The organism is Actinoplanes sp. NPDC023936, assembly GCF_040639325.1.
Lineage (GTDB): Bacteria > Actinomycetota > Actinomycetes > Mycobacteriales > Micromonosporaceae > Actinoplanes.
In genome coordinates, this window is the sequence record NZ_JBEZZR010000034.1 from 1 (window position 1) to 54,330 (window position 54,330).

Consider the following 54,330-nt stretch of genomic DNA (forward strand, 5'->3'; position numbering starts at 1 on the left):
TGCTCCCAGAACCGCACCTGCACCCCACGAGGCACCATCTTCCCCATCAAAACCCCTGATCAATCGAGTGTTGCAACCACTGATTGACTCCAAGCCGCCGATACCCGCTTGAGCTACGGCTCGGCCCCGGCCCCGACCCGGATCTTGGCAACTAGGGCAGCCCGGCCCCCGCGTTCCCCGGCAGCGTGAGGCGAACGTCCGCGCCACCTCCCGCACCCGCTCCCACCTCGAACCCGGTGGCCACCCGGCGCGCGATGTCCAGCCCCAGCCCGGTCGACCCACCCGCCGAAACCCCGCGCCGGGCCGCCGACGGCGCGAACCCCGGCCCTTCGTCACTCACCGTCAGCACAACCGGGTTCGCGGTGAGGGTCACCGAGAACGGGGTCCCGTCCGGCGTGTGCGCGAAGACGTTCCCGAGCAGCGCGTCCAGGGCCGCAGCCAGATCGTCGGCGGCGACGGACACCGGCACGGCCCCGGACGGCAACGATTGCCGCAGCTCACGCCCGGTGTCCTCGGCCAGCACCGCCCAGAATGCCACCCGATCCCGTACCACCGCCGCCGCGTCACAGGAAGCAGTGGGGGAGACCACCGCTCCGGGCTCCCGGTGACGCGCCTGCCGGATCACGGCGGTGACCGCTCGCGCCACCTCATCGGCCGCGGCCGCCACCCGGGCCGACTCCTCCGGGTCCCGCAGCGACTCCGCCTCCAGCCGCAGCGCGGTCAGCGGCGTCCGCAGCCGATGCGACAGATCCGCGACCTGCTCCCGCTCCGCGGTCAGCAATTCCTGGATCCGCCCGGCGAGATGGTTCAGCGCCCCGGCCACCTCCCGCAGCTCCCGCGGACCGGACGGCTCGGCCCGCGCGCCCAGTTCAGCGTTGGCCAGCCGATGACTGACCGAGGACAACTGCGTGATCGGCCGGGTGATCGAACGCGCCAGCCGATCGGCGACCAGCAGCCCGAGCAGCACCAGCGCGAGCCCGAGGCCGGCCAGGGTCAGCCACGCGCGGGCCACACCGTGGGTGAGCGCCTCCTCGGTGACCAGCGTGCGTACCACGGTGGTCCGGCCCGCGCTGACCACCGGCACCACGAGTTCGCGGCCCTCGTCGGTGGCCACGGTGAGTGCGCGGCCCCGGGCGGCGGCCAGGCGGACCGCCGGGGTGGGCGCGGCGGGCGCGCCGAGCGCGCTCCCGTCGGGGAGAAAGACTGTCACGGGTACGGGCTGAGCCGTCACGGCCCGCCGCAACCCGCCGACGTCGCCGACGAGCGGGACGATGGTCTGCACCGCGTCGCCGGCCCGGCTCAGCGCCCGGTCCTCGGCGAAGTCGCGGACCAGCACGGCGAGCGGCACCAGGAACGCCAGCAGGACCAGCACGGTGGTCCCCGCGACGAGCAGCGCCAGCCGTTTCCTCACGCCGGCTCGCTCAGCCGCACGCCCACCCCGCGAACGGTGTGCAGGTAGCGCGGCTCCTGCGCGGTCTCCCCGAGTTTGCGGCGCAGCCAGGACAGGTGCACGTCGACGGTCTTGTCGGCCCCGCCGTACGGCACCTGCCACACCTCGCTGAGCAGGTCCCGTTTCGTCACGACCTGGCCGGGCCGCTGCGCCAGGTGGTGCAGCAGGTCGAACTCGCGCGGGCTGAGCTCGACCGGCGCGCCGTCGAGCGTGACCGTGCGCGCGCCGGCGTCGATGCTCAGCCCGCCGACCGTCAGGACCGGGCTCCCGACCGGCCCGGCGCCGCGCCGCAGCACGGCCCGGATCCGCGCGTCCAGCTGCGCCGCGGTGAACGGTTTCACCACGTAGTCGTCGGCGCCGGCGTCGAGCAGCCGTACCATCTCGGTCTCCTCGTCCCGGGCGGTCGCGATGATCACCGGGATCCGGCTGACCGCGCGCAGCATGCGCAGCAGCTCCCGGCCGTCCAGATCGGGCAGCCCGAGATCCAGCACGATCAGATCCGGTCGTTCGGCCAGGGCGGTCTGCAGTCCGTCCATGGCGGCCGGTGAGGCGGCCACCGCGTGCCCGCGCTCCCGCAGGGCCCGCAGCAGCGAGCCCCGGATCGCCGGGTCGTCCTCGATCAACAACAGTCGTGCCACGGCTGCACGGTATCCGCGTTTCCTGGACGTCCGGCCGGTCCTTAACGTTCTCTTATCCTCCTCGGGCGCTGGCCTTAGCGGCGCGGGGCGCATAGTTGCCTCGTGCGGGAACGACGGGGACGGCGGCCACTGGTGATCGCCGGCGGGTGGCTGGTGGCGGTGGCGCTCGCCGTGCTGGTCGGCGTGGTCGGGATCAACCTGGTGGGCAGCGGGCTGACCGGCGAGCAGGCCGCGCCGATGACCGAGGACGAGGTGGCGCGGGAACTGCGGAGCCTGGCGTCGGCCGCGCCCTCGCCGCCCGCGTCGGCGGCCCCCTCCGCCGCGACACCCTCCGCTGTGACCCCGTCCATCGCGGCGGCCGGCACCTCGTTCACCACGCCGGGCGGCCTGGTCGTCGCCGACTGCGGGCGGATCCTCTCGATGGCGCCCGCGCAGGGCTGGGCGGTGGCCGAAAAAGATGGCGACGAGGGCGAGTTCCGCTCCTCGGATGATCCGCCCGTGGTGCTGGAGGTCGACCTCGAGTGCGTCGCGGGTCAGCCGCGGATCCTGGTGACGCCCGGGGACTGACCGCCTGGGCTTCACCCCGTCGCCTCCCCGGCGGGATGAAGCCCTAGGTGGGGCCGGAGCCCCTGCGGGCGGGATCAGGCAGCTGCCACGGCCGGGCCGTCGGCGGCCGACGTGGCGGCCGACTCGGCGATCCGGGCTATCTGCTGCAGTGCGTCGTGCGGATCAGCCTCCGGGTCGGCGGCCAGTTCGGCCACCTCACGGAGCAGATCCTGGTAGTCGGGACGGTGCGGGACTTTCTCGGCCACGCGCAGGAGCGCGGTCAGATCATTGATGGTGGTTCGTAGCCGGTCGGGGTTGAGACCTCCGATGACCACCGGTTGCAGGTTCGGCTCGTCGGTGGTGCGCAGGATGCCCAGGCGGAACGCGATGGCCACCGCGTGCGCCTGATCTCGTGCGCCCAGTTGCTGGTACAGGGCTTTGAGCCGGGATTTGACGGTATTCGGCGAGATGAACAGCCGCGCCGCCGCCTCGCGCGCGGTCTCGCCGACCGCCAGGGACTCGACGATCTCTTGCAGGTGTGGCGCCAACACTGGCCTGATCGCAACGGGCCCAGCGTGGCTTCGATGCGTATGCAGTGACATATCCCGCAATGTAGATCTTCGAATTCACAATCGACGGTTGCCTATCGTGCCAGCTCGGGATACGTTTGGGAGCGCTCCCAATCCCCAGGAGAGGTGTCATGTCCCGTATCCCCCTCGCCCTCGCTGCTGGCCTGCTGATAGCCACCGGAGCTGTCGCTTTCGCCGGGAACGCGTCCGCCGGAACGATCACTGGTTCGCTTTATCGTGAACCGGACACGTCAGTTTCCCGATGGGTCGCCGCTAATCCTTCGGACTCCCGAATGCCCGTCATTCGCGATCGCATCGCGAGCCAGCCGGCGTCGCATTGGCTGTCGAACTTCAACGTCTCCACGGTCAGATCCGAAGTGTCGGGATATGTCGGCGCGGCCAACGCGGCCGGGCAGATTCCCGTCCTGACCGTTTACGGCATCACGAATCGCGACTGCGGCGGCGCCAGCTCCGGCGGCGCCCCCGATCTGACGCAGTACCAGACCTGGATCTCCAATCTGGCCGCGGCCCTCGGGAACCGGACCGTGGTGATCATCCTGGAGCCGGACTCGCTCGCCCTGCAGACCTGCCTGAGCAGCGCCGACCTGGCCGCCCGCAACCAGGCGCTGCGCACCGCGGTCCGCACGCTGAAGGCCGGCAACCCGAACTCCAAGATCTACCTCGACGCCGGGCACTCCGCCTGGAACAGCGCCGCAGACCAGGCCGGCCGCATGATCGCGGCCGGAATCGCCGACGCCGACGGCTTCTACACCAACGTCTCCAACTTCAACCCGACGAGCGCCGAGGCGGCGTACGGGCGCTCGATCATCAGCTCACTCTCCGCGCAGGGCGTATCCGGCAAGCGGCAGGTGATCGACACGAGCCGTAACGGCGGCGCGAGCGGCGACTGGTGCGGCGACGACAACACCGACCGCCGGATCGGCCGCTACCCGACCGTGGCCACCGGCGACGACAACATCGACGGATACCTGTGGGTCAAGCCGCCGGGCGAGGCCGACGGATGCCGTTACGCGGCCGGCTCCTTCCAGCCCGACCTGGCGTACAGCCTGGCCAGCAGCGCCACCAACCCGTCCTCGCCGTCCCCGTCCACTCCCTCGTCAAGCCCGTCCAGCAGCCCGTCCACCAGTCCCTCGTCGAGCCCGTCGAGCAGCCCGTCGACAAGCCCGTCGCCGAGCCAGCCGACCGGCGCGTGCTCCGCCACCCTGCGCGTCACCAGCACCTGGCAGGGCGGCTTCCAGGGCGAGGTCACCGTCACGGCGGGCGCCGCCGCGATCTCCGGCTGGTCCGTCTCCTGGCCCCTGAGCGCCAGCCAATCCGTCACCCAGGCCTGGAACGGCACACTCTCCGCTGCCGGCTCCGCCGTCACGGTCCGCAACGTCTCCTGGAACGGCGCCCTCGCACCCCGCGCCACCGCCACCTTCGGCTTCCTCGCCAACGGCGCCGCCTCCACACCCACCCTGACCTGCGCCAGCGCCTGACCGAGCGGGGTCACTCCACCTCCGGGTACGGGTGACCCCGCCCCCGCGCGCCCCGCCCGTCCCCGAGAGTCCGCGCGGCCTCCCTGCCCGCTCCCGGCCGTCCGGCGACCATCGCTACCGGTGCGTGGTCACCGGGCGGCTTCTTCCGTTGATCGGAGAAAGTCGATTAATCTACCCGTGTGGTCAGCGACCGGATCAACGGCTTAGCCGCCATCCTCGCCGCCGTGCGCGCCGGCACTGGCAGCAACGCCGTGCGCGCCGGTACTGGCAGCCACGCCGTGCCTGCCGGCACCGGCATCAGTGCCGTGCGCGCCGGCGCCGGTGTCAACGCCGTGCGCGGCGGCGCCGGGATCACCCAGCCCCTGCTCGTCGAACGCGTCGGCCTCGGCCGCTCCGTCGTCGCGCAGCGGGTCGCCGAGCTGGAGAGCGCCGGCCTGGTCGAGGGCGCGGGCTTCGGCCCGTCGTCCGGTGGCCGCGCGCCCCGCCGCCTGCGGCTGTGCGCCGGACGCGGCGTGGTCGTCGGCATCGACGTCGGCGCGACCAGCCTGATCGTGGGCGTCGCCGACCTGACCGGCCGGATGCTCGGCAGCCGGCAACGCGCCATCGACGTCGCCGACGGCCCGGAGCCCGTGCTGACCCTGGCCGAGAGCCTCGCCGCCGAACTGCTGGAGGCGCGGCGGATCCCGGTGTGGGCGGTGGGCGTCGGCGTGCCCGGGCCCGTCGAATTTCGCACCGGGCTCCCGATCGTGCCGCCGATCATGCCGGGCTGGGACCGCTACCCGATCCGGCGGCGGCTGCGGGCGCGTTTCGGGGCGCCGGTGTGGGTCGACAACGACGTGAACCTGATGGCGCTCGGCGAGCTGCACGCCGGGCCGGAACCGGCCGGGCACATGCTCTACGTGCGGGCCGGCCTCGGCATCGGCGCGGCGATCGTGATGGACGGCCGGCTGTACCGGGGCGCGAACGGCTCGGCCGGCGACATCGGCCACGTCGCCATCCCCGAGGGCGGCGCGATCATCTGCCGGTGCGGCAACATCGGCTGCCTCGAGGCGGTCGCCGGGGGAGCGGCGCTGGTCCGCGAGGGGCGGCTGCGCAGCCCGCGGCTCGCCGCGATCCCCGATCTGCGCCCGCAGCACGTCGTCGAGGCGGCCGAGGACGGCGACACCGCCGCCCGTGCCCTGCTGCGCCGCACGTCAGCGCTGCTCGGCGGCACGCTCGCCACCCTGGTCAGCTTCTACAACCCGAACCGTCTCGTCCTCGGCGGCAGCCTGGCCCCGGCCCGCGACCACGTGCTCGGCGCGATCCGCGAGGCCATCCACAAGCGGGCGCTGCCACTGGCCACCCGGGACCTGCGGATCGAGGTCGCGACACTGCCCGAGCAGGTCTCCGGCGTCACCGGAGCGGCGCACCTCGCGCTCGACGAGGTGTTCTCCCCGGCGAACCTGGAGATCTGGCTGCCCGCCGGCTCACCCGACCAGGTCCCGCCCACCGTCTGGTGAGACCGCTCAGGTCCCACCCACCGCCTGGTGCAATCGCTCGAGTCCCGCTCACGCCGGGTGAGAGCGCTCAGGTTCCGCAGAACGTCTGGTAGCACGCTCCGAAACCCTCCGGCGCCGGCTCCGCGTACCGTTCCAGGCCGGGCCGCTCCCGGAACGGGTCGCTCACCGCGTCCAGCAGCGTCTCCAGGTCCCCGCCGGCCAGCGCCTCCTCGACCAGATGGTTGCGCGGGATGTAGACCGGGTTCACCCGTTTCGCTGCCTCGGTGTCCGGCTCGTGGGCTCGCCAGCGGGCCAGCCACTCCTGATCGGTCACCGTCGCGCCGAGATCACGGAACGCCGACGTGTAATCGAGCCGCCGGTCCCGCAGGTGTGTCAGCAGGCCCTCCGCGAGACCCCGTACCTCATGGTCGTCGATCTTGTCGGAAAGCCCCAGCTTGGCGCGCATGCCGCCGGTCCAGGCCGCGTCGTAGGCCGGCCCGAAGCCGCCCAGCGCCTCGGTCGCGAGCGCGACGGCCTTGTCCTGGTCGTCGTCGAAGAGCGGCAGCAGCGACTCGGCCAGCCGCGCCAGGTTCCAGTGCGCCACGGGCGGCTGGTTCTGGTACGCGTAACGCCCGCCGGAGTCGATCGAGCTGTACACCGTCGCCGGGTCGAACACGTCCAGGAAGGCGCACGGGCCGTAGTCGATGGTCTCCCCGGAGATCGTCATGTTGTCGGTGTTCATCACCCCGTGGATGAAGCCGACGAGCATCCATTTCGCGATCAGCTCGGCCTGCACGGCCAGGACCGAGGAGAAGAGCTCCAGGTACGGGCGGTCCGCCTCCCGCGCGGCCGGATGATGCCGGTCGATCGCGTGATCGGCCAGCCGCCGGAGCAGATCGAGGTCGCCGGTGGCCCGCGCGTACTGAAAACTGCCGACCCGCAGGTGACTCGCCGCGACCCGGGCCAGCACCGCGCCCGGCAGGTTCTCCTCCCGGCGCACCTGCCGGCCGGTGGTGATCACCGCGAGCGAGCGGGTGGTCGGGATGCCGAGCGCGTGCATGGCCCGGCTGACGATGAATTCCCGCAGCATCGGCCCGACCGCCGCGAACCCGTCCCCGCCGCGCGCGAACGGCGTGCGCCCCGAACCCTTCAGATGCAGGTCGCGCAACCCGCCATCGGGCCCGGTGAACTCGCCGATCAGCAGCGCGCGCCCGTCACCGAGCCGGGGCGAATAGCCACCGAACTGGTGGCCCGCGTAGGCCTGCGCCACCGGGGTGGCGCCCGGCGGCGCCTCGGTCCCGGCGAGCAGCCGGAGGCCGGCCGGCCCGCGCAGCCACTCCGGGTCGAAGCCCAGCTCCGTGGCGAGCTGATCGTCCAGCACGAGCACCGCCGCGCCGGGCGAATCCACGCCCTGCCACGGCACCGCCATCTCCGGCAGCTCGCGGGCGAACCGGCTGTCAAACGAGGGCATCTCCACCCGGCAACCTTACTCGCCGCGATGCGCCGGCACTCGTCGCGACGTGTCGCCGTAGCCCGCGCGTAAGCGGTCCCACCGGCGTGTCGAGGCCCGGGCCCCGCAGCGACGCCACGGTCAGCCCTGGACCTCGTCGGTGTACGCCTCCAGCCGCTCGGCCAGCTCCCGGGGCCGGCTCAGCGCCGGGGTGTGCCCGCCGGCGATCTCGTCCGGGACGATGCCGAGCCGCTCCCGGGCGACGCGGCGCACGAACGCCGGTGGGAGCAACCGGTCGTCGCGGCAGAGCAGCACCCTGGTCGGGACGTCCGGCCAGGCGCGCAGTGGTGACGGCTCGCCCAGGCGTACCTCGGACTGGGCCCGTCCCCGCTGCCGCGCCTCGGCGGCGAGAGCGGGCGGGACGTCCTGATAGAACAGGTCGTCGTAGTCGCCGGAATGGTCGTAGCCGGTGTTCGCCCAGTAGTCGGCGGGCGCCTCACCCGGTGCCGGGATCATCGGCGCGACGAGCACCAGCATGTCGGCCGGAACCCGGTCACAGACCAGCGGCGCCACGAAGCCGCCGAGCGACTGCCCGGCGACGACCAGGCCGTACTGTCCGTCCCGGCTGGTCTGCCCGTCCCGGCTGGTCTGCCCGTCTCGGCCGGCCCGGCCGTTCATCGCCGTGACGACCGCGTCCGCGTACTCCGGCAGCCCCGCCGTGTCGTCGTCACACGGCAGATCCGGCGCGACAGTGCGATGACCGCGCGCCCGCAGCTCCGCCTCGACGAGATGCCAGTACCACCCGACGTCACCGGCGCCGTGAATCAGTACGAATGTGGCCACACAACCGAGGTTATCGATGTGTGGGTAGCCTCGCGGGGTGACGACGATTCTGGTGCCGTATCACCACGACGAACGGCTGGCCGACGACGACATCCCGGTGCAGGCGGACCACACGGTGCACGCGGCGCAGGCCGGCGGCGACGAGCGCGGCGCCGGGGTGGGCGATCAGTGGCAGCGCAACGCCGTCGTGGGCCGGGCCACGGCCGCCGCGGTGGCCCCGGTGGTGGCGGCCGGCACGATTCCGGTCGTGTTCTCCGGCGACTGCCTGGTGGCCGGCGCGACGGTCGCGGGCGTGCAGCAGGCCGGCGTGGACCCGGCCGTGATCTGGTTCGACGCGCACGGCGACGTGCACACCCTGGAGACGAGCAGTTCCGGTTATCTGGGCGGATTGTCGTTACGGGTCATCACCGGTGCCCACCGGGACCGATACGCCGACCTGATCGGCCTGCGCCCGGTCGCCCCGGAGCGCGCCGTGCTGGTCGACGCCCGCGATCTGGACCCGGCCGAGGCGGACTACCTGGCCTTCAGCCCGACCCGCCGCATCCCGGTCCCGGAGGTCTCCGCGGAGACGATCCCGCCCGGCCCGCTGGTCCTGCACGTCGACCTGGACGTGATCGACGCGGCCGACCTCCCGGGCCTCCGTTTCCCCGCCGTGGGTGGTCCCTCAGCGGACGCCGTCCTGGAGGCGTGCCGCCGCGTCTTCGCCACGGGCCGGGTGGTGGCCTTCGACGTGGCATGCCCGTGGTGGCCGGCTACCGGCGACCAGGCGAAGCCCCGGGCACAGCTGCTCACCATCCTGCAATCCCTCCCCACGACGTAGCCACAGCTCTCTCCGCAGGCTGGTCCGGCTGGTCCGGCTGGTCCGGCTGGTCCGCCCCCGTGTTGGGTTCCACGATCTGGCCCACCGCCGAGCCGAGCCGTAGTTCAGGCAGGTATAGCGCGGTTGTGGCCTGCGCCGGCTACGGCTGAGCACGTCGAGCCGTAGTTCAGACAGGTACAAGCCTGCGCCGGCTACGGCTCGGTGCGGCGCAACGCTCACCCGCTTCGGCTGCGGCTCCGGGCGGGACCACTGAGCGCGGCCCCGCCCGTACCCGATGGTCAGACGCAGTTGATGGGGCTCGGGGGTGTGTTGGCGCTGCCGGAGGAGGCGGTGAACCCCCAGCTCGTCGTCGCGCCGGCGGCCAGTGAACCGTTGTAGGCCGCGTTGCGGGCCGTGACCGTCTCGCCCGAGGTGGTCACCGTGGCGTTCCAGGAGTTGGTGAACCGCTGAGCGTTCGGCCAGGTCCAGCTGACGGTCCAGCCGCTGATCGGCGCCGCGCCGGCCTTGACCGTCACGGTGCCCTGGAATCCGCCCTGCCACGAGTTGTTGATCGTGTAGGTGGCGGTGCAGGCCCCGGTAGGAGTGGACGGGGAGGGAGACGTGGACGGGGACGGGGACGACGAGGACGGCGGCGGCGACGACGGCTGCTGGCCGCCGAAGACGGACGCCTCGACCGAGGTCGCCTTGATCCCGTTCGCGCCGTTGAAGATCCGCTGGCCCCATGTCGTCAGCGCCGAGGCGTTGAAGTTGGTGACCATGTCGAGGTATTCGACGCCACCGCCGTTGCCGCTCCACGACCAGCCCAGATAGCCGATCCCGCGGGCCTGCGCGGTGGCCAGGATGGTGTCCTCGTCGGGGTTGCCGTCGGAGTGGTCGAAGCCGAACTCGCCGACCACGATCGGCAGGCCGGCGGTCTGGAAGCGGCCGAGGTAATCGTTGATCTCGGCGGCCGTGTCGAAGACGCCGTACATGTGGATCGAGAAGACGGTGTTCCGGTTCGGGTCGGCGGCGAAGACCGAGGCGGCGTTGTCGCGCATGATGAACTGCCAGTCCTGGCCCCAGTTCGGCGCGTCCACCATGATCTGGTGCTGGAATCCGGCGGCGCGCAGGCGCGTGATCGCACTCTTCGTGTCGGCGGTCCAGTTCGACGCGGCGCTACCGTTGCCGTAGGGCTCGTTGCCGATGTTCAGGATGACGTAGGACTCCTGGCCGTCCAGCGCCGACTTCACGGAGATCCAGTAATCGACGGCCTGAGCCAGGGTGGCGGCGCCGGCTTGCTCGCCGTAACCCGTGGTGTCGTGCACTTCGAGCACGCAGATCAGCCGGTTCGCCTTGCACTGGCTGATCACGTTGGTGACGTCGGACGCCTCGTTCTTGGTCCAGCGCTGGCCACTCGCGAGGACGACGCGGACCGTGTTGGCGCCGAGCGCCTTGATGCCGGAGAGTGACGAGTTGAGCTGCGACGGATACCAGGTGTGTGCGTGGTTGACGCCGCGCATCACGAACGGTTTGCCGTTCGCGTCGACGATCGTGGTGCCGGAGACGCTGAAGCCGGTGGCGGCCTGAGCGGGCTGGGCGGCGACGAGGACGGCCGCCGCACCGCAGAGCAGGGCGGCAAGGCCACCCCACCATTTCGATCTCATGGGGGATTCCTCCTGGGGACGATTCACTTCCGGGAGCGCTCCCAAGATGCGCCGTCTCATCCACCCCTGTCAACGTCCGAGACTGACAATCTTAAGTAATTTACAATTCCCACTGCCTCAGGTGTACGGGTGAAGCGCCGCAGCCGTGACCCCCCGGGAGAGGTAGCCCCCGAGCGTGTGGAAGTCGACTTTCCCCAGGTGGACGGTGTCATGGAGATCCACCGGGAACCGTCCGCCCAGCTCGGCCGGCAGCGCCACCAGATCACCCGGATCCGCGACGTTGACCCAGCGACGCACTCCGCCCGGCCGCCGGCCCCGCCCACCCACCGGCTCCGGAACCAGGCCGTCGAAGACCGCGCCCGGCAACCCGAGCGTCAGCAGCAGATCGACCTCCCGCTCCGGATGCGCGCAGAGCGCCTCGTACGCGACCACCGACCCGAGCGAGTGCGCCACCACGACCCGCGCCCCGGCCGCGTCGATCGCGTCCATGACGATCTGCCGGCAGCGCTCCCGGACGCCCGGCCGGGTCCGATAGCCGGAGACCTCGCGCAGCAGCGCCGTCATGATCCGGCCGATCGTCCGGGCGTCCGGATCGCCGTGCCGGGCCAGCCAGTCCAGTCCCTGCCGCAGCGGAGGGGCCGCGGGAGCCTGGGCGGTCTCGGCCGGAACCCCGGCCTGCCGCATCCACTCCCGCGCCCAGGACTGCTCGGCGGGCGTCAGCGTCTCCGGGTCGTCGGCGCCCGGGGGCTGGTCGTCGAGCAGGTGCGCGTAGTAGGCCGCCGCGAGCCGTGGCGCGGGATCGGTCAGGCCGGCGTCGCGGTACCCGGCGGCCAGCTTGTCGCTCCAGCGCACCGCGAGGAGTTCGGCCGCCGCGGCGGGGGTGACGCCGGACTGGCGGCTCCAGATGCCGTGCACGGCGACGACGGTCATGAGGTTCCTTCATGGACGGTGATGACGGAACGCTATCCGACGGCAACCATCGGTGACCAGGTGGTCACTCGGCGGCCTGGCGCACGGCGACCACCACCGTGCCGGCGGTGAAGAACGGCAGCGCGCGGAGCCGCAGCGCGCCCAAGTTCCACACGCGGGTGCGAAACGGGCGGCGTGTGTGGAGTTGGGGTGCGGAGCGTGCCCAAGTTCCACACGCGGGGGCGAAACGGGCGGGGCGTGTGGAATTCGGGTGCGGAGCGTGCCCGAGTTCCACACGCGGATGCGAAACGGGCGGGGCGTGTTGAATTCGGGTGCGGATCGTGCCGGAATTCCACACGCGGAGGCGGAGCGGGCGGCGTGTGTGGAGTTGGGGCTTGGCGGCGCTTCACATGGTCGCGGGTCAGTGGCGCAGGCCGGGCTGGAGGACCAGAGCGGCGGCGCCGGTGGCGGAGGCCGTCGCGGCGGCCAGGGAGACCGTCACGGTCACCGCGCGGTGCCAGGTGCGGGCGTCGGCCGGGGCTATCCGGCGCTGGATCGCCGGGCCGTAGACGAACGACGCCGCCGCGAAGCCCGCCCCGGTCAGCACGACGAGATCGAGATCGAGCAGGTTGACCACGGATTCCGCGGCGGCCGCCAGATAGGCCGCCGACTCCTCCAGCAGCGCGAGGCAGGCCGGCGCCCCCGCGCGGGCGGCACGCGCCACGGCGGCGAAGTCGGCGGCGACCCCGCGGGATCCCGCGGCGACCCCGGGCGATCCGGAGGCGACCCCGGGGGTGAGGCCCGCTTCGGCTGCCGCTTCCGGGTCTGCCCTGGCCGCTGTCACCACGGCGCGGGGGCCGGCCACCGCCTCGAGGCAGCCGCGCGCGCCGCACCAGCAGGGCGGGCCGTCGACGCGTACGCAGAAATGGCCGAACTCGCCGCCGCGCAGCGCCTGGCCGCCCACCACGATGCCGGCGCCGATGCCGCTGCCCATGTGCAACGCGGCGAAGGCCCGTTCCGGGCCGAGCCGGGCCACCCAGTACTCGCCGATCGCGGCAGCCGTCGCCTCGTTCTCCACCAGCACGTGCATGCCGGTGGCGGCGGCGAGCTCGGCGCCGGGAGCGGGCGGCAACCCGGCGTCCGCGAGCTCCGCACCGGCAGCGGGCGGCAACCCGGCGTCCGCGAGCTCGGCGCCGGGAGCGGGCGGCAACCCGGCGCCCGCGAGCCCGATGCCGGCGCAGCGCGCGGCGTCCACCCCGGACCCGGCGAGCAGCACCACCACCCCGGCGGCCAGCTCGTCCGCGGAGGGAACCGGCGAGACCGGGCGGGCGAGCCGGGAGATGATGCCGCCGGTCTGCCCGGTCAGCACGAACGTCGCCACCCCGGAGTCCAGGTAGACCCCGACCGCGATCCGGGCCGCCGGGTCCAGGCGCAGCAGGGTGCGCGGCTTCCCGGCCGTCGGCGCACGGCCGGTCTCGACGACCAGGCCCTCGTCGATCAGCCGGCGTACCGTCATCGACACGGACGCCTCGGTGAGCCCGGTCGCCGCCGCGATCTCGACCCGGCTCAGCGGCTCGGCGGCCCGGATCGCGTCGAGGATCGCCTCCCGAGCCCGGCCCCGGGCGGACCGCACCCGTCCCCCGGCGGAACGCGCCGTTCGTCCCACGCGGCCCCCTTCGTTGACGGGCTTAGTTCAGCAGCTTAAGAATATTGGTCATGCGCAAGACCGAGCTGCACAGCGGGTGGACCGTCCGAGCGACCGGCGGCCCGGTCCCACCGGAGATTGCCGACGTCACCGTCCCGGCCGCCGTGCCGGGCACCGTGCACACCGACCTGCTGGCGGCCGGCCTGATCCCGGACCCCTACGTGGGCGAGAACGAGGCGGCGCTCGCCTGGTTCCATCGGTCCTCCTGGCGGTACGACACGGTCCTGCGCGCCGCGCCCGCCGCGCCGGGGGAGCGGGTCGACCTGGTCTTCGACGGCCTGGACACGGTGGCGTCGATCGAACTGGACGGCGTGGAGCTCGGCCGGACCGCGAACATGCACCGGGGCTACCGATTCGACGTGAGCGGCCTGCTGACCGGAGAGGATCAGACCCTGACGGTACGGTTCGAACCCGCTCTCGACCACGCCGAAAAGGTGCAGCAGGAGATCGGCGAGCGGCCCCGGCCGTACCCTCATCCGTTCAACGCGGTCCGCAAGATGGCCTGCTCGTTCGGCTGGGACTGGGGTCCCGACCTGCAGACCGCCGGGATCTGGAAGCCGGTCCGGCTGGAACGCTGGAGTGTCGCCCGGCTCGCCGCGGTCCGTCCCCTGGCCACCCGCACGCATCTGACCGTGGCCGTCGAGGTGGACCGCCCGGCCGCGCAGTCGTTGTCCCTGGAGGTGCTGGTCGGCGAGGGGATCCGCCGCCGCCATCCGCTGCCGGCCACCGGACCGGCCAGCGCCACCGTCGAGATCGACGTGCCGGACGCGCCGGTCTGGTGGCCGGCCGGCTACGGCGAGCAGACGCTCGTCCCGGTGACGGTGAGACTGCTGCACCAGGGCGACACCCTGGACCGCCACGACTCCCAGGTCGGGTTCCGTGACGTGCGCCTGGACGAGTCACCCGACGAGCACGGCACCGCGTTCACCCTGGTCGTCAACGATCAGCCGATCTTCGTCCGCGGGTTCAACTGGATTCCGGAGGATCATCTGCTGACCCGGATCACCCGTACCCGGTTGGAGCGCGCGGTGGACCGCGCCGCCGCCGCCAACGCGAACCTGTTGCGGGTCTGGGGCGGCGGCATCTGGGAGAGCGACGACTTCTACGACGTCTGCGACGCCCGCGGCATTCTGGTCTGGCAGGACTTCCCGCTGGCCTGCGCGGGCTACGCCGAGGAGGAGCCGATCCGCTCCGAGATCCTCGCCGAGGCCCGGGAGAACGTGACACGTCTCGCCGCGCACCCGTCGCTGATCCTCTGGAACGGCGGGAACGAGAACATCTGGGGGTACGAGGACTGGGGCTGGAAGGACGCCCTGAACGGCCTGACCTGGGGCGCCCGCTACTACTACGAGGACTTCCCGGCGCTGCTGGCCGAACTGGACCCGACCCGCCCGTACCATCCGGGCAGCCCGTCCAGCCCCGGCCAGGACGCACACCCCAACGACGACCGGTACGGCACCCGCCACGAGTGGGAGGCCTGGAACCGCGAGGACTACACGTTCCACGACCGTTTCGTGCCCCGGTTCTGCTCCGAGTTCGGCTGGCAGGCGCCGCCGGCGTGGTCCACGCTGACCGAGACCCTCGCGCCGGGCGACCTGCGCCCGGATTCACCGGCGTTCCTGCTGCACCAGAAGGCGGAGGACGGCAACGGCAAACTGAACCGGGGCCTGGCGCGGCACATGCGGGTGCCGTCCGACTTCGCCGACTGGCACTGGGCCACCCAGCTGAACCAGGCGCGGGCCACCCGGCACGCGGTGCTGCACCTGCGCTCGCACGCGCCGCGCACCATGGGCAGCATCCTGTGGCAGCTCAACGACTGCTGGCCGGTGACGTCGTGGGCCGTGGTCGACGGCGCGGAGCGGCTCAAGCCGGCGTGGTACGCGGCGCGGTCGGCGTATGCGCCACGGGCGCTCGGGTTCGTGACCCGGGAGGGTGGGTTGATGCTGGCCGCGATCAACGACACCGCTGAGCCGTGGGCGACGACCGCATCGATCCGGCAGATCGCATTCGACGGAAAAATCGCCGGCGAGCGTACGGTCGATCTCGACGTCGCCGCCTACGGGGTGAGTCTGACGCCGATCGGGGAACTGACGGTCGGCGACCCGGCCCGCGAGGTCCTCGTCGCCGACGCCGGCGGCCTGCGCGCCACCCACCTGTTCGCCGAGGACTACGACCTCGCCTACGACCCCGCGCCGCCGACGGTGGCCGTGCGGCGCGTCGACACCGGATATCAGGTGACCGTCACCGCGACCGCGTACCTGCGGGACTGTGGTCTTCTGGCGGACCGGGTGGCGCCCGACGCGACAGTGGACGACATGCTGATCGATCTGCTGCCCGGCGAGAGCCATACCTTCTCGGTCACGACCACCGCCACTGTCGACGACTCGGCTTTCCTCGCGGCGCTGCGCTCGGCGAACAGCCTGGCCGGCTGAGATGGGCGGGCTGGTCGGCCTGGTCCTGACCGGCAGCGCCGCCCGGGTCGGCGTCGAGCCGTTCTTCCTGGAGTTGATCGACGGCATCGAGGAGATCCTCGCCCCGCGCGGCGTGACGGTGCTGCTGCTTGTCACGCCCGACCTGGAGGCGGAACTGGCGGCCTACCGCCGCTGGGCGGCCGGCCACACCGTCGCGGCGGTGATCGTCGTCAACCTGGTCCACGGCGACGTCCGCCCGGGGCGTCTCGCCGCGCTCGGCCTGCCCGCCGTGCTGGCCGGCCGCGGCGAGCACCCCGGCTTCCCGAGGGTGCTCACCGACGACGCGGCAGCCATGACGGCGGCCGTCGAGGCCCTGATCGCTCGCGGTCACCGCACGATCGGCCGGGTCACCGGCCCGCGAACCCTGCTGCACACCGCCGAGCGCTCCGCCGCCCTGTCGGCGGCCGAGCACGACCATCCCGGGGTACGGGTGATCGAGACCGAAGGTGACTACGGCGCCGAGTCGGGCGTCCGTGGCATCCGCACCCTGCTCGCCGCCGACCCGCCGCCGACCGCCGTCATCTTCGACAACGACGTGATGGCGGTCGCCGCCGCCCAGGAGCTGTCCCGCACCGGCGTCACCGGCGTCAGCCTGCTGGCCGGCGACGACTCCCCGCTCTGCGAGCTGGCGTCACCGCCGCTCTCCGCGCTGAGCACCGACGTCCACGACCACGGCCGCATCCTCGGCCGGGCGGTGGCCGAGCTGCTGGCCGGAGCCGAGCCCCGCGACCACGCCGGCCCGGCGTTCCAGATCAGGCACCGGGCCACCACCTAGACCGCCCTTGAGACTGGTGAGACCGCCGAAAGCATCACTGATGCATGGCGAAAGCTCCGCGGTTCTCATCGAGCCAAGCGCTGAACGGACGTGCGGGTGTGCCCGTCAGACGCAGGACGTCGTCGCTCGGTGTCACCTGCCCCGCGCCCTCGAAGACCTCGAGGAACGACGTGCGTACGGGGTCCGGCATCTCGTCCAGGAAGCCGATCCCGGTCTCCTTCTCGCCGAGCTCCTGCACGACGTACGAGCGGCCGAAGGCCCTGTTGATCTCGGCGACCTGCTCCCGCAGTGACCCGGCCTCCGGGCCGGTGATCGAGTACGCACCGGGCATCGGCTCGGCGGCGCTCAGCAGCGCGACCGCCGACGCCGCGATGTCTGCGGGATCCACGAACGGTGATCGCATGTCCGGGTACGGCAGGCGTACGACGTCGTCGCGTGCCGCCGCCACCCACGGCACGATGTTGTAGTCGAACCCTCCGGCCCGCAGAAAGGCGGACGGCACCCCCGCCTCCGTCAGTGCCTGTTCCCCGGCCCGGTGATGTGCGGCGACGACGTTGGCCGCTCCGGACCGCAGCGGCGTGTCCACGGTGAACGAGGACAGCATGACGACCAACTGCAGGCCGGCCTCGGCGGCGGCCTCCGCGAAGACCGCCCCGCTGTCGTCGGCCAGGATCAGAAACGCCCGGTCGACACCTTCCAGCGCGCGGTTCACGTCGTCGCGGTCGGTCAAGTTGCCGGCGATCGCTGTGACACCAGCGGGCATTGCGGCCGACGGATCGCGGACGAGAGCGACGACCTCGTGGCCTCGGAGCTTACGGACGATGTGACCGCCGACGGTACCGGTCGCGCCGGTGACAAGAATCTTCATGGGCTTGAGCCTGAGCCCGCCCGGTCATCGGCGGGAGAGACTCCGTGAGACAGGTATCACCGATCCCTGTCTCGCCCGGCGGCCATCAGGCAGGCTGGTCAGATGCAACAAAAGGAGCTGGCCGGTTTCCTCCGGACGCGCCGTGAGCACCTTCAGCCCGCCGACGTCGGCCTGCACGCGGGCGCCCGCCGGCGCACACCGGGGCTGCGCCGTCACGAGGTCGCCGACCTCGCCGGCATGTCCCCGGACTACTACATCCGCCTCGAACAGGCACGCGGACCCCAGCCCTCACCGCAGATGCTCAGCGCCCTGTCCCGCGCGTTGCGCCTCACCACGGACGAGCGCGACCACCTGTACCGGCTGGCCGGGCACCACGCACCGCCGGTTCTCGGCGTCGACGAACATGTCAGCCCCGGCCTGCTGCGCCTGCTGGATGCTCTCACCGCCATACCCGCTCAGATCGGCTCCGACCTGGGGATCACGCTCGCGCAGAACCGTCTGTCAGTCGCCCTGCTCGGCGATCAGATCTCGGCGTTCCGGGGCATGGCACGCAGTCACATCTACCGCTTCTTCACCGACCCCGCCGCCCGCGCCCAATACCCCGCCGAGGATCAGCAGGAGCAGGCCCGCATCATGGTCGCCGACGTCCGGGCCGCCATCGCCCTGCGCCCGGGTGACCCCGAAGCCGCAAAAATGATCCGCGCTCTGCGGAACAGCAGCGACGAGTTCGCAACGCTCTGGCAGCAACACGACGTGGCCGTACGCCGCTCGGACCGCAAACGCATCGTCCATCCCTCGGTCGGCACCATCGAACTGGACTGCGAGGTGCTCGGCACTCCGCGCCAGGATCAGCGCCTGGTCATCCTCACCCCGAGGCCCGGCTCGGAGGCCGTGAGTCAGCTCCAACTGCTGAGCGTCATCGGCTCCCAGGATCTGGCTCCGGAGGCCCGGCACCACGGGCACAGCCAAGCTGACGTGTAGCGAAGGCCAGGAAGCTGAACGTTACGGCGGGTTGCTCGGCTACGGCATCGGCGGCCTACTGGAACGCGCGGTGACGCCCTGGCCCCCACCCTCATCAAGCTGGCCGACGCGCACGGAAGCTGTCCTCGTCGCTCGCGTCGAGCCTCGGGCTCCTAGACCACGTCGATCGCCATCCGGAAGCCCTCCGGCGTTTTCTGCACGATCAGTTCCGGCTCGTAGGGGCGCAGCGCCTCGGCGAGCCGCGGATGCCACTCCGGGGACAGGACGTCGTCGGGCTGGAAGCGGGTGAACGTCGCCCATTCCGCCGGCCAGGCCGCCGAGGGGCTGCCGCCGACCCGGACCAGCGCGGCGTTGGGCCGCCCGCCGATCAGCTCGGTCACCCCGGTCACCCCGGCGGGGGACAGTTCCTCCGGCCCGACCAGCACGCACACGCCGACGCCCGGCGGGATGGTGGGCGGCTTGCGCCACTCCGCCGCCGCGCTGTCGTAGTAGTCCAGGAAGATCTTCAAGTCGTTCCCGGACAGCCCCTGGGCGAGCCGCAGCGCCTCCATCTTGAGGGTCGCCGGCGCCAGCACTAACGTGTCATAGCCGGACCGGGCCGCACTGTAGTCGTACGCGGAGAATCGCCGTTGTTTCAAGAAACTGACACTCGCGGTGCGCAGGCCCGCGTCGGTGAGCCAGTCCCGCCCCGGACCGCTGAACAGGATCTCCACCAGCTGGCTGTCGGTCACCAGCGCGGTGGCGATCTGCGCCTCGTCGTCGATGCCCGCGGCCCGGGCCGCCAGCGACGACGGCTCCCACGTCGCGACCCCGGCCGCCAGCTCGTCCGACCGGGACAGCCGGGCGAACACGTCCGGCCAGCGGTGCTCCAGCGCCCGGGAGACGGCGAAGTACCGGACCGGGACGGCCTCCAGGTCGCTCTCCGCCGCCAGCTCCGAGTTGATCGCCACGTCGATGAGGATGTTGTTGACGTACCGGACCACGGCGCGCGGGTTCGCGTCCAGGGCCTCGGCCACGATCGGCATCAGGCCGGCCATCTCGTCGGCCATCTCGGCCGGCTGGCCGGCGAGCAGGTCCCGGCAGAAGTCGGCCATCCGGCCGCTGGACCGGGGGATGTGGAACGGCAACTGCACGATCTTGTCGAGGTAGAGGGCGCCCTTGAAGTCGCTGATCCCGTACTCCGAGGTGTACCGGTGACTGAGGTAGCCCTCGATCACCCGGCGGGACACGCCGAGCACGAAGACGAACTCCGGCTGGGAGAGCACCAGCTTGATGCTCTCCAGCAGCCGGATCGCCTGGTCCGGGAAACACCGGTCCAGGTCGTCGATGAGGATCACCACCCGGACCTGGTCGGCGATCCGGACCGCCTCCAGGCTCTGGAACGCCCCGTAGTACAGGCTGCGGTCCAGCAGCGGGTCCAGCCGCAGCCGATCGTCACGTTCGATCATGTCCTTGGCCACGAACGACGCCTCGATCTCCGCGAAACCGGGCACCTTCAGCTTCGCCTTCGACGAGAACCCGTAGGCGATCGCCCGCAGCGAGCGGACCAGGGACTTGCCGCCGTCCCCGAGTTTCTGCAGCAGCCCCGGCCGGTTCTCCAGCTCGTGCACGATGGTGCCGACGAGCGGGACGATCGGATGCTCCTCCTTCTCGTACCGCCACGCGTTGAACCAGACCGTGACGATCTCGGGGTCGCTGTCCAGCTCGCCCTGGATCAGGCGCATCAGGCTGGTCTTGCCCATGCCCCACTCGCCGAACACCCCGATCGTGAACGGTCCCCGGGTCTGCGAAGCCGCGGCGGCCAGCACCCGGGAGTAGGCCCGGAACCCCAGGCCGTCGGCCCGCGCCGCCGACTCGCCGATGGCCTGGTCCGGGATGAGGCTGACGCGCATACGCTCTCCAAGTCGTCGCAAGCCGGGTAGGTGCTCAGTGGACCGGTGTCGCCCGCCCAGTCTCCCGGTCGCAGCGGGCGCCGGCCACCGCCGTCCGGCCGTTCTCCAGGCTCTCCCGGACGATGCCGCGGTCTTAATCGGGCCGGCCCGGACAGCAGAGAACCGGCCGGGAGATCGATCCGGGGGAGTAAGGTGCGGCCATGGCGGGCGAGTTGACTCTTCAGGTGCACGGATCCGGTGCGGGCGCGGAGGAGATCGACCGCCGCACCCGGACGTTGCTGGCCGAGATCCGCGAGACCGGGGTGGACCGGGTGGTTCCCGTCGGCGGCTCGGTTCCGGACGGCGCGAAACCGGGCGAGGCCCTGGCCGTCGGCGCGCTCGTGGTGACCCTCACCCCGATCGTCGTGCAGTCGCTGATGGACATCGTGGCGTCCTGGGTGAGCCGCCAGCCGAACGACTTCTTCGTCAAGATCGGCGACTACGAGATCCGGGGCACCAACGTCACCAAGGCCGAGCGGGCCGCCCTGGTCGCCGCCCTGGTGAAGAGGCTCGACAACGAGCCGTGACCGCCGCCGTCAGCAGGGGCCGCTGAAACGGTTTGCGCGGATTCCGCGCCGGTTGCAAGCTACCCGGCATGGAACCACCCGAAATGATCAACGCCGGTGACCTCGTCCTGAAACGCTGGGAGCCGGAGTGGGCGCCCGAGGCCACCGCCGCGGTCCAGGAGTCGCTGCCCGAGCTCAAACCGTGGATGCCGTGGGCCACCGACGGTTACGACCTCGCCGCCTCGCAGTTCTTCATCGACCGCTCGGTGGAGAGCTGGGCTGCGGGCACCGAGTTCAACTACGCCGTCTTCACCGCGGTCGGCGACCTGATCGGCGCGATCGGCCTGATGACCCGGGTCGGCCCGGGCGCGCTGGAGATCGGCTACTGGATCCGTACCCCGTGGGCCGGCCGCGGCCACATGACCGCCGCGGTGCGCGTGCTGACCCGGGTGGCGCTGACCCTGCCGGGCATCGAGCGCGTGGTGATCCGCCACGACGCCGAGAACACCGCCTCCGGCCGCGTCGCCGAGAAGGCCGGCTTCCTCGAGGCCGAACGCCTCGCGGTCGACCCGACAACCCCCGGCGGGTCGGGCACGGAGATCCTGCGCGAGCTCAAACCCTGATTGCGGGGGTACGGAGGGAAGCCCGGCTCCCGTGAGTCCGGCTTCTCCGATCCTGCGCCGGTGGTTGCCGCCGCTCTCCGGGACCCGTCATCCGGACCTGGTCGGCTCGTGGGGCGACCCGCCGGGCGGCTCGTGGGGTGGACTGCCGGGCGGCTCGTGGGGTGGACTGCCGGGCGGCTCGTGGGGTGGATCGCCGGTCGGCCCGTGAGGTTGACTGCCGGTCGGCCCGTGGGGCGACCCGCCGGTCGGTCTCCGGGGTCGACCGGCGGGCGGCTGCGGGGTGGACAGCACGGCGAAGATCGCCAGCAAGCCGCCGAGCACCGCTCCCACGCCTGTCACGAACCCGCGCTCCCACCCGTCCGGCGCGAGCGCCCAGCCGGCGCCGGTGGCCGCGGCCGCGCCGGCCAGCATGCCGAACCGGGCGGCGCGCGGACGGCCCAGCATCGTGGCGGCCGACCCGGCCGCCCCGGCCACGCCGGCGATCACGAACGGCACGCCCATGCCGGGCGCGCGGTGCAGCAGCAGGTCCACTCCCGACCCGATCATCAGCAGGAAGACCAGCACGGCGAACGCGTGGCGCAGTAGTCCCGCACGTGTCATCCGGCCAGGATGCCGCACCCACGGGGTGTCCGGGTATCCCCGCGCTCGCGGACCGGCAGCCGGCACGTGCGGTCGGCGTCTGCGGTCAGCGTTTGCGGTCGGCCTTTGCGGTCCGCGTTTGCGGGTCCGCGTTTGCCGGGACGCCAGCGGCCTCAGTGCTGTGGATCGTGGAAATGTCGATGCGGGCTGGCGCTCAGCGTTCACAAGACGGACGGGTGGCAGCGCTGACCTTGCTGGCTGATCGAGGGAGCCGTCGCCGGGTAGGGACGTGAGGTGGCGCCGCCCGGTTGTCGACCGTGGAGCGATGCGGGCGGGCTGGCGCTCAGTGTTCTCGGAAGAGGCCTTCGGCAGCACTGGTGACCAGCTCGTCGTGCCCGGCTTGCTGTCAGTGTTCTCGCCGGCTGGCCGGGGTAGCACTGAGCGGCAGCCGGGCCACGCCTTTCCACGATCCACGCCAGTCGAGGACAGCACTCCCGACCGGCTGGTCCGGCTGGTCGGACCGGTCGTCAGTGCTCCCGGGCGCGGCAACGTTCCCGAGGTGGGGTCATCGCCGCTGCGGGGGCCAGCCGACGACCGGGGCCGGGCCGCCCGTCAGCGCGAACCGTTGTCACCCAGCGTGCCGACATCCGGGGTCAACGTCGCGCTTTTCGGAAACCCGCGGACGGCCCAGGCCCCGCAGATTGACGCAGACCCCACAGCGCTCCGCGGTCACCGGCAACCGGCCGTGACACACGGCCGCATCGGCGCACTACCGGGTGGCGGGTTCAGCCGAACGGGGTCAGCACTGGGAGCCCGCCGGGCGGGGTGAGCTGGTTCCCAGTGCTGACCCTGCTGGTCAAATTGAGGAACACTCTGCCTGCGGAAACGTGGGTGCGGCCGCCGCTGACCAGTCGCCAAGCCGTCCCTTGGGCCGGCGGAGCGTAGGCCAGAGCGGCCATCCGAGCTTGATCACATGTCTGAGCTACGGCTCGGCGACGCCAGCCGTAGGCCAGAGCGGCCATCCGAGCTTGATCACATGCCTGGGCTACGGCCGGGCGACGCCAGCCGTAGGCCAGAGCGGTTATCCGGGCTTGATCACATGCCTGGGCTACGGCCGGGACGGCGCGTTCCAAGATCGGGGGATGCCACCTCGCGACAGCCGTGAAGGCCGAATATCTGCTGGTAGCGGAGTTTTCTTAACTAGCCAGCAGGGACAGTGCTGCCAGCAGCCCTCACACCAGCGCTGAGCGCCGGCTGGTCCGGCTGGTCCGGCTGGTCCGGCTGGATCACAGTGCTCACACCGACCGGCCGCCCGCCCTCAGCAGGGCAGGCGGCCGACAACCGGTCAGCTGGACAGCGCGGTCAGCTGGACAGCGTCGCGGTGTAGAGCAGCCGGTTCGGCGAGCCACTGCCCGGGTTGGTCACCACCCCCGTCGTCGCGGCGTTCACGATCGCGGAGTTGACAGTGGTCACCGCGGCGCCCGGGTGCGCGGCCAGGTAGAGCGCGGCCGCCCCGGCCACGCGCGTGCCGGCCAGGACGGCGGCGGCGCGGGTCACGGTGGTTCGCATGGGTTCCTCCAGGGCTGGGTTGACGCCTGCCGATGACGCTAGGGAGAAACCTTTAATTGACGATCAACGATTCGTCAGGGTCTTGATAGCGGCTTGCGACGCCGCAGTCACGTATTTAAATGATACGTTTGCACCATGAAAACTGCGACGGGGATCAGCGCTTTCACCAGCGACCGGGCCCGGGAGCGGTTCGACACGGCGTACCGGGCAGCGCTCGCCCGCCTGCTGCCCGGCGGGGCCGCGCCGATCCCGGTCACGACCAGCTTCGGGGAGGCCGTCGCCTACCGCAGCGGCGCCGCCACCGGCACTCCGGTCGTGCTGCTGCCGGGCGCCGGTGGCAACGCGGTGACCTGGTACCACTACGCCGAGCGCCTCGGCCGGCGGCGCCCGGTGATCGCGCTCGACCCGCTCGGCGAGCCCGGCGCGGCCCGGCAGACCCGCGCCCTGGCCACCGGGCGTGACGTCGCGATCTGCCTGGACGAGACGCTCGACGGCCTCGGGCTGGACGGCGCCCACCTGGTCGGCATGTCCTACGGCGGGTGGGCCGCCCTGCGGTACGAGCTGGAGTTCCCCGGCCGGGCCGCCAGCCTCAGCCTGCTCGATCCGGGCGGGTTCGGGGCGATCGGGCTGCGGTTCTGGGTGTGGCTGTTCGGCGGCGGGCTCGCCGGGGTCAGCCCGCGACCGGTCCGCCGCCGGCTCGCCGGGGTGGTCCGCAACGCCACGCTACGGGACGAGGAGATGATGCCGCTGCTGCCGCTGACCATGTCGTTCCGGCGCCGGTTGCCCGCTCCGCCGCCGATCTCCGACGCGGAACTGGGCGCGGTGACCGTACCCAGTCTGGTGCTGCTGGGGGAACGCAGCGCGCTGTACCGGTCGGCCGAGGTCGCGGAGCGACTGAGGCGGGTCATGCCGGCGGCGCGGGTGCAGATCGTGCCGGGCGCGTCGCACGACCTGCCGGTGCACTCGCCGGACCTGGTCGCCGACCGGATCGAGGCGTTCCTGACCACGTGCGAGACCGGGCGCGACTGACGACCGCCGGGCCGCGCGGCGGTCACGGGGCGGGCAGGATCGCGATCTCGCTGTAGAAGTTGTTGATCTGGCGCACCGCGGCCTCGAACGACTCCAGGTCCATCGGCTTGGAGACGTACGCGTTCGCATGACTCGCGTAACTCGCGGTGATGTCCGGCGCGGCCGTCGACGTGGTCAGCACGACGATCGGGATGCTTTTCAGGTCGTCGTCGGCCTTGATCTCGTTGAGCACCTCGTGGCCGCTCATCCGGGGCATGTTGAGGTCGAGCAGCACCAGGTCGGGGCGGGGCATGTCGGCGTACCGGCCGTGCTGCCGCAGGTAGTCCAGCGCTTCCCGGCCGTCCTCGACCGAGTGCACGACGGGCGGAGCGGACACGCCGAGCAGCGCTTCCTCGATCATCATGGTGTCCGCCGGATCGTCGTCGACCACCAGGACGTGCTGTAACCGCGAGAGCCCCGACATAGCCGCCAACAATACTGCAGGGTGATCACCTAGGATTGCCCGCCATGGCGCCCGAAGTTCTGCCGATGCGGCCGATGACCGCCGGGGAACTCCTCGACGCGGGCGCCGCCCTGCTGCGCCAGCGCGCCTGGCCGTTGCTGGCCGCCGCCGCGCCGCTGGTCGCCGTGGAGCAGCTGGTCCTGGCCGGGATGCGGCAGCGGGCCGGGCTGAGCCCGCCGGCGTTCCTGCCGGAGCTCGGTGACCTGGGCGGGTGGTGGGTGGTCGTCGCGGCCGGGTTCGGCATGGAGGCGGCGATCATCGCGCTGCTCGGCGGTTACGCCGGCGTGGCGGCCGGGTCCGCGCTGATCGGCACCCGGGCGCGCTGGTGGACCCGGCCGTGGGCGGTCGCGGCCACCGCCGTGATCTCCGGCGTCACCGCCGCGCTCGCCGCCTACTGCGGGTTCGTCCCCTGGCTGATCGTCTACGGACTGATCGGGATGGCCACCCCGGCGCTGACGCTCGCCCGCACCCGCCACCCGTTCGGCCGGTCCGCCCGGCTCGCCACCCGGGACGGCCTGCGACCGGCCCTGATCCGGCTGCTCGGCTACGGCACCTGGTTCCTGGTCCGGTTCGCGCTCGGGACCGGCTGGGTCGCGGTCGCCTCGCAGATCGGCTGGGCGGTCAGCGACGACGTGGTGGCCTGGGTGGTGCCGATCGCCTGGGGACTCGCGAACACCGTCGCCTATCCGGCGCTCGCCTGCCTGGACGCCGCGATGCTGGTGGAGACGCGGATCCGCAGCGAGGGCCTGGACATCGAGATCGGCCGGGAACGCGCCCGTGGCGGCGACGGATCGGTGGCGCTGGTGGACGCGGCATGACCCGCGCCTACGACGAGTGGATCGCCGCCGTCTTCGACGTGGTGCCGGCCCGCCTGGTCCTGCTCGGACTGTTCCTGATCACCCTGGTCGGCGCCGTCCTCTGGTACTCCTTCCCGGCCTGGGTCCCGCGTCGCTGGCCACGCCTGCGGATGCCCCGGATCGACCTGCGCCTGCCGCGCCGCCGGACCCGCCGGCGTCCCGCGGCGCGCGAGGCCGGCAATCAAGATCAAATTCTTCGGCCCACCCGGGTACGGGACCACGCGTCACCCATCGGGCCGGATGCCGACCGGCTGGCGGCCGAGGGCCGTTACGCCGAGGCCATCCGCCAGCGCCTGCGCGACACCGTCGCCGACCTGACCCGGGCCGGCGTGGTCTCCCCGCAGCCCGGCAGCACCGCCGCCGAGCTCGCCGGCGCCGCCGCCGGCGCCCGCCCCGGCGTCGCGCCCGCCATGGACGCGGCCACCGAGCTCTTCTCCGAGGTCTGGTACGGCCACCGCCCGGCCCGCGCCGAACACGACGAGCGGATGCGCCGCCTCACCGACGAGGTCCGCGGCGACGCCGGAGGCCCGCGGTGAGGCGGTGGCTGAGCGGCCTGAACCCGCGCACCCATCGGCGGATGCGGGTCGTGCTGCCGTTCGCCACCCTGCTCGTCCTGGTCCTCGGCACGCTGCTCGTGCACGCGCTGGAGCAGCCGGATCCGGGCGATCCCGGGTACCTCGATCCCGGCGCGAGCGGCGGCACCGGCAGTGACCGGCTGGCCGCCGCGCTGCGCGCCGCAGGCACCGAGGTGGTGCCGGTGACCGGCACCGAGGAGGCCCTCGACCGGGTACGGGAGAAGCCCGGCGTCACGCTGTTCGTGCCGGCGCCGTCCTTCGTCGACCTGCAGACCCTCAGCAATTCCACCGGTCTGCCGCCGGACACCCGGATCGTGGTGGCCGGCGCGGAGCTGCGGGACCTGGAGCGGACCGGCTGGCCGATCGGTCACGCCGGCGCCCGGTGGGCCGCCAAGGCCGTGGAGAAGGACTGCGCGCTCCCGCTGCTGCCGGGCCCGGCCGCCGTGCTGCGCCAGAAGTACGCGACACCGGACGGCACGGTCTGCTACGGCGGCGGCCTGGTCGCCTACGAGGACGGGGCGGTCACGGTGATCCTGGTCGGGGCCGCCGACCCGTTCCGCAACGACCGGATCGGCGAGCACGCCAACCAGGCGTTCGCGACCGCGGTGCTCGGCGGCGACCGGGTCGTCTGGCTGGACCTGCACGAACGGGAGAACCGGGTCGCCGAACCCGAGCCGTCCGAGTCCACCTCGCCGTCACCGTTCGAGCTGCCGTCCGAGGAGCAGTCGCTGCCCGCCCCGCCGCCGGACGCCGGGACCGGCACCCCCGCCGCGCCGCCGGACGCCGGTGGCCGGCAGGCCGCGCGGCCACCGCTCACCGACGCGTTCCCGGCCGGGTTCTGGGCCACCCTGGTGCTCGCCGCCCTGGCCCTGCTCGCCCTGGCCGCGGCCGCCGCCCGCCGGCTCGGCGCCCCGGTCGCCGAACCGCTGCCGTCGCGGGTGCCCGCCCACGAGACGATGCTCGGCCACGCCCGGCTCTACCAGCGGGCCCGCGCCCGCGGACCGTCCCTCGACGTGCTGCGCGCGGCGGCGCGGCGGCGGCTCGCCGAGCACCTCGGGCTGCCGCGCGACGCGAGCGTCACCGAGATCGCCGGGCAGGCCGGGCTCGCGCCGGACCACGTCCGTAGTGTGCTCGGCGGCGACTCGCCGGAGACCGACGCGGATCTGGTGGCGGCCGCGCGGGCCGTGCAGGACCTGGTGCGTGACGTCACGCGCCGTCCCATCACCGAGAACCGTTCCGTCATCGACCATCGCACCGCCGGAGGAGAACCGTCGTGACCGCCGAATCCGAACAGGCCCGCCACGCGCTGAGCCGTCTGCGCGCCGAGGTCGGCAAGGCCGTCGTCGGGCAGGACGCGGTCGTCGGCGGGGTCATGGTGGCGCTGCTCTGCGGCGGGCATGTGCTGCTCGAAGGCGTACCCGGAGTGGCCAAGACCCTGCTGGTCCGGGCCGTCGCCGCCGCGCTCAACCTGGACACCAAGCGGGTGCAGTTCACTCCCGACCTGATGCCCGGCGACGTGACCGGCTCGCTGGTCTACGACGCGCGCAGCTCCGCGTTCAACTTCCGGCCCGGACCGGTCTTCACCAACCTGCTGCTCGCCGACGAGATCAACCGGACGCCGCCGAAGACCCAGGCGGCGCTGCTCGAGGCGATGGAGGAACGCCAGGTCAGCGTCGACGGCACGCCCCGGCCGCTGCCGCAGCCGTTCCTTGTCGCGGCCACCCAGAACCCGATCGAGTACGAGGGCACGTACCCGCTGCCCGAAGCGCAACTCGACCGGTTCCTGCTCAAACTCTCGGTCCCGCTGCCCGAGCGCGACGACGAGCTCAACGTGCTGCGCGCCCACCACCACGGGTTCGACCCGCGTGACCTGAAAGCCGCCGGGATCACCCCGGTCGCCGGGCCCGCCGACCTGGCCGCCGGGCGCGCCGCGGTGCAGCGGGTGGCCGTCGCCGAGCCGGTCCTCGCGTACATCGTCGACCTCTGCCGGGCCACCCGGCAGACCCCGGCCCTGGAACTCGGCGCGTCACCGCGCGGCGCGACGGCCCTGCTCGCGATCGCCAAGGCGTACGCGTGGCTGTCCGGCCGCGACTACGTGGTGCCGGACGACGTGAAGGCGTACGCGATCGCCGCCCTGCGGCACCGGGTGCGGCTGCGCGCCGACGCCGAGCTCGACGGCGCGACGGTGCCGGCGGTGCTCGCCGGGGTGCTCGCCGCCGTGCCCGCCCCGCGCTGATGGTCACCCGCCGATTCGCGCTGATCCTGCTCGCGGGGCTGCCGCTGCCCGCGCTGCTGCCGTCGCCGTGGACCGGTCTGCTGATCGTTCTCGGGTTCGCTGCCGCGGTCGCGGCGATCGACGTCGCGGTGGCCGGGCCGCTGACCGCGGTACGGCTGTCCCGCGCCGGCGACCGGACCGTGTGGCTCGGCGGCACCGCGACCGTCACCCTCACCGTCACGAACACCGGCCGCCGCCCGCTGCGCCTGCACCTGCGCGACAGCTGGGTGCCGTCGGCCGGGGCGTGGCCGGCCCGGCACGACGTGTGGCTGCCGCGCGGCGCGCACGAGGCGCTGACCGTCAAACTCAATCCGGTACGGTACGGCGACCGGCCGGCGGTACGCGTCACCCTCCGGTCTCTCGGGCCGTTCGGTGTCGCGTACCGGCAACGAAGCCGGCGGTGGAACGCCGCGATCTCGCCGCCGTGGGTGCTGCGGGTGCTGCCGCACTTCCCGTCCCGCCGGATCCTGCCGGAGAAGCTGGCGCGGATGCGCGTGATCGAGGGCTCGTCGGTGACCCGGGGGCGCGGGCACGGCACCGAGTTCGACGCGCTGCGCGAGTACGTGATCGGCGACGACGTCCGCTCGATCGACTGGCGGGCCAGCGCGCGCCACAACGACGTGATGGTCCGGACGTGGCGGCCGGAACGCGACAGGCGCGTGGTGTGCGTGATCGATACCGGTCGCACGTCGGCTGCCCGGGTGGGGAACGCACCACGCCTGGACGCGGCCGTCGACGCGGCGCTGCTGCTGTCGGTGCTCGCCGTCCGGGCCGAGGACCGGGTGGATCTGATCGCCCTGGACGGTGTGGTGCGGGCCCGGGTGGCCGGTTCGGGCGCGTCCGCGTCGAAGCTGGAACGGCTGATCGACGCGATGGCGTCCCTGGTCCCGTCGCCGGTGGAGACGGACTGGACAGCGCTCGCCACGTCCCTGCTGCGGCGCGATCAGAAACGGTCGCTCGTGGTGATCTTTACGGCTCTGGAACCGGCGCCGATCGTGGAGGGCCTGCTGCCGCTGCTCCCGCGCCTCGCGGCCCGGCATCAGGTGCTGATCGCGGGGGTACGGGACCCGGCCGTCACCCGGCTGGCGGAGCTGGAGCCGTCCGCGTCGGCGGCCGACGTGCACACGGCCGCGGCGGCGCAGCGGGTGCTGAGCGAGCGGGATCGGGTGCGGGACGTGCTCAGCCGGCACGGGGCGATCGTGGTGGACGCGGACGCGGGCCCGTTCGCCGGCCAGGTCGCCGACGTGTACCTGCTGCTCAAGGCCACCGGCCGCCTGTAGCGCCGGCGTGGGGTGGCGGCGGGCGTGGCGGCTCAGGCGTTTGTCCGGGCGGGGTGGCGGCTCACCGTGGGCCCTCATCGCGGCAGCTCAGATGAAACCGCACAGAACAGCATTGTGCGACTTCATCTCTGCCCTGACGTGGGTGAAGTCGCACGCAACGGCAACGTGCGCCTTCATCCACGCTGCGATGGGGTCACCGTGTCCGCTCACCCGCGCCGGCAGACGGGGACGCGCCGCACGGGGGACGACACGGCAGGGTCCCGGTGGGGTCAGCGGGCGATGTAGCCGCCGTCCACGAACAGCTCCGCGCCGGTGATGAACGAGGCGTCGTCGCCGGCCAGGAAGACGATCGCGGCCGCCACCTCCTCGGGACGCCCGACCCGGCCGAGCGGCGTGGTGGCGACGTACGGCTCCTGGTCGGTGTCGCCCATCATCGGCGTCTCGATGAAACCGGGGTGGATGCTGTTGACCCGGATGCCCAGCGGCGCCCACGCGACGGCGACGTTCTTGGTCAGCGTGCGGACAGCGCCCTTGGCCGCGTGGTACGCCGGCGAGGTGCCGAAGCCGCCGGACGCTCCGAAGATCGAGCTGATGTTGACGACCGCGGCGGCGGGGGAGGCCTTGAGCAGTGGCGCGAACGCCTTCGTGCCGAGGAAGACGCTGGTCTGGGTGACCGCGACGACCTTCTCGTAGAGCCCGAGCGTGGTCTCCTCGAGGGTTTCCGCGTGGCCGAGCCCGGCGTTGTTGACGAGGATGTCGAGTCCGCCGAACCGGGACTGCACGGCGGTGACCGCGGACGCCCACGCTGCCTCGTCGGTGACGTCGAGGTGCAGGTGGAGCGCCGTGCCACCGGTCTTCTCGATCTCGGCCGCCACCGCGGCGCCGGGACCGTCCTGCACATCGGCGACCACGACCGCGGCGCCCTCGGACGCCAGCCGCAGCGCCGTCTGCCTGCCGATGCCGCTCGCTCCGCCGGTCACGAGCGCGGTCCTGCCATCGAATCGAGCCATCGTCCTGCTCCCTCACAGAGTGCCGTGTTGATTCCTTTACGATACGTCTCGTATTGGTTTCTGGACCCTGTGATCTAGGTCGCCGGCCCTGAGCGGAGGATGGACGTCATGCCCGTCGGAGGAGCCCGGCCCGGAGCCGGCCGCAAACGTGACCCGCAGGCCCACGCGGCGGTCCTCGCCGCCGCCGAGGAGCTGCTCAACGAGATCGGCTATCACAAGGTCACGATGGAGCGGATCGCCGAGCGGTCCGGCGTGGCCAAGATGACGCTCTACCGCTGGTGGCCGAACAAGGCCGCGGTGGTCACCGATGCGGTCCGGTCGCGGCTCGCGCCGCTCTCCACCCCCGACACGGGTACGGTGACCGGCGACGCCCGGGCGCAACTGGAGGCGATGCTCGGCACCCTGACGAAGTACGGTGACGCCAGCGTGGTGGCCGGCGCGATGAGCTCCCGTGGCGAGGCCGGCGTCGCCGACCTGCGCGACATCCTGCACCCGTGGTTCGAAGGCCTCGTGGAGATCCTCGAGCGGGCGATCCGCAGAGGGGAGCTGCCGGCCGGCTTCCCGGTGACGGTGACCGCCCACGCCTGGATGGGCTACCTGGTCTACCGGGTCGTCTTCCTGCAGGAGCAAATTCCCGGTTCGGACCTGAGTGTCCTCATCAGCCAGACAGTGGATCAATAGTCCTAGACTGCGACGGTGGCATTGGACCGGAGGACGTACCGCACCGTCGACGGCGAGCGGATCGAGGGCACCTGGCGGCCGATCTTCATTCGTAACGGCCGTAACTACTTCCTGACCGACCTGCTGATCTTCGCGGACGGCGCGCTCTACTGCTGGGAGTGGGTCGACCTCGAGGGTCTGCGGAGCAAGCTGGAGAGCGGCTGGGTGGCGACCGCGCTCGAGCCCGGCGTCACCGCGTCCGCCCATCATCTCGCGTCCTGGGTGTTCGCGGACCCGGCGATGGCGCTGTCCGCCGAGGACCTGCTCGGCGAGGTCGCCGACGAGATCGAGCAGCTCAACGGGCGGCCGGACTCGACGAGCCGGTGCATGGCCGCCCTCGACCGGTACCTGGCGAGCCGCAGCGAGGAGGACCGCGAGGCGCTGCGGCGGGCGTACCTGGCGATCCCCGGGCATCTGCGGGTCTACGCGCTCGGCGACATGGACTACCGGGACTGGCCGCTGCAGGTGCTGAGCGGCCTGCTGGGGCCGGACGGCGAGCCGGTCACCGAGGAGGACCGGGCCGAGGCGTTCGCCTACTTCGCCGGCCGGGACCAGTCGGTGGGGGAGTGGGCGGAGTCGAGGCCCCTGGACGGCCCCGACCAGCCGTCGCGCCCGACCGTGAAGCTGGCGGTGCTGGGCCGTTTCCCCGCCGAGCCGGACGTGGCGTGGCTGCGCAACGAACGGCCCACCGCGATCGAGATCGGCGGCCGGACGTACCCGAGCGCGGTGCACGCCTACTGGGCCCTCGCCGTCACGGACGACGCGGCGCGGGAGGCCATCCAGGCCGCGGCGACCCCCGTCGACGCGGAGGCGGCGGCCGGGCGGGCGACCATCCGGCGGGACTGGCCGGAGGTGCGGCTCACCGCCATGCACGCGGTCCTGCGGGCGAAGTTCGGGCAGCACGCCGACCTGGCCGGCGTGCTGCTCGGCACCGGTGACGCACGGATCGAGTACAACCTGAGCTCCGCCTACTGGAGCGGCGGCAGCGAGGGGCGCAACTGGCTTGGTCGCCTGCTGGAGCTGGTCCGCTCCGAGTTGCGGGCCGAGCGGGCCGGATTCGTGGCCGGCCGGGCGATGGCCCGTACCGGGGATCAGGCGGACGGAAGCTCGTAGGCCGCGCCGTCGCCGGGAACCGCGCGGGCCTGGGCCGCCCGGCCCAGCAGCAGCGCGTAAGCGAGGAATCCCAGCCAGGCCACCGCGCCGACGCCGATGCGCGCGGCCGGCGGCAGCGGTGACGGCGTGATGTAGGCCTCCAGCGCGCCGGCGACCGCCAGGACCGGCACCAGTCCGATCGCGATCAGCATGCCGGAGCGGGCGCGTTCGGTCAGCGCCTGCCGCCGGGTGCGGGTGGCGCCGGGGGCGATCCAGGCCCAGCCGATCCGCAGGCCGGCCGCCGCGCCGACGATCACGCAGGTCAGCTCCAGCAGGCCGTGCGGGGCGAGGAAGCTCAGGAACGTGCCGCCGAGACCCGCGCCGGTCAGGACGCCGCCGGAGAGCGCGATGTTGAGCAGGTTCACGCCGAGCAGGTAGAACACCGGCAGCACGAGGACGCCGGAGGCGATGCACTGCGCGGTGAGCACGGCGTTGTTGGTCCAGACCTGGCCGGCGAAGTTCTGCGGCTGATACTGGCTGTAGTAGCCGACGAAGTCGCCGCCGACGATCCCGGCGATCTGATCCGCGGTGAGGAAGTGCGCGGCCACCTGCGGATAGGACGCGATGTACCAGGTCAGGGCGACGCCCGCGGCGACCAGCAGGACGCCGAGCGGGAGCCACCAGCGGCGGGCCTGATACAACTCGGACGGAAAGGTCCGCAGGAAGAACCGCGGCACCGAGCGCCATGCGAAGCCCTGTCCGCGATTGATCGCCGCGCGACCGGCCAACAGCTGCTCGGAGAGGGCGGCCAGGACGACCGGGTCGGGGGCGCGCCGGCGCAGCACCGAGAGGTGTGTCGCGGCCCGCTGGTAGAGCGTGACCAGCTCGTCGGCCTCCGCGGCGGTGAGCCGGCGCCGCCGCGCGAGGTTCGCCATCCGATCCCACTCGCCGGCGCGTTCCAGCACGTACGCGTCGAGGTCCACCGTGCGCCCTTCATGTTTACTGTCCGGGTGACTGTGCTGGGTGAGGGGCGTGTTGTCAACGCGGAGGCGGTGGCGCTCGACGTCCGTCCGGCCCGGCTCGGGTCCCGGGCCCTGGCCCTCGCCGTGGACATCGGCGTGCAGGCGGTCCTGGTGCTGTTCCTGCTGCTGCTCACCTCTCTCACGCTGCGCGCGCTGCCGCCCAGCCTGGTGGACGAAGCGTTGTTCGACACGTCGCTGCGCCTGGTGATCGTGATCGTCCTGCTCGGCTATCCGGCGGTGGTCGAGACGGTCACCAACGGCCGCAGCCTCGGCAAGGCGGTGGTCGGCCTGCGGGTGATCCGCGAGGACGGCGGGCCGATCCGGGCGCGGCACGCGTTCACCCGCGCGCTGGTCGGCTTCGCGGTGGAATGGCCCGGTCTGCTCCTGCCGCTGGTGACCTGGGTGGTCAGCCTCGGCACGATGCTCGGGTCGTCGCGCGGACGCCGCCTCGGTGACCTGGCGGCCGGGACGATGGTGGTGCACGTGCGTCGCCCGTACTCCTGGCAGCCGGTCCCCCCGATGCCGCCCGCGCTGGCCGGGTGGATCTCCGTCGCCGACCTCTCGGCGATCGACGACCGTCTCGCCCTCGCGGCCCGGCAGTACCTCTCCCGTGCCTACCTGCTGCGCGAGCCGCAGCGTTCCCGCCTCTCCCGCGAGCTGGCCACGGAGGTCGCGGACCGGGTGCGTCCGGCGCCGCCGCCCGGCACCCCGCCGGACGCCTACCTCGCCGCCGTCCTGGCCGAGCGCCGCCGGCGGGCGGAGGGGTCACTCTCGGCGGCCCGCTCACTCTCCGACCAGATCACCACCGGTTCCCCGGGTACGGGGGTGCCCATCCGCTCCGCCACCCCCGGCCCGAGACCGTGACCAATCGGAGGCCGTGACCAATCGGAGGCCGTGACCGGTCGGAGACCGTAGCCGATCGGAGTCTGTACTCGACGGACGTCGATCGGCATCATCTCGGGGATGCAGCAGGATGCACAGGTTCCGGCCCGCCGCAGCGACATCGCGGAGCTCTGGGCCGAGGTGATGAGCGTGCCGCGAGCCATCCGCAAGGCGGTGGGCGACCACCGGTCCGGCGCGGCTCGCCGGCGGCGTGTCCTGGCGCATGCCCGCCCGCTCTTCGAAGGACGCTCCGCCTTCGACGCGGTGCTGCGCGGGTCGCATCCCGCGGCGGCACTGGTCCGCACCCGTTTCCGGGTGCTCGCCGGCGACGCCGTACGGCACGAGCTGCGGGCGGACCGGTTCAACGCGGTCGCCGTCACCGGGATGGTGATCGGCTTCCTGGTCCCGCTGCTGGCGGCGCCCGCGATGGCGGAGTCCGCCGCCGTCGAGGCCAAGGTGTTCTACGGCATCGCGATCTACGCCGGCACGCTGGTCGTGCTCGGCGCCGTCATCGCGGTCGGGAAGATGTTCCCCCGGGCGTTCCTGATCACGTGCTGGCTGATCCCCGCGGCCACCGCGTCACTCTGCTTCTACCTGCCGGACATCCTGCGCGACACGGCTCTGCCGAGCGCGGCCGCCGCCCCGGTGCTGAGCCGCGGAGACCTGGGGCCGATCGCCCTCTCCGCGCTGGCCTGGTCCGCCGTCATCGTGCTCGGGATCGTCCTGTTCGTGGTCCTCTCCACCGCGCTGTTCGACCTGTACAACGACGCCCGGACCGGACCCGACGCGCTCGCCTTCATGTACACCCTGGGCCTCGCCACCCTGATCGGCCGCAGCCCCGAGCGCCGCCTCGACCGGGCGGCACGCCTGCGCACGGCCCGGCAGCTGGAACGGATCGCCGAGGTGTTCGGGGTCCGGATGAAACGGTCGCTGGCCCTGCCGGACCCGGTCAGCCGCGCCCAGCTGCACGCCCAGCTCGACGTGGTCGCCGCGTCGATCCGGTCGTACCAGGTGGACGTCGCCGCGCCGACCCAGGCCGGCTGGCCGGAGATCCGCCGGCTCACCCAGCAGATCATGCTGACCGTCTGCACCGGCGCGGTCGGCGCCTGGCCGATGCGGCGTGCCACCGACGCCACGCCCGGCCGGAGCCGGCTGCGTGCTGCCGTGCACGTGCTCCGGTCGATCGTCGTGGCGCTGCTGCCGCTCGCCGTGGCGCTGCCCCTGAACGCGGCCGGCTATCTGGAGCCGGCCGCGTTCGGCCGGACCGTGGTGACGATCGCCCTGGTCTGGGCGGTGATCGGCATCCTGGCCGTGATGGATCCGCTGCTGTCGTCGCGGCTGCAGGCCACGAAGGACATCATGTCCGTCTTCAAGACCGACGCCGCGAAGAAGTAGCCGTCCCCGGCGTTACTCGGTCGTGAGGGCTCCGCACGCGCTGGAGAGGTTCAGCCAGGCCTCGGCCATCGCCAGGTTCAGCTTCTCCGGCGGCTTCGGCGCGGCCGCCGCCACCGCGGCGCTGGTGTCCCGCACCGGCCCGGCCGCCGTGCGGATCGACTCCTGAGTGGCCTTCGCCGCGAGCTGGGCGGCCGGTCCGGTCCGGGCAGGATCGAGGTGTGCCTTCGCGGTGTTCACGTCGCTCACCGCGGCGCAGGCCGCCTTGTCGGCGTCCGCGGCCGCCGGTTCACCCGCGGCCACCGGGGCGGCCGCGGGCTCCGCGCCACAACCTGCCAGAGCCAGCACGAGTACGGGGAGGAGAAGCGCTCTACGCATGCCGTACCCAACGACGGCACCGGCGATCCGGCCTGCCCCGCCACCCGTGCGAGGGACTGCTCGCTGGTCAGGCCAGGACGAACGTGTAGCCCTTGGCCTTGAGCTTCTTGATGGTCTTGTCCAGCGCCGCGACGGTCTGGCTGCGGTTGCCGCCGCCGTCGTGCATCAGGACCACGCCGCCGGGCCGGGTGTTGTTCACCGCCCGGCTGACGATCACGCTGGTGCCCGGCCGCGACCAGTCCCGCGTGTCGACGGTCCAGCCCAGGATCCGCAGGCCCTGGTCACGGACGACCTTGCGGGTACGGGAGTTGCTCGCCCCGTACGGGAACCGGAAGACCTGCGGGCTGCGGCCGGTCACGCTCTTGATCTTCTTCTGGGTCCAGACCACCTGCGAGCGCGCCGCGCTGTTCGACAGATCGGTGAAGTCCGGGTGGCTGCGGCTGTGGTTGCACAGCCGGTGTCCCTCCCGGACGATGCGCTTCGCGGTCTTCTGGTACGGCCCGACGTTGTTCCCGAGCATGCAGAACGTCGCCTTCACGTTGTTCCGCTTGAGGATGTCGAGGACCTGCGGGGTGTACTTCGACGGGCCGTCGTCGAACGTGAGCGCCACCGTCTTGCGCTTGGCCCGTGCCGCGGCGGCGGAGTAGGCGACCTCGAGGGTGCGCACCCGGGGCGCGGCGGCCTCGGCGGCCCGGGCCTGCCGGGCGGCGTTCGCGGCCGGCGCGGCGGCGGTCACTGTCGCGGGCGCCGCCTGCCCGGCCTGCGGCGCGGCGGCCACCACCATCGAGCCGGCGACCAGGCCGACGGCGAGCTGCGCGCCGATGCGGCGGCGTGAACGACCCGACTGTGCGGGCCGATTGCTGACGATTTCCGTCATCGCGAGAATCCCCCTGTACTTTCGCGGAGCGCCCATGGTTGCGATCGACCGTTTTCACCGTCAACCCATTCGCCTGCACCGTGATGATCAACACCAGAACAAAAGCGCAAATGCGACACCGGAACTGCCGGAATGTGACGCCGCTCGCGGTGAAACAAAGATCGGCGATCGAGAATGCGCGCTATTTGCGCGGGGTTGCTATCCTGCCGGCTTTTCTCCTTCCGTGCGGGCCGGGCCGGTGCCCGGTCCTGGACGACGCGGGGTGGGCGGGCGTGTACTCGGAGGCATGACCGTCAATACGTATCGGATCGCTGTCATTCCCGCCGACGGCGTCGGCGCCGAGGTGGTCGAGGCCGGTCGCGCCGTGCTCGACGCGCTCGCCGGAGCCTCGGCGGGCCGGTTCGGGTTCGACTGGCACGAATTCCCGTGGGGGAGCGCCTACTACGCCGAGCACGGCCGGATGATGGCCGAGGACGGGCTCGACCAGCTCAAGGGCTTCGACGCCATCTATTTCGGCGCGGTCGGCTGGCCCGGTGTGCCCGACCACGTGAGCCTGTGGGGCCTGCGCCTGAACATCTGCCAGAACTTCGACCAGTGGGCGAACGTGCGTCCGGTCACGTTCCTGCCCGGCATCGAGAGCCCGCTGCGCGCCGCCGACCGGGCGGACCTGGACTGGGTGGTGGTCCGGGAGAACTCGGAAGGCGAATACGTCGGCCTCGGTGGCCGCACCTTCGGCGCCCGGGCGGGCGGATCGGAGGTGGCCGTGCAGTCGGCGCTCTTCACCGAATTCGGGTGCGAGCGGATCATGCGGTTCGCCTTCGAGCTCGCGCGGACCCGTACCCGCAAGAAGGTCTCCAGCGTGACCAAAAGCAATGCGCAACAGTACGGAATGGTCTTGTGGGACGATGTTTTCGCACGCGTGGCGGGCGAATTCCCGGACGTCGAGACGGAAAGCGTGCTGGTCGACGCGATGGCGGCGAAGTTCGTCCTGCGTCCCGAGGAGCTCTCCGTCGTGGTCGCCTCGAACCTGAACGCGGACATCCTCTCCGACCTGGGCAGCGCGCTGGCCGGCAGCCTCGGCCTGGCCGCCAGCGCCAACCTGAACCCGGAGCGCCGATTCCCGTCGATGTTCGAGCCGGTGCACGGGTCGGCGCCGGACATCGCCGGCCGGGGCATCGCCAACCCGATCGGGGCGATCGGCAGCGCCGCCCTCATGCTGGACCATTTCGGTCTGCACGACGAGGCGACAGCCGTCCGGCAGGCCATCGAGCGGACCACCGCCGGCGGTGTCCGCACGCGTGACGTCGGCGGGACCGCGACCACCCGGGAGGTGACCGGCGCGATTGTCGGCAACCTCTGAGGCGCGGGTTCGCCGAACCGGGCGTGCCGGTCCACGGCGGCGACAAGAATCAGCGGCATGGACAGGTCGGCGCCGGCGATGGAGATGGCCGCCGGAGGCATGACCCGGTCGGCGGCCGACCGGCTCGCCGCGCTCATCGCCCGCGGCGCGCACGCCGCCTGCGGGATCATCCACCTGATCGACGGCCGGAACCTGCGGCTGATCGGCGGGCACAATCTGCCGTCCGGGTTCGAGACGATGCAGCGGGTGCCGGTCTCGGCGACGGTCGGCGGGCTGATCCTGCGCACCGGCTTCCCGGTCGTGATCAACGACGTGAACAGCGACGACCGGGTACCGCCGGACGCGCCGGTGCGGGCCGTCGGCCTGCGCTCCTTCGCCGGCTACCCGGTCCGCGACCCGACCGGCACGATCACCGGCACCTGCTCGGTGATGGACTACCCACCCCGCCAGTGGCTGCCCGACGAGCTGGCCGCGCTCGACGACGGCGCGCAGGCGTGCACCGCGTTCGTCGCCGAGCTGCGCGCCCACGAGACCGAGTACCGGCAGCGGATGTTCCGGGACACCCTGCTGGAGAGCCTCGACACCGGGGTGGCCGCCTGCGACGCGGCCGGCCGGCTGGTGCTGGTCAACCGGTCCCTGCGCGAGCGGTTCGGCACCGAGCAGGTCGAGGGCACGGTCGAGCAGTGGGCGCGCGGGCTGCCGCTCACCACGCCGGCGGGCGCCCCGATCGACCCGTCCCGGCTGCCGCTGCTGCTGGCCCTCGGCGGCGCCGACGTGCGCGGCGTCGAGTACGTGCTGCACCGGCCGGACGGCACCCGGCGCTGGCTGATCATCAACGGTCACCCGATCACCAGCGGGCGCGGGCGCAGCCTGGGCGCGGTGGCGGTCGTGCACGACGTGACCGAGGCCCGCCGGGCCGAGGAGCTGCAACGGGAGCTGACCCGCAGCAAGGACGAGTACCTCAACCTGATCGGGCACGAGCTGCGCACCCCGGTGACGATCATCGGCTCGTACCTGGAGCTGCTCGGCGAGAGCGACCCGGAGAGCCCGGCCGCCGAGCTGCTGCCGATGGTCGCCGCCGCCCGGCGCGGCAGTGAACGGCTGCGCCGCCTGGTCGAGGCGCTGCTCGATCTGTCGGCGTTCGACGCCGGCCGCAATCCGATGCAGGTGGCCGATCTCGATCTGGCCGGCCTGGTCGCGAGCGCGGTCGGCGACGTCGCGTCCCGGGCCACCGTGAAGAATCTGTCGGTGCACCGCTCCGGGCCCGAGCGGCTGCCCCTGCGCGGCGACCCGCGGCGGCTGACCCAGCTGGTCACGGCGGTGCTGGACAACGCGATCACGTACACCCCGGGCGGCGGGACGATCACCGTGACCGTCTCCGGCAGCGCCACCCGGGCGTGCGTCGACGTCGTCGACACCGGGCTGGGGATTCCGGAGCACGAGCGCCCGCACGTGTTCGACAGGTTCTTCCGGGGCGCGGTCACCACCGAGCTGGCGATCGCCGGCGCCGGCCTCGGGCTGTCGATCGCGAAACTGATCGTCGAGCGTCACCAGGGCGTCATCACGGTGACGCCGAACGATCAGCGGCAGGGCACGTGCGTCCACATCGAGCTGCCGCGCTGGCCGTGACCGTGACGCCGCGGTCGCCCTGAGCCGGTGGGTGGCTGTGACCTTCAGGGAGCCATGGCTTCCGCCGGCCCGGGCGTTCCGCTCCCCCCACCATCGGCCGGGGCGGCGGCCCGCTGAGGCCGGGTCCCGGCCGGATCGGGAGGTCAGTCCGGCGACAGCCTGGCCAGCAGCGCGGCCCGGCGCCGGCGGGCGCGGCGCAGCAGCGTCCCGGCCGCGAGCACGGTGCCCAGGGCGATCACGGTGGCGGCCCCGGCCGCCGGGCTCGGGCGGGTGATCGCGACCGCCAGCGAGGCGGCCGTGGTGGCGGTCGTGAAGATCAGCGCGAGCCAGGCGGCGATCACCCGGTCCGCCGCGAACAACGGCATCCGGGCCAGCGTCCCGGCGGCGTACGCGGCCCAGCTCACGCCCACGGCGACGAGCCCGCCGAACGCGACCCTGGTGCGCAGCGGCAGTGGATCGGGCTCGGTCAGCCAGAGCAGGAGCAGCAACGCCGCGCCGCAGCCGCCGGCCAGCCCGGCCAGCGCCAGCAGGATCCGGCGGCGCAGCGACAGGCCCCGGAGCACGGCCTCCGGCGGGAAACCCGGGCGCTCGGTCACGACGCATATCCCTTCGCGATGAGATGGTCGCGCAGCAGGCGCCGCGCGCGGTGCAGGCGGGACTTGACCGTCCCCACCGGCACGGCCAGGATCTCCGCGCACTCCTGGAGGCTCAGGTCCTGCAGATGGAACAGCTCGATCACCTCCCGTTCGGGCGGGGGAAGGCCGTCCAGGCCCTCGGCGATCTGCGCCCGGTCCAGCACGCCGGCGAGCGGGTCACGGCCGTCGGGGAGGTCGCTCTCGAGCGGGTCCGGTGACCCGTACCCCTGACGCAGCTGGTTCATCACCGCGCGCCGCGCGATCGTGAAGAGCCAGGGCGCGAAGCGCTCGGGCTCGCGCAACCGGGGCAGCGAGCCCAGCGCCGCCGCCCATGCCTGCTGGGTGACGTCGTCGGCGTTCGGCGTCATCCGGCGGACGTAGCGCCAGAGGGGCTCGTGCCAGTGCCCGACCAGCTCGGCGAGAGCCCGCCGGTCGCCCAGTTGGGCCCGCACCACCAGCCTGGCGTCCCGCGCCACTCGATCGATCACACCCGAACAGTCGCATGCGGATCCGGAAAGGTTCACGACGCGGATCCGGGGATTGACCCCGCGGCTGGCGGGCAAGCAGACGGTATGCGAGCTTTGACGTGGCAGGGGACGAGCAAGGTCTCGGTGGAGACCGTGCCGGACCCGAAGATCCAGGAACCGACCGACGCCATCGTGCGGATCACCTCGACCGCGATCTGCGGATCCGACCTTCACCTGTACGACGTGCTCGGCATGTACCTCGACAAGGGTGACGTGCTCGGCCACGAGCCGATGGGCATCGTCGAGGAGGTCGGCGCCGAGGTCACCCACATCAAGCCCGGCGACCGGGTGGTGATCCCGTTCAACATCTCCTGCGGGCACTGCTGGATGTGCCGGCGCGGGTTCTTCGCGCAGTGCGAGACCACCCAGGTGACGAGTCAGGGCAAGGGCGCCGCGCTGTTCGGCTACACCAAGCTCTACGGGCAGGTGCCCGGCGGCCAGGCCGAGTACCTGCGGGTGCCGCAGGCCCAGTTCGGGCCGATCAAGGTGCCGTCCGATCTGCCCGACGAGCGCTTCCTCTTCCTCTCCGACGTGCTGACCACGTCGTGGCAGGCGGTCAAGTACGCGGACGTGCAGCCCGGCGGCACGGTCTTCGTCACCGGCCTCGGCCCGATCGGGCAGATGACCGCGCGGATCGCCCGGCACCTCGGCGCGGAGCGGGTGATCGCCTCCGACAACGTGCCGGAGCGCCTGGAGATGGCCCGCCGCCACGGCATCGAGACCCTGGACACCAGCGACGTCGACGTGCCGGCCGCGGTGTACGACCTGACGTCCGGCCGTGGCGCCGACAGCGTCATCGAGTCCGTCGGCATGGAGGCGCACGGCTCGCCGGTCCAGGCCGCCGCGGTCAAGGCGGCCGGGATGCTGCCGGACGCGCTCGCCCGCAAGGCCGTGGAGACCGCCGGCATCGACCGGATGGCCGCGCTCACCACGGCGTTCGCCGCGGTCCGCCGCGCCGGAACGGTGTCGATCATCGGGGTGTACGGCGGGAACGCGGACCCGATGCCGATGATGGACCTCTTCGACAAGGGCGTGACGCTGCGGATGGGCCAGGCGCACGTGAAGCGCTGGGTCGACGACATCATGCCGCTGCTCAGCGGCGACGGCGACCCGCTCGGCGTGGACGACCTGGTGACGCACCGGTTGCCGCTGGAGGAGGCGCCGCACGCGTACGAGATCTTCAAGAAGAAGCAGGACGGCTGCGTCAAGGTGGTCCTCAAGCCTTGACCTAGTGTCCTAGGACGCCTTAGGGGGTGTGACACGGCTGTTGCGGGAGCCGGGCACACTCCACGGACATGGAAGATCCGCAGCGGCTCCCGGTTCTCGTGCGGCTGCTTCTGGTGTGGATCGCCGGCAGCATGCTCGTCGCGTTCTCCCTCTCCGCGCTCGCCGGCGTGCTGTTCGCCGGTGGCGCCGCCGTGCCGCTGCTGATCGCCGCGCCGATCGGAGCGGTCGTCGTCTTCCGGCTGGTCGACGGGTCGCCCGAGCCGTGGCCGCGGGCCGTCGGCGTGTTCCTCGGCGGGACCGTCCTGCTCGCCGCGGGCTGGGCGGTCGTGGCCGAGATCGCCCGGCCCGACCCGGCGTTGCTGGTGCTCGCCGGCCTCCCGTACGCGGTGGTCGCCGCCCTCCTCGCGCCGGGCCGCCTGCCCGGCATGATCGCCGGGGGCGCGCTGCTCGCGACCTTCGTCGCCGGGTCCGTCGCGCTGCGCTTCACCGGCCCCGACGAGGCGGCCCTGCGCCTGGCGGCGGCGGGCGAGGAGCGTGGGTCGCTCTACGTGGTCGAGGTGCCGGGCTATCTGCCGTCTGGGGACGGGTACGGGCGCCGGCTCGGCTCACGGGCGTTCATGCTCGAGGATCACGCGAAGATCCCGCCCTATCTGACGGCGAATGTGGCGGCTTTTGATCGTCCACTCTGCAGTGATTCGCTGACCGGCTCGCGCTTGGACTTCCAGCCGTGTGAGACCGAGCCCGGGGGACTGGTGTACCGGCACGGGGCCGACAGTCACGGGTACGAGGTGCGCCGTCACGGGCGCACGGTGATCGTCAGCGGGTCGATCGGTGTGGACCGGGCCGTGCTCCGCGAGGGCGCTCGCACCGTGCGGCCGGCCGGTGCGAAGGATCTGGAGGCGATGCGCCGTACCGGGGAGAAGGGTCTTTTCGTCGCCGACCTGCCCGGCTTCCGCGTCGACCCGGTGCTGGCCGACGGCGTCGCGTTCGCGCCGCTGGGCGGGCGCGGCGGACCGGAGGCCGTGAGCATCATGCTGTCGACCGGGGCGGGGCGTGCGGAGTTCTGCGCGAGGATGCGCTGCGAGACCGAGCCCGGGGGTCTGCTCTATCGCCACGGGACGGGGTCGGGCGCGGTCGAGGAACAGTCCGGTTATCTGCTGGCGCGCGCGGACACGACGGTGCAGGTCACCGGTGGGGCGGCGGTGGATCGGGCGGTGTTGCGGACGGCGGTGCTGGCGGCTCGGCATCCGACCGGCAGGGAGATCGTGCGGGCGCTGCCGCCGCCCGGGGATCAGGGGCCGGTGGGGCGATGGCGGGGTTTTCTCAAGGAGCACTTCTGAGCCGCTGGTCAGCCGAGTTCGAGATAGAACCAGGCGCCGAAGCACAGCGCCACCCAGCCGCCGATCGCGGCGGTGAAGGCGGCCGCTCCCGGTTTCTTCCATTTACGGACCAGGTACCAGCAGAGGGGCGCCGAGACGAGCAGGCTCGGCGTGATCCAGAGGAAGACGGGGACGAAGATGTCGCCGGCTTCGATCACTTTCGGGCAGCCGAGGTCGCCCACGCACGATTTCCTGGCGCCGGACACCTCGGTGTAGCCGGGACTGTCCGGATGCTGCTGCAGGAGCAGGGCGGGCACAGCGGCGACCGCGAGATACCAGCCGAGCAGCGCCAGGTACGCCCTTGTGATCATGGGCGGGAGCGTAGCCCGCGCCGTCCACGCAGCGACCGGACGGCCGGGATCGCGTCGGTCGCGCCGAGCGCCCACGCCACCAGCAGCGGCTGGAAGAACAGCCGCACGAACCGCTTCGTGTCGGTGTCCAGGCCGAAGCCGTCCTTGTGTTCCAGCCACTGCGCGACGTTGCCCGGGAAGACGACGACGAAGAACGTGCCGGCGGCCGCGCCGACCAGCCCCCGGTACGGCTGCTTCCACACCGTCAGCAGCGCCGCGCCGAGTCCGATCTCGGCCACTCCGGAGGCGAGCACGACGAGGTCCGCGTCGATCGGGAACCAGCTCGGCACCTGGGCCTGGAACTCCTCGCGGGCGACGGTCAGGTGAGTGGTGCCGGCGAAAGCCAGGGTGGCGCCGAGGGCGGCCTGGAGGATCTTCTTCATACGGGAACGCTAATCAGTTCTGATGAAATCATCAACTTGGCGGACGGCTTAGGATCGGGGCATGCCGCCGAACCGCCTCGACCAGCGCCGCGCCCGCACGCGCGCGGCCCTGCTCGGAGCGGCCCGGGACCTGCTGGTCTCCCGGGCGCCCGCCGAGGTGTCCATCCAGGAGATCACCGAGGCCGCGGATGTGGGCTTCGGCAGCTTCTATAACCACTTCGAGTCGAAGCAGGCCCTTTTCGATCAGGCAATCGCTCAGGTCGCGGCCGAGCATCAGGAGCTGCTGGACGCGGCGACCGCGGGGCTGACCGATCCGGCCGAGGTGCTGTCGGCCGCGGTCCGGCTCACCGTGCGGCTGCCGCGGACCCACCCTCATCTGGCGCGGGTGATCGATCGGGCCGGGCTGGCGTACCTGGAGCCGCTCGCGCCGGTCGTGGTGCGGTTCCTGCGGCATGCCCACAACGTCGGGCGGCTCTGTTTCGACGACGGCGGAGTGGCGTTGTCGTGCCTCGGCGGTGCCACCCTGGGAGCGCTCAGGCACACCCTGACGGTGGCCGCGCCCGACGCGGATTTGTCCGAGACTGACCAGGCGGCCCGGCAGGCGGCGCTCGGCCTGCTGCGCCTTTTCGGCGTGCCCGAGATCGACGCCCGCCGGATCGCGGCGCGGCCGCTTCCCGCCCCGGTCACCGACTGATCCGCCCGCGAGGTCCCCCGTTCGGGACGACCCCTCTCGGTTGGCCCGAGGTACCGTGACCACCATGACCCTGGAGGAGCTCGCCCAGCGGGTCGCCGCACTCGAGGCCGAGGTCGGCGTGCTGCGCCAGGAGGCCGCTCTGGCCCGGGCCCTCGCCGCCGGCGCCGACCGGGACGTCGCCGACTACCGGGCCGAACTACGCGGACACACCCGCATGCTCGGCGCGCTCCGCGAGACCCAGCTCGAACAGGGACAGGCGATCACCGGGCTCGGTGAGAACGTCGACCACCTGGCCGGGGCAGTGGGCCGCATCCGGGACCAGCACGGCGCCAGCCTGAACGAGATCGTCGGACTGCTCAACCAGCTGGTCAACCGCGACGACGGACAGGAATAACCGACCCCCATCAAGGTCGTGCGTTGAGCGCGCGGAGCTCGGCGGCGACGTCGGCGCCGGAGGGGGCGTGCTCGGGGTCCACCAGCCATTGCAACATCAGCCCGGTCAGCAGGGCGAGCGGCACGGAGCCGCCGAGCCCCTGCCGTCCCTCGCGTTGGCCGTTGGCCAGGTGCTCGCGGACCTCGGGAGATCGCTCCGCCTGGACGGCGGCTTCCAGCTGGGCCACCCACAGCGGCCGGTGGGTGCTGAAGGTGTCGATGAGGGCCTGCCACCGCTGCTCCGGCGTGTCGGCCGGAACCTCTTTGGCCAGTTGACCTGACAGGTCCTCCATCGCCTCGACCAGGGCCTGCGTCAGCAGCGCGTCCTTGGACCCGAAGTGGTAGCCGATGGCGGCGTGGTTGACGCCCGCCGCGGCGGCGATGTCCCGCACCGTGGTGCGTGCCCAGCCACGTTCGATCAGGCATTGCTTGGCGCCTCTGAGCAGGTCTTCCCGGTTTCCCATACGCGGAGGATACCAAGCTATCAACCAAGCGGATTATCCAAATGGATTGACCATATGGATAATCGACGGTTAGTGTTGCCGCCATGACGAAGCCGAACGTCCTCATCTCCGGCGCGAGCGTGGCCGGACCGGCCCTCGCCTACTTCCTGCACCGAGGCGGGTACGACGTGACAGTGGTCGAGCGAGCACCGGCCCTGCGCGACAGCGGGTACGCCGTCGACTTCCGCGGCACGGCGCTCGATGCGCTTGACGCGATGGGCATCCGCGACGAGCTGCGCGACCACGAAACGAGGATGCGCGGCACGACCATCGTCGACGAGACCGGAAACGAGATCGTCCAGTTGCCCGCCGAGGCGTTCGGTGGCGAGCTGGAGGTGCCCAAGCGGGACCTGACCCGCATCCTGCACCGGATCACCGCCGATGACGTGGAATACCTCTTCGACGACTCCATCACCGCGCTGACCGAAGACGCGGCGGGCGTCACCGTCGAGTTCGAGCGTCACGCTGCCCGCGAGTTCGACCTGGTGTTCGGAGCGGACGGCGTGCACTCCAACGTCCGCAACCTCGCCTTCGGCACGAACGACGACGTCCTGCGGCACCTCGGCATGTCCGGAGCCGGCTTCAGCACCCCTAACTACCTCGGCCTGGACGGCCGGGGCCTGCTCCAGCCCGGAAAGGCGGCGGTCTACCTGTTCAGCACCAGCCCCGCCGACCGGCTCACCGTCAGCCTCTCCTTCGCCACCGACTCACCGGCACTTGACAGGCGTACCCGCGCGGAGCAGGAGCAGGCGCTGCGAGCCGCGTTCGCCGGGCACGGCTGGGAGGCGCCACGGCTGCTGACGGCGATGAGCGAAGCCGACGACTTCTACTTCGCCTCCAGCTGCCAGGTCCACCTCGATCACTGGCACCGTGGCCGGGTGGCGCTGCTCGGTGACGCGGGCTACTGCGCCGCGCCGACGAGCGGGATGGGCACCTCGCAGGCGCTGGTAGGAGCATGGACTCTGGCCCGGGAACTGTCAGCTGCCGGCGGCCGCCACGAGATCGCCTACACCGCCTACGAGCAGCGGCTGCGGCCCTACGTCGCCGAGAACCAAGCAGCGGGCCGACACGCCGCGGCCAGCTTCGGCGGCGAAGCCCCGCCGTCGGCACCGTGAACCAGCACGTCGGACGAGTCGAACGGGACCGCGTCCGGGACGGCGGCTGAGCGGCCCGGCGCGGGCGTTCGCGGGCAGTGCCGGCGCGCCTGCCGCCCCAGCTCCTCGGCCGGCTCCTCGACACCACCGCAGGTCACCCCGCCCACCGTCAGGTCCGTCCACGCCGCGAACGTTCCGGACACCGGTGTCGCGCCGCAGTCGACGCCGAAATCGGCCGTCACCGTCTGCACGCCCTGGTAGAACAGCATCTCCGGAATGGTCGGATCGTCCTGGCTGCCGCCGGGCAGCGAGTAGCCGCCGTCTTCGGTGACGGCCGGGCCACTGCTGACGGTACGGCCGGACGCGGCGCTCAGCGACGTCGCGAGCGCGGTGGCCCAGTCGTCCGGTGCGGTGAGCCGGGTGATCGAGGACGTGAACGGCTCGTCGAGGACGGTCCGGCCGGTCGGCGAGACCGTCGTGCTCTCGCCGAACACGGTGACGCGGGTGAGCCGGGAGGCGAAGGCCGGCTCCGACCAGCGGACTCCGGAGACGGTGCAGCCGGCCGGGACAGCGACGTCGGGGGCTGGGCTTGCTCCGGGGGCGGCGCAGGCGGCGGGCAGCGCCGCCACCAGGAGCGCGGCGAGCATGCGGCTGATCATCGGGTCATCATCCACGGACATGACGAACGCTGTCACGGCGGTGTTATCCGCGTCCCTCTACGTTGGTGGTCGTCAGGTTGGTGGTCGTTCTGAACACGGCGATGCCCCAGCCGCAGGGGGATCGGCTGGGGCATCGCTTTCCTCGGCTCAGGGGGGTCAGTAGCCGAAGTTCTGGGTGTAGTACGGGGCGCCGCTCTTGCTGTAGACCGCGCCGACGCCGACCTTCTTGGACTTGCAGTTGAGGATGTTGGTGCGGTGGCCGGGGGACTTCATCCAGCCGTTCACCACCTGCGCGGCGGAGCGGTAACCCCAGGCGATGTTCTCCGCGGAGGGCTTGGCGTAACCGGCGGCCTTGGTGCGAGCCACGAAGTTGGAGCCGGAGCGGCCGGTGTGCGAGAACGTGCCGGTCTGGGCCATCCAGGCGCTGTGGCCGCGGGCGGCGGTGGTGAGCTTGGCGTCGACCTTCAGCGCGGCGCAGCCGTGCGAGGTGCGCTGGACGTTGATCAGGCGGTTGATCTCGGTCTGCAGGGCGGTCTCGCTGGACTTCGCCGGCGCGGCTTCGGCCGGGGACGCGGTCATCGTGATGCCGACCGCGGCCGGGGCGATGAGGGCGGCCAGGGCGAAACGGCGGAGAAGCTTGCGCAAGAGCGGTCCCTTTCGTTGGTTCTTTCCGAGGTGGTGCGGTTCGTGCTTGCGCTGTTCTGTTCGGCGCGGGCGCGGCCGGTTGGATCGCTGACTCGGTGCGTGATCGTCGCCGTACGGTTGCGGGGTCCGGGGTTGAGGAAGGCTCGCGCCAGGCGCTGCCTCGCGGCTGCGACCTCGATCGATCCCTGAACAGGGTCGGCATAGCCACCGAGGTCGTGGTGCGGCGCCTCCGTCCGCATGCCGCTATTCTAGTGCTAGAATAGCGGCATGGACCTGACGCCTGCTGAGCTCACCGTGCTGGGTCTGATCATCGAGCGCCCCCAGCACGGCTACGACCTGGAACGGGTGATCGAGCAGCGCGGCATACGGCAGTGGACCGATATCGGGTTCTCCTCGATCTACTACCTGCTCGGCAAGCTGGAGAAGCGTGGCCTGCTGCACGCCCCCGAGGGTTCCGCCGGCGGGAAGTCTCGCCGAGTCCTGCACGCCACCAGCGAGGGCCGCGATGTGGCGGCGCGAGTGGCGCTGGCCCTCGTCGCCGACCCCCGGCCGGTCCCGAACCCGCTGCTCGTCGGCATCGCAAACCTGCCCTTGTTCTCGGAACAGGACTACGCGCAGGCACTGCGCGCCCGCCTGGCTGCGATCGAAACGCGCATCACTGGAGTCCGGGCGGCTGCCGAGGCACAGGCCACCCTTCCGCCGGCGGCGCGTGAGGTGTTCTCGTATTCACTGAGCCTCATGGAGGCGGAAAGGCAGTGGCTCGCCAGCCGAGTCCAGGTACCCGATGACGAACAAGACTGACTTCAAGAAGACCCTCGACGCCTACCAGGCGCGACAGGGCCAGTTCCGGGTCGTGGACGTGCCCGACATGCAATATCTGATGATCGACGGGCACGGAGACCCCAACACCTCGCCCGTCTTCGCCGAGGCGTTGCAGGCGCTCTACCCGGTCGCGTACAAGCTCAAGTTCGCCAGCAAGACGGAGCTCGATCGCGACTACGTCGTCCCGCCGCTGGAAGGCCTCTGGTGGGCCGAGGACATGGACTCCTTCACCACGGCGCGCGACAAGTCGCGCTGGGACTGGACGCTGATGCTCATGACCCCGGACTGGATCCACCCGGACATGTTCGCCGCCGCCGTCGAGCGGGCCGGGGCGAAGGACCGGCCCGCGCGTCTCGGCGACCTCCGTCTCGAGACCCTGTCCGAGGGCCGGTGCGTGCAGACCCTGCACATCGGCTCCTTCGACGAGGAGGCAGACGTCCTGGCGCACCTGCACGACGAATTCATCCCGCGGCAGGGGTTCCACATGGCCGGCACGCACCACGAGGTCTACCTCAGCGACTCCCGGCGAGTGGCCCCGGAGAAGCGGCGCACCATCCTCCGGCAGCCGATCACCGCTGGATCCGTACTGGGGGTATGACAGGCGGAGCGGGTACGCGGCCATTGCCGGGCAAGACGCAGCTGAGCGTCCGCGGCGGCCGGCTCGCGGAGTTGCGGTGCGGTCCAGCCGAGCGTCTGTTCGGGCAGGCGGAAGGTGTGCTCGATGTCGAAGCGGCGCAGGAACGCCTGCCAGCACCGGTCGATATCAGTATCGGTGGCGTCGACCTCGGACCACCATCGTGATCGCTGGTAGCCGCCGTGCGGTACTTGGCGCTGGGCGGGTCACCGGTTGAGGTAGGCGGCCAGTCCGCCGAGTTCTTCGTTGGCGATGAATACGTTGCGGACGTTGAGGATGGCTTCCTCGACGTGGTCGGTGCAGCCCCATGCTGAGTCGCCCCACGAGTCGGCGATCTTGATCGTGGCCTCTTTGGCGCAGGGGGTGGGGCCGCCGAGCTGGCAGTGTTCCGGGTGGGGCCGGTTGGCCTGTGTGGCGGCGGCGGCACGCATCCGGGCGTTGAGCTCGGCGGCGGCGGTGGCGCGCTGTTCGGCGTCGGCGCGGAGCTGGCGTTCTGCGCGGACCGTCTTGGCCAGTTCCTCCAGGGCTGACTTGGCGCTGGCCTCGGCGGCTTGTTTCGCCTGCTCGATGTGGTGTCGTTCGATCGCGAGGGCTGCGGTGTCGGCGAAGAGACGGGCCAGGGCCAGGTCGATGTCCTCCGGGGCACGTGGGGTGCGGTGGTACATGGCGAAAGTGCCCAGCAGGTGGCCGTCGCGGGCCAGGATCGGCATGGACCAGCAGGAGGCGAGCTTGGCCGCCTCGGCCAGGTCCCGGAACGCGTCCCAGGCCGGGTCGGTGGTGATGTCGCTGGTGATGACGGGTTCGCGGCGGTGGGCGGCGGTGCCGCAGGAGCCGACGCCGTCGCCGGTGGCGATGCCGTCGATGGCCTGGTTGTAGAAGTCCGGCAAGCTGGGTGCGGCGCCGTGCAGCAGGTGCCGGCCGTCGGGGTCGGCGAGCAGGATGGAGACCAGGACCCCGTGCGGGGAGAGGTTCTCGATGCTGCGGGCCATGCCGTTGAGTACGTCGGTCAGCGGCGCCTGCCGGGCGATCTGCTCCAGCAGGGCACGGTGCTTGGTCATCAGCCGTTGCGCGTGTTTGATCCGGGTGGTCTCCACGCCGATCACTCGGATACCGGTCACCGTGCCGCTGGTGGCGCGGCGCGGCTCGTAGGTGAAGTCGAAGTACGCCTCCCGCGCCTGCGGTCCGGTGCCCAGCCGGACGAGGGTGTCGTGGCCGGTGTAGGGCTCACCGGTGCGGTACACCTGGTCGAGCAGGTCGAGGAAGCCCTGGCCGGCCAGTTCGGGCATCAGGTCGGCGAGCGGGACCCCGGTGCGGGCCCGGTCCTGGCCGATGGCGGCGAAGAACGCCGGGTTCGCGGTCTCCACCACGTGCGCCGGTCCGGACAGCGCCGCGAACACGGCGATGGACTGCCCGAACAACGCGCGCAGATCGTGGTCGCCGGCTTGTCCGGCAGCCGCCGGATCGGCAGTAGCGGGCCGCTGCTCTGGTACTGCCGTCATGGGAGAGGCCTTTCACTGCAGAGATGGGGGGAGAGCCGGCACAGCACCCGCCGCTGGCGGTGGCACGGTACGCGGGGAGCTCGCCTCACGTGCGGGCACGGTCATCCGGTGTGACGATCCGGGCTCACGTCGAGGCCGTCGCGGCGGCGCGGTCCAGGACCCGGTACACCGTCGGGCGCGACACCCCGAACAGCTCGGCCAGTTCGACGATAGTGTGCTCACCGGCGGCGTGCAGCTTGAGCAGTCGTTCCTGCTCGGCGTCCGGGTTGCGTAGGTGGCGGATGGCGCCGGGGGCCAGTCGGGCTGGAGGCGAAGGCGCCGACGCTGCGCCGGCATGCTGCGCAGATGACGCCGGTCACATCCGGGTGGAAAACGGCCTCACGGAAATATCCGCACTGGCTGGCCCGTTGCGACGGCTATACCCCCTGGGGGTATAGCCGGATGGACCGCCGAGAGAACAAGAGGACGCAGCCATGTCACGCACCGCACCGACGACCGCCCTTGAGGCCGGGGGACGGGCCGGTGGCCGCCTGGGCCTGGCCCTGCTCGTGATCGCGACGGCGCAGCTGATGATGGTGCTGGACGACACCGTCGCCAACGTGGCGCTGCCGAGCATCCAGGCGCAGTTCGACATGTCGGAGTCGGCGCTGCCGTGGGTGATCAACGCCTACGTGCTGGCGTTCGGCGGTCTGCTGCTGTTCGGCGGCCGGGCCGGTGACCTCTACGGCCGCCTGCGGGTGCTGCGGCTCGGCTTGATCGTCTTCACCGCCGCGTCGCTGGCCGGTGGGCTCGCGCCCACCAGTGAGCTGCTGATCGCCGCCCGCGGTATCCAGGGCATCGGTGCGGCGCTGGTCGCGCCGAACGCGCTCGCCCTGATCGCCACCACGTTCCCGGCGGGCACACCACGCAACAAGGCGATGGCCGTCTACGGCGCGATGTCCGCGCTCGGCATCACCGGTGGCGTCCTGCTCGGCGGGCTGCTGACCGGCGCGTTGAGCTGGCGGTGGGTCCTGCTGATCAACATCCCGATCGGCATCGCCGTCCTGGCCGGCACCCGGATCCTGGTGGCCGGCGAGCGGCACACCGGTCGTCTCGACACTGTCGGTGCGGTGACCGGCACCGCCGGGTTCACCGCCCTGGCCTACGGCTTCACCCGCGCCGGTGAGCACGGCTGGAGCGACCCGGTCACGCTGACCGCCTTGGCCGCCGCCGTCGCCGCCCTGGTGCTGTTCGTGGCGCGGCAGGCGCGCAGCCGCGACCCGCTGCTGCCGCTGCGGCTGCTGGCCGACCGCAACCGTTCCGGCGCCTACCTCACCGTGCTGTTCATCGGCGCCGGCCTGATGGGCACCTTCTATCTCGCCACCCTGTTCATGCAACAGGTCCTGCGGTTCGGTCCGCTGCAGGCCGGCGCCGCCGCGCTGCCGTTCGGCGCCGGCATCATCCTGGCCTCCGGCGTGGCGTCCAAACTCGTCGAGAAGCTGCCGCCGCGAGCGATCACCGCCCCCGGCCTGCTGATCGCCGCTGCCGGCATGTTCTGGCTGTCCGCGCTGGACGCGAACGCCGGCTACTGGACCGACCTGATGGTGCCGCTGTTCATCACCTCCGCCGGCCTGGGCCTGGCGTTCGTGCCGATGACCCTCACCGTCGTGCACGACGTCGACCCGCGGGAGACCGGCGTGGCCTCCGCGCTGATGAACACCGCCCAGCAGATCGGCGCGGCCATCGGCCTGGCCGTCCTGACCACCGTGTCCGCCACGGCCGCCGCCACCCGGCTGCCCGACGCCGCCACGGCGCTGCACACCGGGTCCGCCGGCAGCAACGGCGACCTTGTCGCCCGCGCGGAGCAGGCGCTGAGCCATGGCTACACCACCGCCTACCTCGCCGCCGCCGTCCTGCTGGTAGCCGCGGCCGTGCTCGCGGCCGTCACCGTCACCACCCGCGCCCCGCAGAAATCTGCGGCTGCAGCCGACACCCACGCCGGGTAAGCACCTCTACTGACGACGACCGGGTAGGCGGCCGGACAGGCTGCGCCACCGGCACCCCAAGGAGCCCACCATGCATCCCGAGCAGCACACCGCCGAGTCGCACACCACCGGCCATCAGCATCACATCGG

56 protein-coding genes and 1 pseudogene (1 of these 57 only partly in view) are annotated in these 54,330 nt (G+C 72.1%); 30 read left to right on the forward strand and 27 right to left on the reverse strand.

Features of this window, described 5'->3' with window-relative positions; genetic code table 11:
* Positions 1–151 precede the first annotated feature (151 nt).
* Entirely contained in the window at positions 152–1,411 is a 1,260-nt protein-coding gene (locus AB0F72_RS32125; protein WP_360439170.1) for a HAMP domain-containing sensor histidine kinase, read from the reverse strand.
* The gene (locus AB0F72_RS32130) at positions 1,408–2,088 is read right to left on the reverse strand and encodes a response regulator transcription factor (RefSeq protein WP_360439173.1); all 681 of its coding nucleotides are present in this window, start codon (positions 2,086–2,088) and stop codon (positions 1,408–1,410) included. The genes AB0F72_RS32125 and AB0F72_RS32130 overlap by 4 nt, the downstream gene beginning before the upstream one ends.
* Before the next feature lie 102 nt (positions 2,089–2,190).
* Between AB0F72_RS32130 and AB0F72_RS32135 the strand changes: the two genes are divergently transcribed.
* Positions 2,191–2,655: a hypothetical protein gene (locus tag AB0F72_RS32135; protein WP_360439176.1), complete on the forward strand. Its 465-nt coding sequence runs from the start codon at positions 2,191–2,193 to the stop codon at positions 2,653–2,655.
* A 74-nt stretch (positions 2,656–2,729) separates the two neighbouring features.
* On the opposite strand, the gene AB0F72_RS32140 is transcribed toward AB0F72_RS32135, so the two are convergent.
* Entirely contained in the window at positions 2,730–3,236 is a 507-nt protein-coding gene (locus AB0F72_RS32140; protein ID WP_360439179.1) for a helix-turn-helix transcriptional regulator, read from the reverse strand.
* A 260-nt stretch (positions 3,237–3,496) separates the two neighbouring features.
* On the opposite strand from AB0F72_RS32140, the gene AB0F72_RS32145 reads away from it, so the two are divergent.
* The gene (locus tag AB0F72_RS32145) at positions 3,497–4,702 is read left to right on the forward strand and encodes a glycoside hydrolase family 6 protein (protein ID WP_360439182.1); all 1,206 of its coding nucleotides are present in this window, start codon (positions 3,497–3,499) and stop codon (positions 4,700–4,702) included.
* A gap of 224 nt (positions 4,703–4,926) precedes the next feature.
* Positions 4,927–6,201 (forward strand): ROK family transcriptional regulator, encoded by a 1,275-nt coding sequence (locus tag AB0F72_RS32150; RefSeq protein WP_360439185.1) that lies wholly within the window; start codon positions 4,927–4,929, stop codon positions 6,199–6,201.
* A gap of 67 nt (positions 6,202–6,268) precedes the next feature.
* Here the strand turns inward: AB0F72_RS32150 and AB0F72_RS32155 are convergent, their stop codons facing one another.
* Together AB0F72_RS32155 and AB0F72_RS32160 are read right to left on the reverse strand one after the other, a co-directional pair.
* On the reverse strand, positions 6,269–7,651 hold the full coding sequence (locus tag AB0F72_RS32155) for a protein adenylyltransferase SelO (protein WP_360439188.1): 1,383 nt from the start codon (positions 7,649–7,651) through the stop codon (positions 6,269–6,271).
* Positions 7,652–7,771: 120 nt separating this feature from the next.
* On the reverse strand, positions 7,772–8,473 hold the full coding sequence (locus AB0F72_RS32160; RefSeq protein ID WP_360439191.1) for an alpha/beta hydrolase: 702 nt from the start codon (positions 8,471–8,473) through the stop codon (positions 7,772–7,774).
* A gap of 37 nt (positions 8,474–8,510) precedes the next feature.
* Here AB0F72_RS32160 and AB0F72_RS32165 point away from each other — a divergent pair, with 37 nt between their 5' ends.
* A complete protein-coding gene (locus tag AB0F72_RS32165; protein ID WP_360439194.1) occupies positions 8,511–9,293 on the forward strand; it encodes an arginase family protein in 783 nt (260 codons plus the stop codon).
* A 278-nt stretch (positions 9,294–9,571) separates the two neighbouring features.
* On the opposite strand, the gene AB0F72_RS32170 is transcribed toward AB0F72_RS32165, so the two are convergent.
* The 3 genes from AB0F72_RS32170 to AB0F72_RS32180 form a co-directional block, all read right to left on the reverse strand.
* Positions 9,572–10,936, reverse strand: coding sequence for a cellulase family glycosylhydrolase (locus AB0F72_RS32170; protein WP_360439197.1), 1,365 nt, complete (start codon positions 10,934–10,936; stop codon positions 9,572–9,574).
* Positions 10,937–11,053: 117 nt separating this feature from the next.
* The gene (locus AB0F72_RS32175) at positions 11,054–11,866 is read right to left on the reverse strand and encodes a hypothetical protein (RefSeq protein WP_360439200.1); all 813 of its coding nucleotides are present in this window, start codon (positions 11,864–11,866) and stop codon (positions 11,054–11,056) included.
* A 400-nt stretch (positions 11,867–12,266) separates the two neighbouring features.
* The gene (locus tag AB0F72_RS32180; protein ID WP_360439203.1) at positions 12,267–13,511 is read right to left on the reverse strand and encodes an ROK family protein; all 1,245 of its coding nucleotides are present in this window, start codon (positions 13,509–13,511) and stop codon (positions 12,267–12,269) included.
* Positions 13,512–13,561: 50 nt separating this feature from the next.
* Between AB0F72_RS32180 and AB0F72_RS32185 the strand changes: the two genes are divergently transcribed.
* Together AB0F72_RS32185 and AB0F72_RS32190 are read left to right on the forward strand one after the other, a co-directional pair.
* A complete protein-coding gene (locus tag AB0F72_RS32185) occupies positions 13,562–15,982 on the forward strand; it encodes a glycoside hydrolase family 2 TIM barrel-domain containing protein (RefSeq protein ID WP_360439206.1) in 2,421 nt (806 codons plus the stop codon).
* A 1-nt stretch (position 15,983) separates the two neighbouring features.
* Positions 15,984–16,796, forward strand: coding sequence for a substrate-binding domain-containing protein (locus AB0F72_RS32190; RefSeq protein ID WP_360439209.1), 813 nt, complete (start codon positions 15,984–15,986; stop codon positions 16,794–16,796).
* A gap of 34 nt (positions 16,797–16,830) precedes the next feature.
* Here the strand turns inward: AB0F72_RS32190 and AB0F72_RS32195 are convergent, their stop codons facing one another.
* On the reverse strand, positions 16,831–17,664 hold the full coding sequence (locus AB0F72_RS32195; protein WP_360439212.1) for an NAD(P)H-binding protein: 834 nt from the start codon (positions 17,662–17,664) through the stop codon (positions 16,831–16,833).
* Positions 17,665–17,766: 102 nt separating this feature from the next.
* Here AB0F72_RS32195 and AB0F72_RS32200 point away from each other — a divergent pair, with 102 nt between their 5' ends.
* Complete coding sequence (locus tag AB0F72_RS32200; protein ID WP_360439215.1) at positions 17,767–18,645, forward strand: helix-turn-helix transcriptional regulator; 879 nt, start codon at positions 17,767–17,769, stop codon at positions 18,643–18,645.
* A gap of 152 nt (positions 18,646–18,797) precedes the next feature.
* On the opposite strand, the gene AB0F72_RS32205 is transcribed toward AB0F72_RS32200, so the two are convergent.
* Positions 18,798–20,537 (reverse strand): P-loop NTPase fold protein, encoded by a 1,740-nt coding sequence (locus tag AB0F72_RS32205; RefSeq protein ID WP_360439218.1) that lies wholly within the window; start codon positions 20,535–20,537, stop codon positions 18,798–18,800.
* A gap of 200 nt (positions 20,538–20,737) precedes the next feature.
* Between AB0F72_RS32205 and AB0F72_RS32210 the strand changes: the two genes are divergently transcribed.
* Both AB0F72_RS32210 and AB0F72_RS32215 read left to right on the forward strand, forming a co-directional pair.
* Positions 20,738–21,103 (forward strand): hypothetical protein, encoded by a 366-nt coding sequence (locus AB0F72_RS32210; RefSeq protein WP_360439221.1) that lies wholly within the window; start codon positions 20,738–20,740, stop codon positions 21,101–21,103.
* Between the two features lie 68 nt (positions 21,104–21,171).
* Entirely contained in the window at positions 21,172–21,705 is a 534-nt protein-coding gene (locus AB0F72_RS32215) for a GNAT family N-acetyltransferase (RefSeq protein WP_360439224.1), read from the forward strand.
* Between the two features lie 87 nt (positions 21,706–21,792).
* On the opposite strand, the gene AB0F72_RS32220 is transcribed toward AB0F72_RS32215, so the two are convergent.
* Positions 21,793–22,305 carry a hypothetical protein gene (locus tag AB0F72_RS32220; protein WP_360439227.1) on the reverse strand — a complete coding sequence of 171 codons (513 nt, stop codon included), beginning with the start codon at positions 22,303–22,305 and terminating at the stop codon, positions 21,793–21,795.
* Positions 22,306–23,646: 1,341 nt separating this feature from the next.
* Positions 23,647–23,853 (reverse strand): hypothetical protein, encoded by a 207-nt coding sequence (locus AB0F72_RS32225; protein ID WP_360439230.1) that lies wholly within the window; start codon positions 23,851–23,853, stop codon positions 23,647–23,649.
* A gap of 135 nt (positions 23,854–23,988) precedes the next feature.
* On the opposite strand from AB0F72_RS32225, the gene AB0F72_RS32230 reads away from it, so the two are divergent.
* Positions 23,989–24,882 carry an alpha/beta hydrolase gene (locus tag AB0F72_RS32230; protein ID WP_360439233.1) on the forward strand — a complete coding sequence of 298 codons (894 nt, stop codon included), beginning with the start codon at positions 23,989–23,991 and terminating at the stop codon, positions 24,880–24,882.
* A 22-nt stretch (positions 24,883–24,904) separates the two neighbouring features.
* On the opposite strand, the gene AB0F72_RS32235 is transcribed toward AB0F72_RS32230, so the two are convergent.
* On the reverse strand, positions 24,905–25,345 hold the full coding sequence (locus AB0F72_RS32235; protein ID WP_360439236.1) for a response regulator: 441 nt from the start codon (positions 25,343–25,345) through the stop codon (positions 24,905–24,907).
* A gap of 44 nt (positions 25,346–25,389) precedes the next feature.
* Between AB0F72_RS32235 and AB0F72_RS32240 the strand changes: the two genes are divergently transcribed.
* The 5 genes from AB0F72_RS32240 to AB0F72_RS32260 are packed head-to-tail and all read left to right on the forward strand — an operon-like array spanning position 25,390 to position 30,371.
* A complete protein-coding gene (locus AB0F72_RS32240) occupies positions 25,390–26,202 on the forward strand; it encodes a hypothetical protein (RefSeq protein ID WP_360439239.1) in 813 nt (270 codons plus the stop codon).
* Complete coding sequence (locus tag AB0F72_RS32245; protein WP_360439242.1) at positions 26,199–26,777, forward strand: DUF4129 domain-containing protein; 579 nt, start codon at positions 26,199–26,201, stop codon at positions 26,775–26,777. The genes AB0F72_RS32240 and AB0F72_RS32245 overlap by 4 nt, the downstream gene beginning before the upstream one ends.
* Entirely contained in the window at positions 26,774–28,093 is a 1,320-nt protein-coding gene (locus AB0F72_RS32250) for a DUF4350 domain-containing protein (RefSeq protein ID WP_360439245.1), read from the forward strand. Before AB0F72_RS32245 ends, AB0F72_RS32250 begins: the two co-directional genes overlap by 4 nt.
* Positions 28,090–29,052 carry a MoxR family ATPase gene (locus AB0F72_RS32255; RefSeq protein ID WP_360439248.1) on the forward strand — a complete coding sequence of 321 codons (963 nt, stop codon included), beginning with the start codon at positions 28,090–28,092 and terminating at the stop codon, positions 29,050–29,052. Before AB0F72_RS32250 ends, AB0F72_RS32255 begins: the two co-directional genes overlap by 4 nt.
* The gene (locus tag AB0F72_RS32260) at positions 29,052–30,371 is read left to right on the forward strand and encodes a DUF58 domain-containing protein (RefSeq protein WP_360439251.1); all 1,320 of its coding nucleotides are present in this window, start codon (positions 29,052–29,054) and stop codon (positions 30,369–30,371) included. Before AB0F72_RS32255 ends, AB0F72_RS32260 begins: the two co-directional genes overlap by 1 nt.
* Positions 30,372–30,640: 269 nt before the next feature.
* Here the strand turns inward: AB0F72_RS32260 and AB0F72_RS32265 are convergent, their stop codons facing one another.
* Positions 30,641–31,381, reverse strand: a complete 741-nt coding sequence (locus AB0F72_RS32265; RefSeq protein ID WP_360439254.1) for a glucose 1-dehydrogenase — start codon at positions 31,379–31,381, stop codon at positions 30,641–30,643.
* A gap of 108 nt (positions 31,382–31,489) precedes the next feature.
* On the opposite strand from AB0F72_RS32265, the gene AB0F72_RS32270 reads away from it, so the two are divergent.
* Both AB0F72_RS32270 and AB0F72_RS32275 read left to right on the forward strand, forming a co-directional pair.
* The gene (locus AB0F72_RS32270; protein ID WP_360439256.1) at positions 31,490–32,062 is read left to right on the forward strand and encodes a TetR/AcrR family transcriptional regulator; all 573 of its coding nucleotides are present in this window, start codon (positions 31,490–31,492) and stop codon (positions 32,060–32,062) included.
* Between the two features lie 15 nt (positions 32,063–32,077).
* A complete protein-coding gene (locus AB0F72_RS32275) occupies positions 32,078–33,214 on the forward strand; it encodes an NADAR family protein (protein ID WP_360439259.1) in 1,137 nt (378 codons plus the stop codon).
* Here AB0F72_RS32275 and AB0F72_RS32280 read toward each other — a convergent pair.
* A complete protein-coding gene (locus AB0F72_RS32280; RefSeq protein ID WP_360439262.1) occupies positions 33,193–34,176 on the reverse strand; it encodes a stage II sporulation protein M in 984 nt (327 codons plus the stop codon). The genes AB0F72_RS32275 and AB0F72_RS32280 overlap by 22 nt on opposite strands.
* 27 nt (positions 34,177–34,203) lie before the next feature.
* Between AB0F72_RS32280 and AB0F72_RS32285 the strand changes: the two genes are divergently transcribed.
* Positions 34,204–35,079, forward strand: coding sequence for an RDD family protein (locus tag AB0F72_RS32285; RefSeq protein WP_360439265.1), 876 nt, complete (start codon positions 34,204–34,206; stop codon positions 35,077–35,079).
* 99 nt (positions 35,080–35,178) lie between these two features.
* A complete protein-coding gene (locus AB0F72_RS32290) occupies positions 35,179–36,492 on the forward strand; it encodes a hypothetical protein (protein ID WP_360439272.1) in 1,314 nt (437 codons plus the stop codon).
* A gap of 12 nt (positions 36,493–36,504) precedes the next feature.
* Here AB0F72_RS32290 and AB0F72_RS32295 read toward each other — a convergent pair whose 3' ends face one another.
* Both AB0F72_RS32295 and AB0F72_RS32300 read right to left on the reverse strand, forming a co-directional pair.
* Entirely contained in the window at positions 36,505–36,867 is a 363-nt protein-coding gene (locus AB0F72_RS32295; RefSeq protein WP_360439275.1) for a hypothetical protein, read from the reverse strand.
* Positions 36,868–36,934: 67 nt separating this feature from the next.
* The gene (locus tag AB0F72_RS32300) at positions 36,935–37,744 is read right to left on the reverse strand and encodes a polysaccharide deacetylase family protein (RefSeq protein WP_360439278.1); all 810 of its coding nucleotides are present in this window, start codon (positions 37,742–37,744) and stop codon (positions 36,935–36,937) included.
* A gap of 286 nt (positions 37,745–38,030) precedes the next feature.
* On the opposite strand from AB0F72_RS32300, the gene AB0F72_RS32305 reads away from it, so the two are divergent.
* Both AB0F72_RS32305 and AB0F72_RS32310 read left to right on the forward strand, forming a co-directional pair.
* Positions 38,031–39,104 (forward strand): tartrate dehydrogenase, encoded by a 1,074-nt coding sequence (locus tag AB0F72_RS32305; RefSeq protein WP_360439281.1) that lies wholly within the window; start codon positions 38,031–38,033, stop codon positions 39,102–39,104.
* A 57-nt stretch (positions 39,105–39,161) separates the two neighbouring features.
* Entirely contained in the window at positions 39,162–40,733 is a 1,572-nt protein-coding gene (locus AB0F72_RS32310; protein ID WP_360439284.1) for an ATP-binding protein, read from the forward strand.
* A 143-nt stretch (positions 40,734–40,876) separates the two neighbouring features.
* Here the strand turns inward: AB0F72_RS32310 and AB0F72_RS32315 are convergent, their stop codons facing one another.
* Complete coding sequence (locus tag AB0F72_RS32315) at positions 40,877–41,329, reverse strand: hypothetical protein (RefSeq protein ID WP_360439287.1); 453 nt, start codon at positions 41,327–41,329, stop codon at positions 40,877–40,879.
* Positions 41,326–41,856 carry a sigma-70 family RNA polymerase sigma factor gene (locus AB0F72_RS32320; protein ID WP_360439290.1) on the reverse strand — a complete coding sequence of 177 codons (531 nt, stop codon included), beginning with the start codon at positions 41,854–41,856 and terminating at the stop codon, positions 41,326–41,328. The genes AB0F72_RS32315 and AB0F72_RS32320 overlap by 4 nt, the downstream gene beginning before the upstream one ends.
* 84 nt (positions 41,857–41,940) lie before the next feature.
* Here AB0F72_RS32320 and AB0F72_RS32325 point away from each other — a divergent pair, with 84 nt between their 5' ends.
* Both AB0F72_RS32325 and AB0F72_RS32330 read left to right on the forward strand, forming a co-directional pair.
* Entirely contained in the window at positions 41,941–43,122 is a 1,182-nt protein-coding gene (locus AB0F72_RS32325; protein WP_360439293.1) for a zinc-dependent alcohol dehydrogenase, read from the forward strand.
* A 68-nt stretch (positions 43,123–43,190) separates the two neighbouring features.
* Positions 43,191–44,462, forward strand: coding sequence for a hypothetical protein (locus AB0F72_RS32330; RefSeq protein WP_360439296.1), 1,272 nt, complete (start codon positions 43,191–43,193; stop codon positions 44,460–44,462).
* An 8-nt stretch (positions 44,463–44,470) separates the two neighbouring features.
* Here AB0F72_RS32330 and AB0F72_RS32335 read toward each other — a convergent pair whose 3' ends face one another.
* Both AB0F72_RS32335 and AB0F72_RS32340 read right to left on the reverse strand, forming a co-directional pair.
* Entirely contained in the window at positions 44,471–44,812 is a 342-nt protein-coding gene (locus AB0F72_RS32335) for a hypothetical protein (protein WP_360439299.1), read from the reverse strand.
* On the reverse strand, positions 44,809–45,234 hold the full coding sequence (locus AB0F72_RS32340) for a hypothetical protein (protein ID WP_360439302.1): 426 nt from the start codon (positions 45,232–45,234) through the stop codon (positions 44,809–44,811). Before AB0F72_RS32340 ends, AB0F72_RS32335 begins: the two co-directional genes overlap by 4 nt.
* 61 nt (positions 45,235–45,295) lie before the next feature.
* Between AB0F72_RS32340 and AB0F72_RS32345 the strand changes: the two genes are divergently transcribed.
* Together AB0F72_RS32345 and AB0F72_RS32350 are read left to right on the forward strand one after the other, a co-directional pair.
* Entirely contained in the window at positions 45,296–45,928 is a 633-nt protein-coding gene (locus AB0F72_RS32345) for a TetR/AcrR family transcriptional regulator (RefSeq protein WP_360439305.1), read from the forward strand.
* 64 nt (positions 45,929–45,992) lie between these two features.
* Entirely contained in the window at positions 45,993–46,322 is a 330-nt protein-coding gene (locus AB0F72_RS32350; RefSeq protein WP_360439308.1) for a hypothetical protein, read from the forward strand.
* A 10-nt stretch (positions 46,323–46,332) separates the two neighbouring features.
* Here AB0F72_RS32350 and AB0F72_RS32355 read toward each other — a convergent pair whose 3' ends face one another.
* Complete coding sequence (locus AB0F72_RS32355; protein WP_360439311.1) at positions 46,333–46,824, reverse strand: TetR family transcriptional regulator; 492 nt, start codon at positions 46,822–46,824, stop codon at positions 46,333–46,335.
* Between the two features lie 83 nt (positions 46,825–46,907).
* Between AB0F72_RS32355 and AB0F72_RS32360 the strand changes: the two genes are divergently transcribed.
* Positions 46,908–47,978, forward strand: coding sequence for an FAD-dependent monooxygenase (locus AB0F72_RS32360; protein ID WP_360439314.1), 1,071 nt, complete (start codon positions 46,908–46,910; stop codon positions 47,976–47,978).
* On the opposite strand, the gene AB0F72_RS32365 is transcribed toward AB0F72_RS32360, so the two are convergent.
* Both AB0F72_RS32365 and AB0F72_RS32370 read right to left on the reverse strand, forming a co-directional pair.
* Positions 47,900–48,616 carry a hypothetical protein gene (locus tag AB0F72_RS32365; protein WP_360439317.1) on the reverse strand — a complete coding sequence of 239 codons (717 nt, stop codon included), beginning with the start codon at positions 48,614–48,616 and terminating at the stop codon, positions 47,900–47,902. The genes AB0F72_RS32360 and AB0F72_RS32365 overlap by 79 nt on opposite strands.
* 156 nt (positions 48,617–48,772) lie before the next feature.
* On the reverse strand, positions 48,773–49,261 hold the full coding sequence (locus tag AB0F72_RS32370; RefSeq protein ID WP_360439320.1) for a CAP domain-containing protein: 489 nt from the start codon (positions 49,259–49,261) through the stop codon (positions 48,773–48,775).
* Positions 49,262–49,528: 267 nt separating this feature from the next.
* Between AB0F72_RS32370 and AB0F72_RS32375 the strand changes: the two genes are divergently transcribed.
* Together AB0F72_RS32375 and AB0F72_RS32380 are read left to right on the forward strand one after the other, a co-directional pair.
* Complete coding sequence (locus AB0F72_RS32375; RefSeq protein WP_360439323.1) at positions 49,529–50,062, forward strand: PadR family transcriptional regulator; 534 nt, start codon at positions 49,529–49,531, stop codon at positions 50,060–50,062.
* A complete protein-coding gene (locus tag AB0F72_RS32380; protein WP_360439326.1) occupies positions 50,046–50,681 on the forward strand; it encodes a GyrI-like domain-containing protein in 636 nt (211 codons plus the stop codon). The genes AB0F72_RS32375 and AB0F72_RS32380 overlap by 17 nt, the downstream gene beginning before the upstream one ends.
* A gap of 47 nt (positions 50,682–50,728) precedes the next feature.
* On the opposite strand, the pseudogene AB0F72_RS32385 reads toward AB0F72_RS32380, so the two are convergent.
* The 3 genes and pseudogenes from AB0F72_RS32385 to AB0F72_RS32395 all read right to left on the reverse strand — a co-directional run.
* Positions 50,729–50,878, reverse strand: a pseudogene (locus tag AB0F72_RS32385) (transposase); the annotation flags it as partial.
* A 45-nt stretch (positions 50,879–50,923) separates the two neighbouring features.
* Entirely contained in the window at positions 50,924–52,216 is a 1,293-nt protein-coding gene (locus AB0F72_RS32390; RefSeq protein WP_360439329.1) for a GAF domain-containing protein, read from the reverse strand.
* Positions 52,217–52,340: 124 nt separating this feature from the next.
* Positions 52,341–52,514, reverse strand: a complete 174-nt coding sequence (locus AB0F72_RS32395) for a helix-turn-helix domain-containing protein (RefSeq protein WP_360439455.1) — start codon at positions 52,512–52,514, stop codon at positions 52,341–52,343.
* Positions 52,515–52,689: 175 nt separating this feature from the next.
* Between AB0F72_RS32395 and AB0F72_RS32400 the strand changes: the two genes are divergently transcribed.
* The gene (locus AB0F72_RS32400; RefSeq protein ID WP_360439332.1) at positions 52,690–54,201 is read left to right on the forward strand and encodes an MFS transporter; all 1,512 of its coding nucleotides are present in this window, start codon (positions 52,690–52,692) and stop codon (positions 54,199–54,201) included.
* 70 nt (positions 54,202–54,271) lie between these two features.
* On the forward strand, positions 54,272–54,330 hold the 5' end (the start) of the coding sequence (locus AB0F72_RS32405; RefSeq protein ID WP_360439335.1) for a DUF4396 domain-containing protein. The gene runs 484 nt beyond the window's last position; the window shows 59 of its 543 coding nt (coding positions 1–59); its start codon is at positions 54,272–54,274; its stop codon lies off the right edge, out of view.

What these genes read in the sequence shown, in the direction of transcription:
- AB0F72_RS32140 (WP_360439179.1), bottom strand. Translation starts at nt 3,236, where the DNA reads ATGTCACTGCATACGCATCGAAGCCACGCTGGGCCCGTTGCGATCAGG.
- AB0F72_RS32145 (WP_360439182.1), top strand. Translation starts at nt 3,497, where the DNA reads ATGCCCGTCATTCGCGATCGCATCGCGAGCCAGCCGGCGTCGCATTGG.
- AB0F72_RS32155 (WP_360439188.1), bottom strand. Translation starts at nt 7,651, where the DNA reads ATGCCCTCGTTTGACAGCCGGTTCGCCCGCGAGCTGCCGGAGATGGCG.
- AB0F72_RS32170 (WP_360439197.1), bottom strand. Translation starts at nt 10,936, where the DNA reads ATGAGATCGAAATGGTGGGGTGGCCTTGCCGCCCTGCTCTGCGGTGCG.
- AB0F72_RS32175 (WP_360439200.1), bottom strand. Translation starts at nt 11,866, where the DNA reads ATGACCGTCGTCGCCGTGCACGGCATCTGGAGCCGCCAGTCCGGCGTC.
- AB0F72_RS32185 (WP_360439206.1), top strand. Translation starts at nt 13,562, where the DNA reads ATGCGCAAGACCGAGCTGCACAGCGGGTGGACCGTCCGAGCGACCGGC.
- AB0F72_RS32190 (WP_360439209.1), top strand. Translation starts at nt 15,984, where the DNA reads ATGGGCGGGCTGGTCGGCCTGGTCCTGACCGGCAGCGCCGCCCGGGTC.
- AB0F72_RS32195 (WP_360439212.1), bottom strand. Translation starts at nt 17,664, where the DNA reads ATGAAGATTCTTGTCACCGGCGCGACCGGTACCGTCGGCGGTCACATC.
- AB0F72_RS32200 (WP_360439215.1), top strand. Translation starts at nt 17,767, where the DNA reads ATGCAACAAAAGGAGCTGGCCGGTTTCCTCCGGACGCGCCGTGAGCAC.
- AB0F72_RS32205 (WP_360439218.1), bottom strand. Translation starts at nt 20,537, where the DNA reads ATGCGCGTCAGCCTCATCCCGGACCAGGCCATCGGCGAGTCGGCGGCG.
- AB0F72_RS32210 (WP_360439221.1), top strand. Translation starts at nt 20,738, where the DNA reads ATGGCGGGCGAGTTGACTCTTCAGGTGCACGGATCCGGTGCGGGCGCG.
- AB0F72_RS32215 (WP_360439224.1), top strand. Translation starts at nt 21,172, where the DNA reads ATGGAACCACCCGAAATGATCAACGCCGGTGACCTCGTCCTGAAACGC.
- AB0F72_RS32220 (WP_360439227.1), bottom strand. Translation starts at nt 22,305, where the DNA reads ATGACACGTGCGGGACTACTGCGCCACGCGTTCGCCGTGCTGGTCTTC.
- AB0F72_RS32225 (WP_360439230.1), bottom strand. Translation starts at nt 23,853, where the DNA reads ATGCGAACCACCGTGACCCGCGCCGCCGCCGTCCTGGCCGGCACGCGC.
- AB0F72_RS32230 (WP_360439233.1), top strand. Translation starts at nt 23,989, where the DNA reads ATGAAAACTGCGACGGGGATCAGCGCTTTCACCAGCGACCGGGCCCGG.
- AB0F72_RS32235 (WP_360439236.1), bottom strand. Translation starts at nt 25,345, where the DNA reads ATGTCGGGGCTCTCGCGGTTACAGCACGTCCTGGTGGTCGACGACGAT.
- AB0F72_RS32240 (WP_360439239.1), top strand. Translation starts at nt 25,390, where the DNA reads ATGGCGCCCGAAGTTCTGCCGATGCGGCCGATGACCGCCGGGGAACTC.
- AB0F72_RS32245 (WP_360439242.1), top strand. Translation starts at nt 26,199, where the DNA reads ATGACCCGCGCCTACGACGAGTGGATCGCCGCCGTCTTCGACGTGGTG.
- AB0F72_RS32260 (WP_360439251.1), top strand. Translation starts at nt 29,052, where the DNA reads ATGGTCACCCGCCGATTCGCGCTGATCCTGCTCGCGGGGCTGCCGCTG.
- AB0F72_RS32265 (WP_360439254.1), bottom strand. Translation starts at nt 31,381, where the DNA reads ATGGCTCGATTCGATGGCAGGACCGCGCTCGTGACCGGCGGAGCGAGC.
- AB0F72_RS32270 (WP_360439256.1), top strand. Translation starts at nt 31,490, where the DNA reads ATGCCCGTCGGAGGAGCCCGGCCCGGAGCCGGCCGCAAACGTGACCCG.
- AB0F72_RS32290 (WP_360439272.1), top strand. Translation starts at nt 35,179, where the DNA reads ATGCAGCAGGATGCACAGGTTCCGGCCCGCCGCAGCGACATCGCGGAG.
- AB0F72_RS32295 (WP_360439275.1), bottom strand. Translation starts at nt 36,867, where the DNA reads ATGCGTAGAGCGCTTCTCCTCCCCGTACTCGTGCTGGCTCTGGCAGGT.
- AB0F72_RS32300 (WP_360439278.1), bottom strand. Translation starts at nt 37,744, where the DNA reads ATGACGGAAATCGTCAGCAATCGGCCCGCACAGTCGGGTCGTTCACGC.
- AB0F72_RS32305 (WP_360439281.1), top strand. Translation starts at nt 38,031, where the DNA reads ATGACCGTCAATACGTATCGGATCGCTGTCATTCCCGCCGACGGCGTC.
- AB0F72_RS32310 (WP_360439284.1), top strand. Translation starts at nt 39,162, where the DNA reads ATGGACAGGTCGGCGCCGGCGATGGAGATGGCCGCCGGAGGCATGACC.
- AB0F72_RS32325 (WP_360439293.1), top strand. Translation starts at nt 41,941, where the DNA reads ATGCGAGCTTTGACGTGGCAGGGGACGAGCAAGGTCTCGGTGGAGACC.
- AB0F72_RS32330 (WP_360439296.1), top strand. Translation starts at nt 43,191, where the DNA reads ATGGAAGATCCGCAGCGGCTCCCGGTTCTCGTGCGGCTGCTTCTGGTG.
- AB0F72_RS32335 (WP_360439299.1), bottom strand. Translation starts at nt 44,812, where the DNA reads ATGATCACAAGGGCGTACCTGGCGCTGCTCGGCTGGTATCTCGCGGTC.
- AB0F72_RS32340 (WP_360439302.1), bottom strand. Translation starts at nt 45,234, where the DNA reads ATGAAGAAGATCCTCCAGGCCGCCCTCGGCGCCACCCTGGCTTTCGCC.
- AB0F72_RS32345 (WP_360439305.1), top strand. Translation starts at nt 45,296, where the DNA reads ATGCCGCCGAACCGCCTCGACCAGCGCCGCGCCCGCACGCGCGCGGCC.
- AB0F72_RS32350 (WP_360439308.1), top strand. Translation starts at nt 45,993, where the DNA reads ATGACCCTGGAGGAGCTCGCCCAGCGGGTCGCCGCACTCGAGGCCGAG.
- AB0F72_RS32355 (WP_360439311.1), bottom strand. Translation starts at nt 46,824, where the DNA reads ATGGGAAACCGGGAAGACCTGCTCAGAGGCGCCAAGCAATGCCTGATC.
- AB0F72_RS32360 (WP_360439314.1), top strand. Translation starts at nt 46,908, where the DNA reads ATGACGAAGCCGAACGTCCTCATCTCCGGCGCGAGCGTGGCCGGACCG.
- AB0F72_RS32365 (WP_360439317.1), bottom strand. Translation starts at nt 48,616, where the DNA reads ATGATCAGCCGCATGCTCGCCGCGCTCCTGGTGGCGGCGCTGCCCGCC.
- AB0F72_RS32375 (WP_360439323.1), top strand. Translation starts at nt 49,529, where the DNA reads ATGGACCTGACGCCTGCTGAGCTCACCGTGCTGGGTCTGATCATCGAG.
- AB0F72_RS32380 (WP_360439326.1), top strand. Translation starts at nt 50,046, where the DNA reads ATGACGAACAAGACTGACTTCAAGAAGACCCTCGACGCCTACCAGGCG.
- AB0F72_RS32390 (WP_360439329.1), bottom strand. Translation starts at nt 52,216, where the DNA reads ATGACGGCAGTACCAGAGCAGCGGCCCGCTACTGCCGATCCGGCGGCT.
- AB0F72_RS32400 (WP_360439332.1), top strand. Translation starts at nt 52,690, where the DNA reads ATGTCACGCACCGCACCGACGACCGCCCTTGAGGCCGGGGGACGGGCC.